This is a genomic window from Spiroplasma poulsonii (genome assembly GCF_009866525.1).
Classification (GTDB): Bacteria; Bacillota_I; Bacilli_A; order Mycoplasmatales; family Mycoplasmataceae; genus Spiroplasma; species Spiroplasma poulsonii.
The window spans coordinates 287,326-344,996 of record NZ_CM020866.1 but is presented as its reverse complement, the minus strand read 5'-3'; the positions used below and the strand labels follow the sequence as shown (position 1 = coordinate 344,996).

The 57,671-nt window shown below is 26.2% G+C and carries 68 protein-coding genes, 6 tRNA genes and 1 pseudogene (2 of these 75 only partly in view); 31 read left to right on the top strand and 44 right to left on the bottom strand.

The window, feature by feature from the left end; translation table 4 throughout:
- The 8 genes from MSROBK_RS01845 to MSROBK_RS01815 all read right to left on the bottom strand — a co-directional run.
- Window positions 1–521 carry the 5' portion of a folate family ECF transporter S component gene (locus MSROBK_RS01845; RefSeq protein WP_040092800.1) on the bottom strand. Its footprint begins 172 nt before the window's first position, so the window shows 521 of its 693 coding nt (coding positions 1–521); the start codon lies at window positions 519–521; its stop codon lies beyond the left edge, outside the window.
- A 3-nt stretch (window positions 522–524) separates the two neighbouring features.
- Complete coding sequence (locus MSROBK_RS01840) at window positions 525–1,649, bottom strand: bifunctional folylpolyglutamate synthase/dihydrofolate synthase (protein WP_040092799.1); 1,125 nt, start codon at window positions 1,647–1,649, stop codon at window positions 525–527.
- A 3-nt stretch (window positions 1,650–1,652) separates the two neighbouring features.
- Window positions 1,653–4,499, bottom strand: a complete 2,847-nt coding sequence (gene uvrA / locus MSROBK_RS01835; RefSeq protein ID WP_040092798.1) for an excinuclease ABC subunit UvrA — start codon at window positions 4,497–4,499, stop codon at window positions 1,653–1,655.
- Window positions 4,500–4,617: 118 nt separating this feature from the next.
- Window positions 4,618–4,941, bottom strand: a complete 324-nt coding sequence (locus MSROBK_RS01830) for a hypothetical protein (protein WP_040092797.1) — start codon at window positions 4,939–4,941, stop codon at window positions 4,618–4,620.
- 43 nt (window positions 4,942–4,984) lie between these two features.
- Window positions 4,985–5,173, bottom strand: a complete 189-nt coding sequence (locus MSROBK_RS11405) for a hypothetical protein (protein WP_227991361.1) — start codon at window positions 5,171–5,173, stop codon at window positions 4,985–4,987.
- Window positions 5,166–5,633 carry a hypothetical protein gene (locus tag MSROBK_RS01825; protein WP_227991359.1) on the bottom strand — a complete coding sequence of 156 codons (468 nt, stop codon included), beginning with the start codon at window positions 5,631–5,633 and terminating at the stop codon, window positions 5,166–5,168. The genes MSROBK_RS11405 and MSROBK_RS01825 overlap by 8 nt, the downstream gene beginning before the upstream one ends.
- A 24-nt stretch (window positions 5,634–5,657) precedes the next feature.
- Window positions 5,658–5,957, bottom strand: coding sequence for a GIY-YIG nuclease family protein (locus MSROBK_RS01820; RefSeq protein ID WP_040092796.1), 300 nt, complete (start codon window positions 5,955–5,957; stop codon window positions 5,658–5,660).
- Between the two features lie 9 nt (window positions 5,958–5,966).
- Window positions 5,967–7,499: an ABC-F family ATP-binding cassette domain-containing protein gene (locus MSROBK_RS01815; protein ID WP_040092795.1), complete on the bottom strand. Its 1,533-nt coding sequence runs from the start codon at window positions 7,497–7,499 to the stop codon at window positions 5,967–5,969.
- 459 nt (window positions 7,500–7,958) lie between these two features.
- Here MSROBK_RS01815 and MSROBK_RS12300 point away from each other — a divergent pair, with 459 nt between their 5' ends.
- The 7 genes from MSROBK_RS12300 (at window position 7,959) to MSROBK_RS01785 (ending at window position 12,160) form a co-directional block, all read left to right on the top strand.
- Entirely contained in the window at window positions 7,959–8,078 is a 120-nt protein-coding gene (locus MSROBK_RS12300) for a lipoprotein (protein ID WP_157944219.1), read from the top strand.
- A complete protein-coding gene (locus MSROBK_RS01805) occupies window positions 8,072–8,863 on the top strand; it encodes a M60 family metallopeptidase (protein ID WP_040092793.1) in 792 nt (263 codons plus the stop codon). The genes MSROBK_RS12300 and MSROBK_RS01805 overlap by 7 nt, the downstream gene beginning before the upstream one ends.
- 173 nt (window positions 8,864–9,036) lie before the next feature.
- Complete coding sequence (locus MSROBK_RS12835) at window positions 9,037–9,456, top strand: transposase family protein (protein WP_040092792.1); 420 nt, start codon at window positions 9,037–9,039, stop codon at window positions 9,454–9,456.
- A complete protein-coding gene (locus MSROBK_RS12830) occupies window positions 9,398–9,871 on the top strand; it encodes a transposase family protein (RefSeq protein ID WP_181382060.1) in 474 nt (157 codons plus the stop codon). Before MSROBK_RS12835 ends, MSROBK_RS12830 begins: the two co-directional genes overlap by 59 nt.
- Before the next feature lie 235 nt (window positions 9,872–10,106).
- Window positions 10,107–10,445: a M60 family metallopeptidase gene (locus MSROBK_RS01795; protein WP_040092790.1), complete on the top strand. Its 339-nt coding sequence runs from the start codon at window positions 10,107–10,109 to the stop codon at window positions 10,443–10,445.
- 132 nt (window positions 10,446–10,577) lie between these two features.
- Window positions 10,578–11,414 carry an IS5 family transposase gene (locus MSROBK_RS01790; RefSeq protein ID WP_040092789.1) on the top strand — a complete coding sequence of 279 codons (837 nt, stop codon included), beginning with the start codon at window positions 10,578–10,580 and terminating at the stop codon, window positions 11,412–11,414.
- A 164-nt stretch (window positions 11,415–11,578) separates the two neighbouring features.
- On the top strand, window positions 11,579–12,160 hold the full coding sequence (locus tag MSROBK_RS01785; RefSeq protein ID WP_040092786.1) for a putative mucin/carbohydrate-binding domain-containing protein: 582 nt from the start codon (window positions 11,579–11,581) through the stop codon (window positions 12,158–12,160).
- Window positions 12,161–12,817: 657 nt separating this feature from the next.
- On the opposite strand, the gene tpiA is transcribed toward MSROBK_RS01785, so the two are convergent.
- Window positions 12,818–13,555 carry a triose-phosphate isomerase gene (tpiA, locus tag MSROBK_RS01780; RefSeq protein WP_040092783.1) on the bottom strand — a complete coding sequence of 246 codons (738 nt, stop codon included), beginning with the start codon at window positions 13,553–13,555 and terminating at the stop codon, window positions 12,818–12,820.
- Window positions 13,556–13,693: 138 nt separating this feature from the next.
- Between tpiA and MSROBK_RS01775 the strand changes: the two genes are divergently transcribed.
- A complete protein-coding gene (locus MSROBK_RS01775) occupies window positions 13,694–14,029 on the top strand; it encodes a rhodanese-like domain-containing protein (protein WP_227991357.1) in 336 nt (111 codons plus the stop codon).
- Here the strand turns inward: MSROBK_RS01775 and MSROBK_RS01770 are convergent.
- The 4 genes from MSROBK_RS01770 to MSROBK_RS01755 form a co-directional block, all read right to left on the bottom strand.
- A complete protein-coding gene (locus MSROBK_RS01770) occupies window positions 14,019–15,431 on the bottom strand; it encodes an APC family permease (protein WP_040092778.1) in 1,413 nt (470 codons plus the stop codon). The two genes, MSROBK_RS01775 and MSROBK_RS01770, sit on opposite strands and share 11 nt — an antisense overlap.
- Window positions 15,432–15,511: 80 nt before the next feature.
- Window positions 15,512–16,447, bottom strand: a complete 936-nt coding sequence (whiA, locus tag MSROBK_RS01765) for a DNA-binding protein WhiA (RefSeq protein WP_040092776.1) — start codon at window positions 16,445–16,447, stop codon at window positions 15,512–15,514.
- Window positions 16,448–16,518: 71 nt separating this feature from the next.
- On the bottom strand, window positions 16,519–18,906 hold the full coding sequence (secA, locus tag MSROBK_RS01760; protein ID WP_040092774.1) for a preprotein translocase subunit SecA: 2,388 nt from the start codon (window positions 18,904–18,906) through the stop codon (window positions 16,519–16,521).
- 91 nt (window positions 18,907–18,997) lie between these two features.
- Window positions 18,998–19,360, bottom strand: a complete 363-nt coding sequence (locus MSROBK_RS01755) for a hypothetical protein (protein ID WP_040092772.1) — start codon at window positions 19,358–19,360, stop codon at window positions 18,998–19,000.
- An 812-nt stretch (window positions 19,361–20,172) separates the two neighbouring features.
- Here MSROBK_RS01755 and MSROBK_RS01750 point away from each other — a divergent pair.
- The 11 genes from MSROBK_RS01750 to MSROBK_RS01700 all read left to right on the top strand — a co-directional run bounded on the left by MSROBK_RS01750 (window position 20,173) and on the right by MSROBK_RS01700 (window position 29,803).
- Entirely contained in the window at window positions 20,173–20,457 is a 285-nt protein-coding gene (locus tag MSROBK_RS01750; RefSeq protein ID WP_040092769.1) for a hypothetical protein, read from the top strand.
- Entirely contained in the window at window positions 20,412–20,903 is a 492-nt protein-coding gene (locus tag MSROBK_RS01745) for a hypothetical protein (protein WP_040092455.1), read from the top strand. The genes MSROBK_RS01750 and MSROBK_RS01745 overlap by 46 nt, the downstream gene beginning before the upstream one ends.
- Window positions 20,884–21,282, top strand: coding sequence for a hypothetical protein (locus tag MSROBK_RS01740; protein WP_040092456.1), 399 nt, complete (start codon window positions 20,884–20,886; stop codon window positions 21,280–21,282). Before MSROBK_RS01745 ends, MSROBK_RS01740 begins: the two co-directional genes overlap by 20 nt.
- 12 nt (window positions 21,283–21,294) lie before the next feature.
- On the top strand, window positions 21,295–21,753 hold the full coding sequence (locus MSROBK_RS01735) for a hypothetical protein (protein WP_040092457.1): 459 nt from the start codon (window positions 21,295–21,297) through the stop codon (window positions 21,751–21,753).
- 17 nt (window positions 21,754–21,770) lie between these two features.
- On the top strand, window positions 21,771–22,997 hold the full coding sequence (locus MSROBK_RS01730) for a hypothetical protein (protein ID WP_040092766.1): 1,227 nt from the start codon (window positions 21,771–21,773) through the stop codon (window positions 22,995–22,997).
- 70 nt (window positions 22,998–23,067) lie between these two features.
- Window positions 23,068–24,633 carry a hypothetical protein gene (locus tag MSROBK_RS01725; RefSeq protein WP_040092764.1) on the top strand — a complete coding sequence of 522 codons (1,566 nt, stop codon included), beginning with the start codon at window positions 23,068–23,070 and terminating at the stop codon, window positions 24,631–24,633.
- 12 nt (window positions 24,634–24,645) lie between these two features.
- A complete protein-coding gene (locus tag MSROBK_RS01720) occupies window positions 24,646–25,824 on the top strand; it encodes a hypothetical protein (protein WP_040092763.1) in 1,179 nt (392 codons plus the stop codon).
- Between the two features lie 15 nt (window positions 25,825–25,839).
- Window positions 25,840–26,109 (top strand): hypothetical protein, encoded by a 270-nt coding sequence (locus MSROBK_RS01715; RefSeq protein WP_040092761.1) that lies wholly within the window; start codon window positions 25,840–25,842, stop codon window positions 26,107–26,109.
- Window positions 26,110–26,122: 13 nt separating this feature from the next.
- Entirely contained in the window at window positions 26,123–27,361 is a 1,239-nt protein-coding gene (locus MSROBK_RS01710) for a hypothetical protein (protein ID WP_040092759.1), read from the top strand.
- A gap of 14 nt (window positions 27,362–27,375) precedes the next feature.
- Window positions 27,376–27,603 carry a hypothetical protein gene (locus MSROBK_RS01705; RefSeq protein ID WP_040092756.1) on the top strand — a complete coding sequence of 76 codons (228 nt, stop codon included), beginning with the start codon at window positions 27,376–27,378 and terminating at the stop codon, window positions 27,601–27,603.
- Complete coding sequence (locus MSROBK_RS01700; protein WP_040092754.1) at window positions 27,557–29,803, top strand: hypothetical protein; 2,247 nt, start codon at window positions 27,557–27,559, stop codon at window positions 29,801–29,803. Before MSROBK_RS01705 ends, MSROBK_RS01700 begins: the two co-directional genes overlap by 47 nt.
- A gap of 203 nt (window positions 29,804–30,006) precedes the next feature.
- On the opposite strand, the gene MSROBK_RS01695 is transcribed toward MSROBK_RS01700, so the two are convergent.
- Together MSROBK_RS01695 and MSROBK_RS01690 are read right to left on the bottom strand one after the other, a co-directional pair.
- Window positions 30,007–30,318, bottom strand: a complete 312-nt coding sequence (locus MSROBK_RS01695; protein WP_040092752.1) for a lipoprotein — start codon at window positions 30,316–30,318, stop codon at window positions 30,007–30,009.
- A gap of 89 nt (window positions 30,319–30,407) precedes the next feature.
- Window positions 30,408–31,754: a ribosome-inactivating family protein gene (locus MSROBK_RS01690; protein WP_040092751.1), complete on the bottom strand. Its 1,347-nt coding sequence runs from the start codon at window positions 31,752–31,754 to the stop codon at window positions 30,408–30,410.
- Between the two features lie 440 nt (window positions 31,755–32,194).
- Here MSROBK_RS01690 and MSROBK_RS01685 point away from each other — a divergent pair, with 440 nt between their 5' ends.
- A complete protein-coding gene (locus MSROBK_RS01685) occupies window positions 32,195–32,521 on the top strand; it encodes a S1 RNA-binding domain-containing protein (protein ID WP_040092749.1) in 327 nt (108 codons plus the stop codon).
- A 150-nt stretch (window positions 32,522–32,671) separates the two neighbouring features.
- Here the strand turns inward: MSROBK_RS01685 and MSROBK_RS01680 are convergent, their stop codons facing one another.
- The gene (locus tag MSROBK_RS01680; RefSeq protein ID WP_040092747.1) at window positions 32,672–34,297 is read right to left on the bottom strand and encodes a hypothetical protein; all 1,626 of its coding nucleotides are present in this window, start codon (window positions 34,295–34,297) and stop codon (window positions 32,672–32,674) included.
- A gap of 107 nt (window positions 34,298–34,404) precedes the next feature.
- Between MSROBK_RS01680 and MSROBK_RS01675 the strand changes: the two genes are divergently transcribed.
- On the top strand, window positions 34,405–35,727 hold the full coding sequence (locus tag MSROBK_RS01675) for an Mbov_0401 family ICE element transposase-like protein (RefSeq protein ID WP_040092746.1): 1,323 nt from the start codon (window positions 34,405–34,407) through the stop codon (window positions 35,725–35,727).
- Window positions 35,728–35,900: 173 nt separating this feature from the next.
- On the opposite strand, the gene MSROBK_RS12295 is transcribed toward MSROBK_RS01675, so the two are convergent.
- On the bottom strand, window positions 35,901–36,104 hold the full coding sequence (locus MSROBK_RS12295) for an Lrp/AsnC family transcriptional regulator (RefSeq protein ID WP_040092745.1): 204 nt from the start codon (window positions 36,102–36,104) through the stop codon (window positions 35,901–35,903).
- Window positions 36,105–36,371: 267 nt separating this feature from the next.
- On the opposite strand from MSROBK_RS12295, the gene MSROBK_RS01665 reads away from it, so the two are divergent.
- Entirely contained in the window at window positions 36,372–36,698 is a 327-nt protein-coding gene (locus tag MSROBK_RS01665) for a Rossmann-fold NAD(P)-binding domain-containing protein (protein ID WP_040092744.1), read from the top strand.
- Window positions 36,699–37,009: 311 nt separating this feature from the next.
- Here MSROBK_RS01665 and MSROBK_RS12825 read toward each other — a convergent pair whose 3' ends face one another.
- The gene (locus MSROBK_RS12825; protein ID WP_416375031.1) at window positions 37,010–37,408 is read right to left on the bottom strand and encodes a transposase; all 399 of its coding nucleotides are present in this window, start codon (window positions 37,406–37,408) and stop codon (window positions 37,010–37,012) included.
- Window positions 37,393–37,764 carry an IS5 family transposase gene (locus MSROBK_RS12820; RefSeq protein ID WP_040093092.1) on the bottom strand — a complete coding sequence of 124 codons (372 nt, stop codon included), beginning with the start codon at window positions 37,762–37,764 and terminating at the stop codon, window positions 37,393–37,395. The genes MSROBK_RS12825 and MSROBK_RS12820 overlap by 16 nt, the downstream gene beginning before the upstream one ends.
- A gap of 147 nt (window positions 37,765–37,911) precedes the next feature.
- Here MSROBK_RS12820 and MSROBK_RS01655 point away from each other — a divergent pair, with 147 nt between their 5' ends.
- Window positions 37,912–38,130, top strand: coding sequence for an IS3 family transposase (locus MSROBK_RS01655; protein WP_052443427.1), 219 nt, complete (start codon window positions 37,912–37,914; stop codon window positions 38,128–38,130).
- Complete coding sequence (locus MSROBK_RS01650) at window positions 38,127–39,020, top strand: IS3 family transposase (protein ID WP_206780830.1); 894 nt, start codon at window positions 38,127–38,129, stop codon at window positions 39,018–39,020. Before MSROBK_RS01655 ends, MSROBK_RS01650 begins: the two co-directional genes overlap by 4 nt.
- A 147-nt stretch (window positions 39,021–39,167) precedes the next feature.
- On the opposite strand, the gene MSROBK_RS01645 is transcribed toward MSROBK_RS01650, so the two are convergent.
- The 6 genes from MSROBK_RS01645 to MSROBK_RS01630 all read right to left on the bottom strand — a co-directional run bounded on the left by MSROBK_RS01645 (window position 39,168) and on the right by MSROBK_RS01630 (window position 42,584).
- A complete protein-coding gene (locus MSROBK_RS01645) occupies window positions 39,168–39,914 on the bottom strand; it encodes an IS30 family transposase (protein ID WP_040092739.1) in 747 nt (248 codons plus the stop codon).
- Window positions 39,915–40,078: 164 nt separating this feature from the next.
- Complete coding sequence (locus MSROBK_RS12815) at window positions 40,079–40,477, bottom strand: transposase family protein (RefSeq protein WP_242441474.1); 399 nt, start codon at window positions 40,475–40,477, stop codon at window positions 40,079–40,081.
- On the bottom strand, window positions 40,462–40,914 hold the full coding sequence (locus tag MSROBK_RS12810) for an IS5 family transposase (protein ID WP_040092647.1): 453 nt from the start codon (window positions 40,912–40,914) through the stop codon (window positions 40,462–40,464). Before MSROBK_RS12810 ends, MSROBK_RS12815 begins: the two co-directional genes overlap by 16 nt.
- Window positions 40,915–41,015: 101 nt before the next feature.
- Window positions 41,016–41,414 carry a transposase family protein gene (locus MSROBK_RS12805; RefSeq protein ID WP_242441474.1) on the bottom strand — a complete coding sequence of 133 codons (399 nt, stop codon included), beginning with the start codon at window positions 41,412–41,414 and terminating at the stop codon, window positions 41,016–41,018.
- Window positions 41,399–41,851 carry an IS5 family transposase gene (locus MSROBK_RS12800; RefSeq protein ID WP_040092446.1) on the bottom strand — a complete coding sequence of 151 codons (453 nt, stop codon included), beginning with the start codon at window positions 41,849–41,851 and terminating at the stop codon, window positions 41,399–41,401. Before MSROBK_RS12800 ends, MSROBK_RS12805 begins: the two co-directional genes overlap by 16 nt.
- Window positions 41,852–42,062: 211 nt before the next feature.
- Window positions 42,063–42,584, bottom strand: coding sequence for a methylated-DNA--[protein]-cysteine S-methyltransferase (locus MSROBK_RS01630; RefSeq protein WP_040092738.1), 522 nt, complete (start codon window positions 42,582–42,584; stop codon window positions 42,063–42,065).
- 127 nt (window positions 42,585–42,711) lie between these two features.
- Between MSROBK_RS01630 and MSROBK_RS12795 the strand changes: the two genes are divergently transcribed.
- Window positions 42,712–43,164, top strand: a complete 453-nt coding sequence (locus MSROBK_RS12795) for an IS5 family transposase (RefSeq protein ID WP_040092446.1) — start codon at window positions 42,712–42,714, stop codon at window positions 43,162–43,164.
- Window positions 43,149–43,547 (top strand): transposase, encoded by a 399-nt coding sequence (locus MSROBK_RS12790; RefSeq protein ID WP_416375030.1) that lies wholly within the window; start codon window positions 43,149–43,151, stop codon window positions 43,545–43,547. Before MSROBK_RS12795 ends, MSROBK_RS12790 begins: the two co-directional genes overlap by 16 nt.
- Window positions 43,548–43,770: 223 nt before the next feature.
- Here the strand turns inward: MSROBK_RS12790 and MSROBK_RS01620 are convergent, their stop codons facing one another.
- From MSROBK_RS01620 to leuS, 8 genes are all read right to left on the bottom strand, one after another.
- On the bottom strand, window positions 43,771–44,721 hold the full coding sequence (locus tag MSROBK_RS01620) for a J domain-containing protein (protein ID WP_040092735.1): 951 nt from the start codon (window positions 44,719–44,721) through the stop codon (window positions 43,771–43,773).
- A 61-nt stretch (window positions 44,722–44,782) separates the two neighbouring features.
- Window positions 44,783–45,154, bottom strand: a complete 372-nt coding sequence (locus tag MSROBK_RS01615; protein WP_040092734.1) for a PTS sugar transporter subunit IIB — start codon at window positions 45,152–45,154, stop codon at window positions 44,783–44,785.
- 2 nt (window positions 45,155–45,156) lie between these two features.
- Complete coding sequence (locus MSROBK_RS01610) at window positions 45,157–45,963, bottom strand: NAD(+)/NADH kinase (protein WP_040092732.1); 807 nt, start codon at window positions 45,961–45,963, stop codon at window positions 45,157–45,159.
- A gap of 99 nt (window positions 45,964–46,062) precedes the next feature.
- A complete protein-coding gene (locus tag MSROBK_RS01605; protein WP_227991355.1) occupies window positions 46,063–46,329 on the bottom strand; it encodes a hypothetical protein in 267 nt (88 codons plus the stop codon).
- Between the two features lie 436 nt (window positions 46,330–46,765).
- Entirely contained in the window at window positions 46,766–47,164 is a 399-nt protein-coding gene (locus MSROBK_RS12785) for a transposase family protein (protein WP_242441474.1), read from the bottom strand.
- Window positions 47,149–47,601 (bottom strand): IS5 family transposase, encoded by a 453-nt coding sequence (locus MSROBK_RS12780; protein ID WP_040092446.1) that lies wholly within the window; start codon window positions 47,599–47,601, stop codon window positions 47,149–47,151. Before MSROBK_RS12780 ends, MSROBK_RS12785 begins: the two co-directional genes overlap by 16 nt.
- A gap of 26 nt (window positions 47,602–47,627) precedes the next feature.
- Window positions 47,628–47,849: a TMEM164 family acyltransferase gene (locus MSROBK_RS11400; protein WP_227991353.1), complete on the bottom strand. Its 222-nt coding sequence runs from the start codon at window positions 47,847–47,849 to the stop codon at window positions 47,628–47,630.
- Window positions 47,850–48,254: 405 nt separating this feature from the next.
- Window positions 48,255–50,672, bottom strand: coding sequence for a leucine--tRNA ligase (gene leuS, locus MSROBK_RS01590; RefSeq protein WP_040092729.1), 2,418 nt, complete (start codon window positions 50,670–50,672; stop codon window positions 48,255–48,257).
- Window positions 50,673–50,812: 140 nt separating this feature from the next.
- Between leuS and MSROBK_RS01585 the strand changes: the two genes are divergently transcribed.
- Window positions 50,813–51,316, top strand: coding sequence for a nitroreductase family protein (locus tag MSROBK_RS01585; RefSeq protein ID WP_227991351.1), 504 nt, complete (start codon window positions 50,813–50,815; stop codon window positions 51,314–51,316).
- 182 nt (window positions 51,317–51,498) lie between these two features.
- Window positions 51,499–51,915: a hypothetical protein gene (locus MSROBK_RS01580; protein WP_040092727.1), complete on the top strand. Its 417-nt coding sequence runs from the start codon at window positions 51,499–51,501 to the stop codon at window positions 51,913–51,915.
- Window positions 51,916–51,946: 31 nt separating this feature from the next.
- Here the strand turns inward: MSROBK_RS01580 and MSROBK_RS12040 are convergent, their stop codons facing one another.
- From MSROBK_RS12040 to MSROBK_RS01540, 9 genes are all read right to left on the bottom strand, one after another.
- Window positions 51,947–52,069: a hypothetical protein gene (locus tag MSROBK_RS12040; protein ID WP_258267038.1), complete on the bottom strand. Its 123-nt coding sequence runs from the start codon at window positions 52,067–52,069 to the stop codon at window positions 51,947–51,949.
- A gap of 53 nt (window positions 52,070–52,122) precedes the next feature.
- Window positions 52,123–52,434, bottom strand: a complete 312-nt coding sequence (gene trxA / locus MSROBK_RS01575; protein ID WP_040092726.1) for a thioredoxin — start codon at window positions 52,432–52,434, stop codon at window positions 52,123–52,125.
- Between the two features lie 55 nt (window positions 52,435–52,489).
- Window positions 52,490–53,299, bottom strand: a complete 810-nt coding sequence (locus MSROBK_RS01570) for a Cof-type HAD-IIB family hydrolase (protein ID WP_040092725.1) — start codon at window positions 53,297–53,299, stop codon at window positions 52,490–52,492.
- Window positions 53,300–53,458: 159 nt separating this feature from the next.
- Window positions 53,459–53,543 (bottom strand) — tRNA-Leu (locus MSROBK_RS01565).
- Window positions 53,544–53,561: 18 nt separating this feature from the next.
- Window positions 53,562–53,637: transfer RNA gene (locus MSROBK_RS01560), tRNA-Lys, on the bottom strand.
- Between the two features lie 8 nt (window positions 53,638–53,645).
- Window positions 53,646–53,721: transfer RNA gene (locus tag MSROBK_RS01555), tRNA-Thr, on the bottom strand.
- Between the two features lie 14 nt (window positions 53,722–53,735).
- Window positions 53,736–53,811 (bottom strand) — tRNA-Val (locus MSROBK_RS01550).
- Between the two features lie 4 nt (window positions 53,812–53,815).
- Window positions 53,816–53,891 (bottom strand) — tRNA-Glu (locus MSROBK_RS01545).
- A 35-nt stretch (window positions 53,892–53,926) separates the two neighbouring features.
- A tRNA-Asn gene (locus MSROBK_RS01540) sits at window positions 53,927–54,002 on the bottom strand.
- Window positions 54,003–55,450: 1,448 nt separating this feature from the next.
- Here MSROBK_RS01540 and pnuC point away from each other — a divergent pair.
- Genes pnuC through MSROBK_RS11385 form a run of 3 tightly spaced genes read left to right on the top strand, consistent with a single transcriptional unit; the run spans window position 55,451 to window position 56,131 of the window.
- The gene (pnuC, locus tag MSROBK_RS11395; protein ID WP_227991349.1) at window positions 55,451–55,678 is read left to right on the top strand and encodes a nicotinamide riboside transporter PnuC; all 228 of its coding nucleotides are present in this window, start codon (window positions 55,451–55,453) and stop codon (window positions 55,676–55,678) included.
- An 18-nt stretch (window positions 55,679–55,696) separates the two neighbouring features.
- Window positions 55,697–55,978, top strand: coding sequence for a nicotinamide mononucleotide transporter (locus MSROBK_RS11390; RefSeq protein ID WP_227991348.1), 282 nt, complete (start codon window positions 55,697–55,699; stop codon window positions 55,976–55,978).
- A 6-nt stretch (window positions 55,979–55,984) separates the two neighbouring features.
- Window positions 55,985–56,131, top strand: a complete 147-nt coding sequence (locus MSROBK_RS11385) for a hypothetical protein (RefSeq protein ID WP_227991347.1) — start codon at window positions 55,985–55,987, stop codon at window positions 56,129–56,131.
- 14 nt (window positions 56,132–56,145) lie between these two features.
- On the opposite strand, the pseudogene MSROBK_RS11380 reads toward MSROBK_RS11385, so the two are convergent.
- Together MSROBK_RS11380 and MSROBK_RS01520 are read right to left on the bottom strand one after the other, a co-directional pair.
- A pseudogene (locus MSROBK_RS11380) lies at window positions 56,146–56,732 on the bottom strand (purine-nucleoside phosphorylase).
- A gap of 383 nt (window positions 56,733–57,115) precedes the next feature.
- Window positions 57,116–57,671, bottom strand: partial view of an NCS2 family permease gene (locus tag MSROBK_RS01520; protein WP_227991346.1) — the end only. The gene runs 860 nt beyond the window's last position; 556 of the gene's 1,416 nt are visible here — the last part of the coding sequence; its start codon lies beyond the right edge, outside the window — the gene reads right to left on this strand; it ends in the stop codon at window positions 57,116–57,118.

Below are 57,671 nucleotides of genomic sequence, written 5' to 3'. Positions count from 1 at the left end.
GCTTTTGCAATAAATGTTGCTCCTAACACAACTGAATTTCAACCAATTGAATATAGTCATAAAACATTAAATCCAAATGAAATTAACATAAAGGAAATAATATATAACATAATTGTTTTTATAATTCAGAATTTTTCATTTTTAGAAAGAAAAACAATGCTGCCCATAAAACCATAAAGGACAAGATTAAAGGCAAAACCACCATGGTAAGTTCCTTGAATATTAACTAAGGCTCCTAAAGTATCAGTGGCAATTCCACTTAAAACACCAAAGAAAGGCCCAAATAACATTCCAACAACAAAAATTAAAAAGTTACCTAATGCTAACTTAATTCCTCCTGTAATTGGAATTGTGTAACCAATTAAATTTGTTAAAATAACTGATAATGCAATCAATAGACTTGTGATTGTTATTGTTAAAATATTAATTTTTTTTAAATTTTTATAATCTAATCAAGCGCCAATTCCAAGTAACAGGGCAATCCCTAATCAAGCGCCAATATTTGTTAATAAATACAACATACTTTACATCCTTTCTAAATAAAACTGATATACTAACGGAATAAAATATAACGATCCACAAATTAAAATATTTTTTGTTTTATTTTGTAATAATAATTTCTTTCAATTTTTAACTTTATTATGAAAATTAATGTCCGTAATATCTCACGACATTGGGTTTTTAAAAGCAGTAATATATAAATTTGTCCCAAAATGTTCTTTTAACAACGTTAAGTTTTGCAAATAATCTTTCTTTTGCGATGATGCATATAACACTAGCACCTCATTATGATTTAAATTATTTAACGTTTCAAATGTATGAATGCAAGCACGAATTCCTTCTGGATTATGCGCACCATCAATAATAAAGTACGGATTTTTACTCAACTGGGTAAAACGGCCCAAGACCGGATTTACTTTAAAAAGTGCATAGTTAATTTTAAACTTAAAAACTGTCAAAAACTTAATTACTAATCCAACATTAAATTCCTGATAATAATTAATTGCTTGCGGATAAACTTCGCTTGTAATAATTCTATCCGAATTAAGATATTTTGCAATAACAGAAAAATATTTTTGACAACTTGCACTAATAAAAAGTTGGCAATCATTTTTAACAATTCCCACTTTATTTTGAATAATACTTTCTAATTCTGTTCCTAAAACTTCGGTGTGGTCATAATCAAATGAAGTCAATAACACCGCTAGTTGATTATTAAAAACATTAGTTGCATCTAATCGTCCACCAATGCCAGCTTCAATAACAGCAATTTCAACTTGTTGTTCTAAAAAATATTTAATACAAATTAAAACTCAAATTTCAAAAAAATTTAACTGATAAGTTTCAATTTCGTTTTTAATACTTTTAATAATTCGTTTTAAATCATTATCACTAATAACTTGGTTATTAATTTTAATTCGTTCATTGTGCTTTAAAAATGCTGGTGAAGTAAAAAGACCAACTTTTTTATAATTCAACATTAGTTGGCGTTGCAAATAATTAGAAACAGAACCTTTGCCATTAGTTCCAACAACATTAATAACTTGAATTTTATCTTGTCCATTATGATATTTTTCTACTAATAGTTTTGTTAAATTATACTCTTTCTTAAACAAAGCAGCTTTAAAAAGTTGTTTCTTAACATCCATCAATTATTTTCCCTTATCCAATAATGGTTGTAAATATTGAGCGGTATAACTAATATCATTTTTTGCCACAATTTGTTCTGGTGTTCCTGTTGCAATAACAGTTCCGCCACCAACACCACCTTCTGGCCCTAAGTCAATAATATAATCTGCTACTTTAATTACATCCAAGTTATGTTCAATCGTAACAACCGTATCACCATTATCGACAATTTTATTTAAAACTAACAATAACCTTTTAACATCATCAACATGTAACCCCGTTGTTGGTTCATCTAATAAAAATAATGTTTTTCCTGTTGTTCGTTTTAATAAAAATGTTGATAATTTAACTCGTTGTGCTTCACCACCTGACAACTCAGTTGCTGATTGTCCTAACTTAATATAACCCAAACCAACTTCTTGCATTGTTGCTAACTTTTGGTTAATCTTTGGTTGCTTTGCAAAAAATTCACAAGCTTGATCAACTGTCATTTCTAAAACATCATAAATATTTTTATCTTTGAACTTAACTAATAATGTTTCATCATTATATCTTTTTCCTTCACAAACTTCACAAGGAACATAAACCGTTGGTAAAAAATGCATTGAAATTTTAATAATTCCATCACCTTGACAATTCTCACAACGCCCACCAGGCACATTAAAAGAGAAACGCCCCTTTAAATAACCACGGGCCTTTGCCTGATTTGTATTTGCAAATAAATCACGAATGTCATCAAAGACAGAAGTATACGTCGCTGGATTACTCCGTGGCGTTTTTCCAATTGGATCTTGTGAAATATTAATAACCTTATCAATGTTATCAATCCCAACAATTTTATCATGAGCACCAGGGCGATCAGTTGCCAATCCAAGATTTTTTTTAATTCCTTTTCATAAAATTTCATTCATTAATGTTGACTTCCCGCTACCAGAAACTCCGGTTAAACAAACAAATTTATTTAAAGGAATTGTTACATTAATATTTTTTAAATTATTTTCACGCGCTCCTTTAATCTCTAATGTTAGACCATTACCACCACGACGTTTAGTTGGTACTGTAATTTCTAATTCACCCGTCAAATATTTTCCAGTAATTGAATTTGGGTTTTGTTTAATGTCCTCAATACTTCCAGCAGCAACAACTTCACCACCATTAATTCCTGCCCGTGGACCAATGTCAACAACATAATCACTGGCACGAATTGTATCTTCATCATGTTCAACAACAATTAAAGTATTTCCCAAGTCACGTAAACTTTTTAAGGTTTCAATTAATTTATCATTATCACGTTGATGTAATCCAATTGATGGTTCATCTAACACATATAGTACTCCAGTTAGTTGACTTCCAATTTGTGTTGCTAATCTAATTCGTTGTGCTTCTCCCCCTGATAAAGTTGAGGCATTCCGTGACAATGTTAAATAACTCAAACCAACACGGTTTAAAAAATCAAGACGATTAACTAATTCATTAATAACTAATCGTGCAATCTCTTGTTGTGATTCGGTTAAAACTAAATTTAAAATTTCTTTTAATTCATCTTCAACTGATAAATCGGTAAAATCAGAAATGCTAATATTATTAATTTTTACCGACAATGGAATTTCATTTAATCGTTTCCCCTGGCAAGTTCCACATTTTTTATCTGTCATAAATTGTTTGTAATATTCCCGAGCAGTTTCACTAGCAGTTTCCGTATAGCGCCGTTCAATTAATTGCCCAACTCCTTCAATATAATCATAACCACGCATAATATTACCGCTTGCTGTTTTAAAATTATACTCAATTGGTTCATCACTACCACGAATTAAATATCCTAACTGTTCTTTTGCCAAATCACTAACTGGTTGTTCTAAAACAATGTGATAGTGCTCTGCTAAAACTTTAAATTTTTGTCATTCAATATTTGTTGTGTTAACAATATTTTTTAAATAAACAATTGCTCCTTGCAAAATTGATAGTGAACGATTTGGAATTAATAAATCTTCATCAACTTCTAATTTCACTCCTAACCCTTTACATTCATTACAAGCTCCAGCTGGTGAATTAAAAGAAAATAATCGTGGTTCTAATTCTGGAATCACAAAACCACAAATATTACATGAATAATTTGTTGAAAATAACGTTTCTTTTTGTTGATCAACAAAATCAATTTTCACTAAAGCATTTCCATATTTTAAAGCAACTTCAATTGCATCATGAATCCGACTCAATAAATCTTCCGAATTTTTATACACTAATCGGTCAATAATAATATCAATGTTTTGTCGTTTATTTTTGTCTAACTCAATTTCTTCATCTAATGTTTTAATTTCACCATTAACTTTTACCCGAATAAAACTTTCTTGTTTTAATCGTGCAAATAAATCTTTAAAACTCCCTTTTTTGTCACGCACAACTGGTGATAAAATCATAAACTTTTCACCTTCGTTTAAAAGTTGTTTTAAATTATTAATAATTTCCTTGATTGTTACTGACTTAATAACACCATGGCCATTAATACAATAAGGGGTTCCAACCCGAGCGTATAACAATCGCAAATAATCATAAATCTCCGTTACCGTTCCAACTGTACTTCGGGGATTATGACTAGTTGTCTTTTGATCAATTGAAATTGCTGGTGATAATCCATCAATTGCATCAACATCTGGTTTTTCATTTCCACCTAAAAATTGACGAGCATAACTCGACAAACTTTCAATATAACGTCGACGACCTTCCGCATAAATAGTATTAAAAGCTAATGATGATTTTCCACTCCCAGATAAGCCAGTAAAAACAACTAATTTATCTTTTGGAATTTGAACATCAATATTTTTTAAATTATTTTCACGTGCTCCTTTAACAACAATCCAATCTTTTCCCATTTTTTCACCTTCTTAATTATTATTTTGTAAAAGTAACATAGTAAAATGATATTATTTTTTAAAAATAATGCAAATATAGTTTAAAAAAAATCTAACATTTGCTGTCCGATTAATAAAATTAGTTAAGTTCTGTAGCAAATTGACTTACTTTATTTTCAATAAAATAGGCATATTCTTTAACTAATTCTTTTTGTCCTTCTAAGAAGAATAAAATTTTCATAATTTTTTCTTTTAGTTCTGAAACTTCTTCATCACTACTATAATTTTCAATAAAATAAATCTCAACTAATTGCTCTGCAATTTCTTCATCAGCAACTGATTGTTCATAATAGTTATTGTAATTAGCTTCATTTAAAATTTCACCAACAAAATCGCGAAAAAGTTTATCATCATTAATTTTTGTTTTAATTTCTAATAATAATTCTTTTAATTCTGGTTTCATATTTTCCTCCCTTATTTTAACTACTTATATTGTACTATATAAATTAATTATTTTCTTGTTTAAATAATTTGTTATATTGTTGCAAATAATTTTCTCGTTTAGTTATCGTTTCATCCAAATCTTCATTAACCATTGTCTGCTTTGCTAAAAATTGACTTTTTTCATTTTCAAATGGTTTTAATACTCGCATCACAATTTTTTGTAATCGTAATGCTAACTCTTGACTATCCAATAATTGAATTTGTTAGAATCTTTTCGTAGTTAAAACAAGCTAAAGAAGCACTTGCGGACCCGACTAATTTTGCCCCATTTTTCAAAAGCATTCGTTGCAACCGGTTATATTCATCATCAAAATAATTTCGGTTAACATAAAATTCAACCTCATTTTCAAATTCTTGCCGATTCTTTCCAATTTTACGGCGAAAAATATTCCGGTTATTACCTGTTGTATATACTTTTGCCATTAAATTTGATAAATCAGTTGTTAAATCAATATTTTGTTCAAGTTTTGCTTTTAAAATATAAAACACTCGTAACACATAGCCAATAAAAACCTGATTATTTTGATCACTAAAATCATAGTATTTTAAAATATCTAAGCAAATCATAATGTCATTTTGTAATGATTGTACTTGATATCGTTGATATAGTTGTGTTAACTCATCAACTAAAACTTGAATGTTGTTATCCATCCTACCCCCGTTTTAATATTACTATTATGATTTTACCACATCTGTTTTTATTACAAATGATAAATCAACATTTTGCTTTTGTAAAAAACTAATTCTATCAACCCGTGACAACTGCTTAAAAGCAGCTTCGCTTTGCATTGCGGCAGAACGAGTTTGATATTCTTCACTATAAATTATTTTAACTGGTCTTCGTTTTGATTGCGCCGTATATTTAGCCCCCGTTCCAAAATTATGTTCTTGCTCACGGCGAACTAAATCAACAGTATATCCAGCATACAATGTTTTATCAGCACAAACTAACACATAAAAATAATGTTTTTTCATAATTAGTTCCTATATCATTTTCTCAAAATCAAGCACTTTATCTGCTCAATTAACATTAAAATTAATATCATGGGTTGTAATTAAAACAGTTCCTTCAAATGCTTGAATCGCTTCTAATAATGCTTCTTTTGCCAAAACATCAATATGATTTGTCGGTTCATCTAAAATTAATAAACTACATGGTTCTAATGATAACGCTGATAAACGAACTTTTGTTTGTTCTCCCCCCGATAACTTTATCATTTGATTTTGCATTAACGTACTTTTAACTCCAAAGTTTGCTAAAATACTACGAATGCGCCCATCTTCAAGCTCAGGGTATAAATTTTTTAAATATTCAATTGGCGTCATATCCATAATTGCTTCAATTTGATGAAAATAAGCAATAACAACGCCATTCCCAAGTTTCAAAGTTCCCCCTAAACTCGGAATATTTCCAGCTAGCGTATTCAAAAAAGTTGTTTTTCCAATTCCATTATATCCACGAACAATACACTTTTCACCATCACGAATATCAAATGTTAGTGGTTGAATTAACGGAAACTGATAACCAATTTCTAATTTTTCAGCACTAACAATGATTGTGCTTGCTGGGCGTTTATATTTAAAACTAAACTTTGGTTTAGTCAACTCATAACGCTTTTCAATAATTTCCATTTTATCAATTTGTTTTTGTCGTGATTGGGCACTTTTTGCTGTTGAAGCACGAGCCTTATTTTTTGCAACATAAGTTTCTAATTTTTTAATTAACCGTTCTTGTCCTTTTTGGGCTTTATCATATTGTTCGTTTTTTAATTCACTTAATGCTAAATACTGTTGATAATTTCCAACATAACGATTAACTGTTAAATTTTCAATTGCATAAATAACCTTTCCGACTTTATTAATAAAATCAATATCATGCGAAACCACTAAAAAAGCTTTGTCATAACTTTGCAAAAACTTTGCCAATCATTCAACTTGTTCTAAGTCTAAAAAGTTAGTTGGTTCATCTAACAATAAAAAATCATTTTCTGATAATAATAATTTTGCTAAGATAACTTTCCCCCGTTGTCCCCCCGATAATTCTGATAACTTTGCATCTAACCTTGTGGGGTCAATTCCTAATCCATCAACTAAACTACGAATTTCTTTATCAATTGTTTCAAACCCATTTTGGTCTAAATGTTCTTGTAATTTTAAAGCTTTTACTAATTTATCTTCATCATAATTAGCACTCATTTTTTCATAAATATCATAAATTCTTTGTTCAATATCAAATAAATGTTGATATGTTAATTTTAAAAACTGATCAACGGTCAAACTACCATCTAACTCTTGGTGCTGATCTAAATAAGCAATTTTAACTTTTGGTTGTAAGTCAATCATTCCTTCATCAGGTGTAATTTTTCCATAAATAATACTTAATAAAGTAGTCTTCCCCGTTCCATTAGTTCCAATTAATGCTAGATGTTCACCCTTATTAATTCGAACTGTTGCGTTTTTATATAAAATCTTTCCACCGTTAGCATGACTTAAATTTTCAATATTAATTAAACTCATTTTAACCTCAATTCCTTATTACAATATATAATTATACCTTATTTTAAAATAGAAATAAAATAAAAGTTTTATATAAAATAACTTCTTAACATTACTATCGAAATTTTTACATTTATTAAAAAACTTAATTTTAACTAATAAAATTTAGAATTAGTTTTTAAAAATATATTCGGTCTTATTTAATAATTAGTTTTATCAAGGTGTTAAGTTCATCATCCCTTTACATTTTTTTTAAAAGATTATAAAATGAAAACATAATAATATGTAAAAAAGTGAAATTAATAATGCAACCTCTTGTTCATAATCTTAATAATGCTTGTCTAATGAAAGCATTATTAATTAATGCCTTACATACAAAATGCTTGTCTTTACTTAAAAAGGAGTATAAACCGCCAGCAGTCTAAACTTTAAAATAATTATAAAAATTAGAGAACTTAAAATACTAAGGAGGAAAATAACATGAAAAGGTTATTGAGTATTTTGGGGGCCGCCGGATTAACAATTACTAGCACAAACACAATTCTTGCATGCAAGATTTATTCAGACACTAGTATAGTATCAATACAAACCAATTGTTAAAAGAGAACTATCAATTTTTAAATAGTAGAGAAATTGCTGATCGAGAAAATCGTGTTCTTACACACTCAGAATTTAAACCAACAGGATATTATTTACAAGCAAACAATACTTATACAGTAACATTAAACCGTGATTTAACAGACAATGAATTAGGACAGATTAAATTATCAATTGGGCAGTGAGGACAATACAAAAAAATAAATGAAAACAAAAATAGTGTTTTTAGTCATTTTGTAATTCCAACAAAAGCTAATTTTATTACTTTTTATTTAGAAACTGATGGCGTTCTTTATCTTGCCGATAATAATCTAACGGATTTACAAGTAACTAGCGTGACATTAGAAAATTCTAATGATGTTATTAAAATGCCAACTTTTAAAATAAATAAATCTAATCAATATGATTTTATTAATGATGTTTTAAACACAAATTCTCCTTTTGTTGAATTTGTTTCTAATCATTTTATTGCTACAATGCAAACAGAAATGATTATTAAGAAAGTTTTTCCCCGCCTAGAACAACATTTTAATGCTATTTTAGCGGGGTGAGATAAAACGTGAAAATATACTAATGAAATTCTTGGTTTAAATGAAGCAAATGAGGGAATCAATAAAAAATATCCACAATATGTTCATATTGCCAACGAAGATGATAGTAGTGGTTATGCTAATGCTAGTGATAATCGAATAATGTTTCAAAATAGTACTTCAGCTGGACAAGATTTATTTTTAGATCAAATTTCTGGTCAATGAGCACTATGACATGAAACTGGTCATACTTATTAAAATTCCCAATATAAAAGAAACGATTTAGGAGAAGTTATTAATAATATTAGTGCCCTATATGTCCAAGAACATTTTAATGTTCCATTGCGAATTTTCAATTACATTAGACTTCTTGCGATACCCTTTTTTATTAAAATATTATTATAAAATATAATTTATGAGGACATAAAAATATGAACAATAATAAATTTAATACTCTTAATGATAGAGAATGGTTAAGATTAACAGGAATAAAAAAATCCACTTTTAATAAAATGTTAGATATTTTAAAAGTTGCTGAAATAGAAAAATTTAAAAAAGGTGGTAAAACTAATAAATTATCATTAGAAAATAGATTATTGATGACTTTATTATATTGACGAGAATATCAGACTTATTTTCATCTTGGTAAAAGTTTTGATATTAGTGAGGCTAATTGTTATCGTAATATTAAGTGAATTGAAGATATTTTAATTAAAAACTCTGATTTTCAACAACTTGCTGGTAAAAAAGCACTAATAAATGATTATTTTAATGATAAAACTATTATTATTGATGCTACCCAAACTCCAATCCAACGCCCAAAAAAGACAAAAACAATCTTATTCTGGTAAAAAGAAAAAACACACGATCAAAACACAAGTAATTATCGAACAAGAAACCAAAAAAATTATTGCAACAAGTTTTTCGCTCGGAAAAAAACATGATTATGCTTTATTTAAAGAATCAAAAATCCCAATTTTAAAAAATACCAAATTAATAGTTGATAGTGGTTATCAAGGAATACAAAAAAATCACAATAATGTTCTAATACCTACAAAGAAAACAAAGAAAAACCCTTTAAACAAAGAACAAAAGCAATATAATAGACTAGTTTCAAAAATGAGAATTATTATTGAAAATATTTTTGCTATTCTTAAAAAATTTAAAATTATTACAGAAAAATATCGTAATCGAAGAAAAAGATTTGGTTTAAGATTTAATTTAATTGCCTCAATTTATAATTTACAATTATTATATTTAACATAAAATATTTATTTAAAATTAAATAATTTAAATAATAAATTAATTTTTCGTTGTGGAAAAATATTAAATTTTTAAATAAAAAACATAATTAATTAAAATTATATTTTTCTATTAGTATCTTTTTTACAAATATTTGCAATTTTTTAACAAGTAATGCAAGAAGTCTATTAAAGAAATTAAATTATTTTTCCAAACTCCAATTGAAAAACGAGATTTTAATAAAATAAAACAAGAACCTTTGTTAGTTAAACTAGCAATGTTTTGACAATTACAAATGGCATTTGGCAAAAACTTTTATCCACAATTAAATCAAACTTATCGCGCAATGCTTAATACAGAAAAAAACGAACTTAATAGTGATCAAGTTAAAATTCAAAATTTTATTATTCATGCATCAAAAATATCAGGTTATAATTTAGCACCATTCTTTCAAGAATGAGGTTTACAACCAGCTAAAGAAACTAAAAATATTATTAGTAAATATCAACGTTTAACAAAACCAATTTGAAATAACATCATCGAAGAATCAACAAAAGAGCACCCAATTGTTCAAAAAATTGTGCCAATAAAAAAATAGCATCAACCAAAGAAATTGCTGCAAAAAATGTAACAATAAATTTTGGTGATGAATTTAAAACAATAGACTTCTTGCGATACCCTTTTTTATTAAAATATTATTATAAAATATAATTTATGAGGACATAAAAATATGAACAATAATAAATTTAATACTCTTAATGATAGAGAATGGTTAAGATTAACAGGAATAAAAAAATTCACTTTTAATAAAATGTTAGATATTTTAAAAGTTGCTGAAATAGAAAAATTTAAAAAAGGTGGTAAAACTAATAAATTATCATTAGAAAATAGATTATTGATGACTTTATTATATTGACGAGAATATCAGACTTATTTTCATCTTGGTAAAAGTTTTGATATTAGTGAGGCTAATTGTTATCGTAATATTAAGTGAATTGAAGATATTTTAATTAAAAACTCTGATTTTCAACAACTTGCTGGTAAAAAAGCACTAATAAATGATTATTTTAATGATAAAACTATTATTATTGATGCTACCCAAACTCCAATCCAACGCCCAAAAAAAGACAAAAACAATCTTATTCTGGTAAAAAGAAAAAACACACGATCAAAAACACAAGTAATTATCGAACAAGAAACCAAAAAAATTATTGCAACAAGTTTTTCGCTCGGAAAAAAACATGATTATGCTTTATTTAAAGAATCAAAAATCCCAATTTTAAAAAATACCAAATTAATAGTTGATAGTGGTTATCAAGGAATACAAAAAAATCACAATAATGTTCTAATACCTACAAAGAAAACAAAGAAAAACCCTTTAAACAAAGAACAAAAGCAATATAATAGACTAGTTTCAAAAATGAGAATTATTATTGAAAATATTTTTGCTATTCTTAAAAAATTTAAAATTATTACAGAAAAATATCGTAATCGAAGAAAAAGATTTGGTTTAAGATTTAATTTAATTGCCTCAATTTATAATTTACAATTATTATATTTAACATAAAATATTTATTTAAAATTAAATAATTTAAATAATAAATTAATTTTTCGTTGTGGAAAAATATTAAATTTTTAAATAAAAAACATAATTAATTAAAATTATATTTTTCTATTAGTATCTTTTTTACAAATATTTGCAATTTTTTAACAAGTAATGCAAGAAGTCTAATGAGTGCAATTAAAAAAATTTTTACAGTGCCTAATTTAAGTGACGATGAAAAAATAACAGTAGTTGCTGATTATAATTCAGCAGTAAACACATTTTTAAAAGACAAAAATACTTTGCTAGTTCCTGTTGAATTGAAAATTGCTCAAAAAAATAAAATTCCAAATATTCAAAGATATTTGTTTAAGTTAAACAAATTAAATAATACAATAGTATTCCAAGGAATCAGTGATGGATATAAGGGAATAATTGGTTTACATTCACAAGATAAAGTAATTAAATTTGATGGTAATTCTGAAGAAATTCATTATTATTTTAAACACGAAATGTACTATACTATTAAAATTAAAAATAATCTTGGTGAGTTAATAAAAGATATTGTTATTACTGGTGATCAAAATTTCGCTGAAATTATTAAAAAACATGATTTAACTAATGGCATTAAATATGATGAAAATTATCAAATTGAAATTATTCCTGCCGAAGGAAATCGTGTTCAAATTTTTAACAATGATAAATATCAGCCATTAAATGGCCCCAAAACATATATCATTAAAAATAATAATTTAGTTGAAATAAAATAAAAAAATTAATTTAAAATAGGAAAGATTAATAATAATCTTTCCTATTTTTTAATTAAAACAAATATTAATCATACCAGAGTTTTTATAATATAAAATTATCTTTTATAAAATAGTATTAACCTTATTATTATTCCAACGCATTGTGATTATTAGAATAAATATCAAATTGAGTTGATACTAGATAATTTACTTTCTTTGTTATTTTTTTTGCTTTACCATCACTAATTTCAAATAAGCGTGATCCAGCCTTAAGAGCTAGAGTTATAAACCTTTTACTATAATTAGCAGAATGTTCATCTGGTTTTACTGAAACATTAACATCATTAAGAGTAAGAACAGTTCCATTTAACAAATTAATAGTTTTTTAACATAATTTACCATCTTTTACCAAATTGCCTTCCTAAAAAACAAGATTTTTACTATTATACAAAAAAACAATAGAATAAGTTTGAGAAATTATTTAATTTCTCAAACTTATTCCTATTTTTAAAAGCTTATAATTTTAATAAATTTAATTATAGCTAAAAATAGTTAGAATCTAATTAATCATTTTTCAAAATAAAAGTTATATTTTTAAAATATAACTTTTTTTATTTTAACGCATCGGATTCAAAAACAAGAACTGGCAAAAATTATTCAGTCCCTTTTTATTCCTCCTTATTTTACTAATCCTAAGAAAGTTTGTGGTTCTAAACTAGCTCCCCCAACTAAAGCACCATCAATATCAGGTTGTGCTAATAATTCCTTAATATTATCTGGTTTAACACTACCACCATATTGAATTCGAATTACACTTGCTACTACCTCATCATAAAGCGCAGCAATTTTAGTACGAATTATCGCACAAACTTTTTGAGCAATTTCAGCAGTTGCTGTTTTTCCAGTTCCAATTGCTCAAATTGGTTCATAAGCAATAACAACTGTTTTTGCATCTTCCAAATCAATTCCCTGAAAAGCTTTTGCAATTTGATTTTCAACAATTTGTTGAGTTTCATTATTTTCATATTGTTGTAATGTTTCACCACAACAAATAATTGGAATCATTCCCTTTGCTAATAATTTTTTTGCTTTTAAATTAACAGTTTCATCGGTTTCATTAAACATTTGACGACGCTCAGAATGCCCAATAATAATATGTGTTATTTTTAAATCTTCTAACATATCAACTGAAATTTCACCAGTAAAGGCCCCAAAATCTTCATAATGACAGTTTTGCGCCGCAATAATTAAATTTTTGGCATGTTGTTTTGCAACAGCTAAATTAACATATGGTACTGCTACTCCTGCTTCTAATGTCAGATTAGCACAAACAGCATCAACTTGTTTTAAAAATTCAATTGTTTCACTCGTTGTCTTATGCATTTTTCAGTTTCCAATAATAATTGGTTTTCGCATTTTTTTCCCTCGTTTCTTTTCTATAATAACATTTTAATTATATACTTAAATTTTATAGATTTCCTAGTAAAATAATAACTTTCTTAATGTTATAATATATTACAAAGAGGTGAAAAGATGTTTTTTTCAGCATTTCAAATGAAATACAATACAAAATCAATTAAAAAATTACCAAAAATTAATAATTCTGAAAAATGATTAATTATAGATGTTCGCCCAAAAGAAGAATGACTTGAAAGTCATATTACTAATAGTATTAATATTCCTCATCATTTGTTCCGTTTAATTTATTCAAAAAAAGTTATTAAAGATAAAAAAATCCTTTTTATTTCAAGTGCAGGTCATTCACATCTTGACTTATATCGTTTGCTAAAAAAACATAATTTTAAAGTTTATATTTTGATGGGCGGCTGAAAAAAAGTTCACCACACTGATGAACTTGATAAAATCTTAACTTATAACCCTATTGATTAATTTTATTAATCATTGGAGTTTTTATTTGGTATGGAACTGGAGGCGCTGTTTTGCTTAATAATAATTCATTAATTCCTCACAAAATTAAACTTCCTCCAACAATAATTATTAAACTATATAAGGTATTGTGATTACTTTTAAAAGCAACAAAACTATAAATAATATAGCAAATTGAAACTACTAACAAGAAGATCGCAAAACCAGCATAGTAATACATTCCTTTTACTTTTGTTACTTCAACCCGCTTTGTATAACGATTTACTCATACTGCAACAATTAAACTAATATAACAAATAAAAGCAACAAAACTAACAGAATTTGAAGAGATATCTAACAAATAAAGCGGATCATCTTTGACTGCTAAACTAGTTTCCATAATAATTAAGTTAAAACTAACTGTAATTGTCATTTGAATTAAACCAATTTGTTGATAACTTAGTTCTCTTTTACCAATGTAGACAAGACGTTCATCTTGAACAGTTTGTCCCAATGCTGGTGAAACAAATGTTAAACCGTTAATACTCATTAATGCGGTAATAACAATAAATCAAGTTAAAATACGAGCAATTGGTCCACTAATAATGTTATTAAATAAACTAAAAACACTTCCATCATTTGTTCCTAAAAATAATGAAATAACTTGAATCAAGTAAAAAACCGTAATAAAAACCATTGCCACAAATAATGCTTTTGGGATAACATTTTTGTTAGAAACTTCTTTTTGTAATCCGGCGGCATAAATAAAGCCATCAAAAGAAAATAACACCGGCAAAAGACCCATAAAGAAATTCCCAAATTTTAATTCTTTAAAAGTATCAAACACGTTACCACTCATTGGAATAATAAATCCAAGAATTAAACTTACCACTAGTGGAATAAATTTAACAAAAGTCCCGATTGTTTGTACTCATTTTCCAACATTTCGTAAAAAAATATTTAATAAGTAAAACAAAATTAAAAGAATACTACCCACACTAATTGCAATTGCATTTTGTGTTCCCTTCGTAATACTCGTTACTTCTAACGCATCAAACATTGCATTAATACTAAAAATTGGAAAAATTCCTAGTAATATTGGAAAATAAAAAAATATATAAAAAATTGAAAACAAACTTCCAACCTTACGACCAATTAAGACATTGGCTCATGATGCTAATGTTCCATTACCACTCTTTGTGTTAATGGAAGCAATTTCAATAAAAACCATAATCATCGCAATTCCTAAAATTCCAACTAAAATTCATAGGGCAATTGCTAAATATGGATTTTGAGTAAAATATAAAACATGGCCCTCAGAAGTATCATTTTTTAAATAAATCCCAATTCCGATTGTAATTCCAACAGCCGTTGAAAAAACAGTTAAAAATTCAAAGAACTTAACATATTTTTTCGTTTTTCCCATAATTTTTTTCCTCCATTTTCAAATACATAACCTTCAATAAACATATCTTATAAAAAAAGATAAGTAAATTATAGCATATCTTATTTTTGGTTTTCATAATATTTTTTCTTAATTTCACGGAACAAATGATTAACTCCCGACTTTGAAATTTCTAAATTATGTTCACTTTCTAATAATAGTGAAAGGTCTTGTAATGATGCATCAGGATAAGCAACCCGTAATAATGCAATTTTTCGAGTATTATCATTTAGTTCATCAAATAAATTATGATCCAACAAATAATTAATCATAATGGCCTGTTCTTCTCCAGCTTTCATTGCCTTCTGTTGATTTGAAATCTCAACATTATTTAACCGATTAATACTGTTTACCATATCGCGCGAAATGCGGGTATTTTCAAATACTAAAACACTATTAATTGCATCAATTAATTTTAGAAAATCAGAAACTAAAATTGATTTCTTAAGATAACAAACATATTTATCATGTCGCATAATTATTTTAAAAGGAAAATGAAATTTATGTAATAATTTACGAAAAGTTTGTGCGGAAATTTCATCAATAAACTGTACCTCTAAGTGATAGTTACTTGTTTCAGGGGAATTAACACTACCACACGCAACAAAAATCCCCGCAATATAAGCACGTTGTTGACGTTCACTTCAATCAACTGGAATTGTAATAATCTTTTCGTTAGTGTCAGCGTCAAAAATATTTAAGTCTTTTAAAATTTCAGCTGCCCGTTCTTTAATCCGCAGAATAAACGTTTTATGTTTCTTTAATTTTGTTGTTTGCATAATAATAATGTCAATTTCAACGTGGTATAAGTTTTTAAGAAACATATAAATTGTTCGAATAATTGCGTTACTAATTGAACTAACTTCAAAATTAAAATAATGGTTACTAATATTTAATGTCATATTATATTTAACAAAACCACATAGAAAAGCTTTTTGACAAATTAGGTCAAATTCTTTTTTAACAATTTCCTCTTTAACTTCTAACGCAAAACTCATTTTTATCCCTCTTTTAATTCTCGTTTAATAGTACAGAAAAAACCACTAGCTTGGCATAGTGGTTTGGACAATTAACCTTTTTGTTTAAATTCGCGAACCTCTTGTTCAGAATCTTGTATTGGTTCAATTCCCCCATCCTCAACTTTTCGGATTACAACATTTGCTAATTTAATAACAACTTCATGGGCAATTGATAATTGCATATGTTCAAATAATTTTGCCGCTTCTTCAACATAAGCATGAAGCGGATTAGTTTGGGCATAACTACGTAAATAAATCCCACTTCGTAATTTACTTGCTTGATCAATGTGCTTTGTTCAATATTCATCAAACGAAGAAATAATCGCATTTCGTTCAATTTGGTTCATCACATCAACAGGAACATCTTCTGTTCGCGCCCGATAAAAGCCATTCATTTTTTCAGCAAGATATTTTGCAACTTCCTCTCGCGTCATTTTTTCCATTACTGTTTTATCTAACACATTATTTGCAACAACTTTATCATTAACACCTTTAATTAATTCATCATAATAAATAAATCACTCACCATGTGATTGATTTCCAAACATTTTTGTTAAATCATATGCTGCTGAATACTGCATCTTTTTAATAATTGGTTTTAAATCAGTAGCTGTTAAGATTTGATCACGACGAGCATACATTGCTTCACGGTGTTGTGCTAAAACATTATCATAATCTAAAATGTGTTTTCGTTGATCAAAATTCATTCCTTCAACTTTTTTTTGTGCATTTGAAATTGCTCTTGTTAACATTCGTGATTGGATAAAGTCTGATCCTAATCTTGCAAAAATGCGGCGTAGGCAATCACCACCAAAACGCATCATTAACTCATCATCCATTGCAACATAAAAACGCGAAAATCCGGGATCACCTTGTCGTCCTGAACGTCCTCGTAACTGATTATCAATCCGACGAGCTTCATTTCGTTCAACACCAAACACGGCCAAGCCACCAAGTTCTGTTACTCCTGCACCTAATTTAATGTCCGTTCCCCGACCAGCCATATTTGTTGCTAAGGTAATTACCCCCTTTTCTCCAGCTTCCGCAATAATATCCGCTTCTCGTTCATGGCTCTTGGCATTTAACATTTCAAATTTTAAATTAGCATTTCGTAAATAATGCGAAACAATTTCTGATGATTCAACCGAAGTTGTCCCAATTAGAATTGGTTGTCCTTTTTCATGTAAAGTCAGAATTTCTTTCATCATTGCTTGCATTTTTGCATCACGATTTGCAAACATATAGTCTGCTTCATCACGACGAATTAAGGGGCGATTAGTTGGAATCTGAATTACTCGCATATTATAAATTTTAACAAACTCTTCTTCTTCTGTTTTTGCCGTTCCGGTCATTCCACTTAATTTATTATATAAACGGAAAAAGTTTTGATAAGTGATTGTTGCCATTGTTACTGTTTCTTGTTCAATTTCAACATGTTCTTTTGCTTGTAATGATTGTTGTAAACCATCACTATATGCCCGTCCAGGCATTAACCGTCCAGTAAACTGGTCAATTAAAATAATTTCATTATTTTGAACAACATACTCAACTCCATTTTTAAAAACAAAGTTAGCTTTTAAAGCATTTAAAATTAAATGATATAATTCGGTATTTTTAATATCAAATAATGAATTAATTGAAAAAATCTTTTCTGCTTTTGAAATTCCCTCTGGCGTTAAATACACTTGTTTTGTTTCTAAATCAATTTCAAGATCATTTTTGCGTGCCAATGATTTTGCAAAATGATCAGTTGCTTGATATTGTGGAATTCGATTTTGGTGACCTCCCGAAATAATTAATGGTGTTCTTGATTCGTCAATTAAAATTGAATCAGCCTCATCAATAATAGCATAGTTTAATCCGTGTTGTACTTTATCACTAAAGTTTTTAACCATATTATCACGTAAATAATCAAACCCCAATTCAGCGTTAGTTGTATAAGTAATATCACAACTATAGGCTTTTCTCTTTTCATCTTTATTTCCACTACGAGTATTTAACCCTACTGTTAAACCTAAAAATGAAAACACTTGACCATTAATATCGGAATCCCGTTTTGATAAATATTCATTAACAGTAACAACATGGACTCCTTTCCCAGTTAAACCATTTAAATATGTTGGCATTAAGGCAGTTAAGGTTTTCCCTTCCCCGGTTTTCATTTCCGCAACATCACCTTTATGTAGAACAATTCCCCCAATTAATTGAACACGATAAGCATGCAAACCTAAAATACGACGCGCTGCTTCCCGTGCCACCGCAAAGGCCTCAACTAAAATGTCATCTAATGTTGCACCTTGTGCTAATTTCTCTTTAAATTCAGCTGTTTTTGCTTTTAATGCTTCATCAGACAATGCTTGCATTGCTCCATCTAAGGCTATAATCTTATCTGCTATTTTTCCATGTTTTTTTACAATATTGCGGTCGCTAACTGCCATGCAACTATCTCCTCTATTCTACACAATTATAAATAATCATTTTTATTCTATCATAAAAAATAATGTTCGCATAATTATTGCACAATGTTAATTAGCGATAATTCTTATCCTCTGGTTTTCATGAATAAGAATCTCATAAAATCTCACTTATTAAATAATACTTAACATCTAAAACACCAGGATAACTCTCTAATTCACTAATAAAATTAATCATTTCTTTTCCTGACTGAAACCAACATTGAATTGCAAAGTCTTGGTCGTGTCAATGACGTGATGAGTATGAAACATAAATTTTATTATGTAATCATTCTTGTAAAACTTTAATATCAACATCATGCTCAATTTTAAAAAAAATATCAACAAAATTAACATAACCAAAAGCATTTGGGTTAACAAGGTAGTAAGAAAAAAGTTGAGGTTTTATAAAAAATATAAATAAAGTAATTAAATACAAATTAAATTAATCGCTTATTAGAGCGATTTTTTTATTTGCATTATTCATCAGATAGTATCTTTAAAATTAAAAATTAACCTATTTTGCCCTACAAACTAGTTAATTTTTATAATTTCCTTTCTGTGATTTATTATATTTTTTCGGTTTAACAACTAATAATATCATTTTTAATAAAGGTACTATCTGATGAATAATGCAATCTAAAACTTAATATTTTGATGCTTAAAGATGGATAACTCATCTATGGCACGAAGCCTTAAAGAAAGTGTGAAAGCGATTGGATTTACTCTCCTATTTATTTCTTTAATTCTCGGCAAGATTAATCACTTGCGAAATGTCAGAGCGCGTGTTTTTTGGCTTGTTTTCATAAAAAGAGTGTTGTTAAACTGAAAAAAACAATATTGGACATTAAAAAAACAAGAGGGTTGGAGCTCCAAAAGGTTATTTTCTTTATATAAAGTTGTCTAGGGATGGATGAAGCGTAATTAATAACTGGGTAAACTGTTTTTTTTGTTTATTTCCGTGGGGGTAAAACTCTATTAAAATATCCTACCGCCCCCGCTCACCTTCAAAGTGAAGCGAGCGGCGAAGTAATTAAATACTAAAATAAATTATTTACTAAATATCAAAATATTAACCAATAAAGGAATATTATGTTTTTTTACAGAAAGGAAAATATTTTATGAAAAAATGAAATAAAAAAATTAAAAATAAATTACAAGAATTAATGATACGAGCTTATCCAGTAACGGTAAATGATATTAATGATGAAATTTGAGCAACAAATAAAAAGAATTAAGGAGTATAGATAAATGACAGAATATAAAAGTTTGTATATTAATAAAACTTGAAATGAAATAACAACATCTTTTGAATGAGCTAATTGTCAGCCTGTTAATTGTCGTATTTCACATCATAAAAATCATTATGATTTGCAATGTTTAGAATGAGCCAAAATGTACTTAAATTTATTTAAAGACAAGTGAGATGTTATTGCTTCTTATGTGCAATATTATAAAATTAACGATATTTTAGATTTAGCATCAGATGGATGAAAAATATTACAAATTGACAAAAAAATAAAACAAATAAATTAAAATATATTATTGCAATTGACCCTGCTGGAATTGGACAAACTGGTATTATTATTTATAATGTTTTGCAAAAGAAAATAATTAATAATATTACTTTTAATTCCAAAAATGAAGAAGAAGCAATAAATAATATGTATTTAATATTAAATGAGTTTAAAAATAAAATTTGTTCTTATTTAAATAAAGTTATTGTAATAATTGAAGATTATCAACTTCATAAAGGTTTAAAAATAAAAAACCCATTATCTACTCCTAAATTCATTGGTGGTTTAAAAGTTTTATGCAAATATCTATTTAATTTAAATTATGTTTTACAATCACCAGTTATTAAGAAAAATTATTTTTATAAAGGAAATATTAAAATGACAGAACACGAACACGATGCTTGGAAACATTTACAATATTTTATAACAAAAGGAGTTGATAAAAATGGCACAAGCAAAAAGTAATTTACCTAAAAAATCAATAACTAATAAACCTAAAATAAAAAATAAAAAAGTTAATAAATTAGAATTAACTGTTAGATTACATGAAAATCCGATTAAAACTAAAATTAAGGCACTGGTTGCTGGTGGTGTTGAAGTTGATGCTTGTTCGGCTAAATGTCAATGAGACGGATTAAATTACTCAACATTATCAATATATAACCCATCTATTTTAACTGAGTTTTTGAAATTAAAAAAAGATGATGAGATAAAAATTAAAGGCTCAGTATTTAATCAGTTAAATATAAAAACTAAACGCTATTTTTTATCTTTTAGAGTAGATAGTTTTGAAATTATACAAAAAGCAATTAGAAAAAGAACAAACAAAAATATTAAAAAATAAGGAGGAAAAAACATGGCATTAAAAAATGTAAAATATGTTCTTATTGATGAACATGATAAACCAATTAAAAATGAAGATGATAGTTTTGATATTAAAACGGTAGAAGTTATTTTAGAAAATTCTGAAGAAATTAATGAATTTAATACAGGTAATTTAGAGAATAGCAATCAACAAATCAACGAACTACAAACAAAAAATAATGAATTAATTTCACAATTAGAACAACAAACACTTCAATTAAAACAAATTGAAATTAATAACTTCAATAATTTTTTAACTGATAATGACGAATTTAAAAATGTCTTACTAAAATCTTATGATATTAATGATGATATTGAAGTTATTAAAGCACACTTACAAAGTGTTTATGATGAATTAATTAAGGTACAAACAGTTAATACTGGTGGCGTACCAAAAGTAGAAAACAAAGAAAACAATATTTTAGATACAGACAATGTATTTAATAAATAGAAAGAAGGAAGTAAATTATGGCACAAAACCCACAAAGAATTTTCGGAGATATTGCTAATCAAGCAACAAAAAGAGACCGAGAAACATTTGAACAATGATATTTACAAACTTATCAACAAAAATTTAGTTGAGAAGCTTTATTTGCATGAAAAGAAGCAAATAAGTTTGGTTTAACATATAAAAGAAAGAAAAATATTAAATACAATGAAGGTCTAGGAGCAAACGGTCAAGTATTTAATACTGATGATAACCTACTAAAATATTCAACAGTGGAATTTGAAGATGGAATTGTTGAATTAGATACAATTTTAACTTTTGCTCGTAAATTAGACCCCGTAGAAAGTGATTTTAATCCTAATCTTTGGGCTGCCGATATTGAGCAAGCAATGGATACTGAGGTTGCTTATAAACGCAATAAAATTTTAGAAATTATTAATAAAGGAACAGTTACAACTATTCAAGGACAAAAAGCAGATGATACAAATGCTTTACAAATCCACGATGAAATTATGGATAAAATATATGAAAACGGCTTTACCCCATCAGAAACAGTTGTATTAGGTTCGGCTGATTTTATTCGTGGAATTCGTAATAAATTACAGTTACAACTTGGAGCAAACGACCAAATAAATAGCATAATTGAAACGAGTGGAGCAATGAAAACTGTTGAAGGAACAACATACTATATGGTTCCTAAAAAATTACCAATTATTAATAAAGATGGTTCAGAAGGAACAATTGAATTATTATCAAATGGAGTTAATGCAATTGCCTTTAAATTTAGCAAAAAATATGACCCCCTTATTTTACGCAAAAAAGACCATACTCCGTTAAGAGTTGGTGCTGCTGCGTTAGGTACTGGAATGGGTAATATTTTGATTATGGAAAGAGTTTTATATTTAGGTGGAGCAGTAGTTGAATCCAAAGGAATTATTAAACATATCGTTGCAAAAATTAATATTAGTAAAATTAATAAATTAGATAAACCAACTATTCATGTTACAGACCCAACACAAACAACAGCAGAACAATTAAAACCACAATTTAAAGATGTTGTTTTAAAAGTGGTAAAAGCAGTAAATAGTTCTTTAACTGAAAGTGATTTCAATTACTTTATTGAAAGTAAAGGTGAAGATTGACCAATTAATATTACAAATGATAAAACTGTTGAAGTTCAAATTGAAGGTAAAAACAATGCTACTGGTCAAACAAATCCGATTGATGTTAAAATTAAAAATTATTAATAGTACTAAAAAATAGTACTTTTTGGTTTAATAGATATGCCAATTGGAACATCTAAAACAGCCCTTATTTATGCTGTTAAAAAAAAATCCAACTAGATTGTCAATCCAACAACAAGAAAAAAGTTTTGGTTTACAGTTATTAGAATTTTTAGGAATTCAAGTTTTAGCCCTTGGTTTATCAGTTTTAACTGGTGGTGTAGCATCTGCTATTGGTCTTGGTGCGGGATTATCTAATTTTGCCGCAGCATTTATCTCGTTTGGAGTAGAAACAGCAACCGATTTTGCTGTAAATCAAATATACGATAAATTAACATCAGAAGTGACAGTAAAAAGTACTGCCTTAAATTTGTTACCAGCAATTGGTGGTGTTGGTAAATTAACACGGGCTGCTCGCACAACTAGAATTTTAAAATTAGCCAAAGAAAATAAATTACTTGAAAAATTAGGGTTAATAACTGCTAATAATTTAGAAGATATTGTAAGCCAAGTTACGGGTAAAAAGATTTTATCTGATAAATTAATATTTGATTTTACAAAACAGGCTAATAATGAAACTTTATTATATACAATTGGAAAATTAGCACGAAATGATTTTTATAGAGGTTTTAAAGTTTCTAATTTAGAAACAATTAATAATTTATTAAAAATTGAGAAAAATATTCAAAAAATAAGTCCTAAATTAGTTCAAAAAATACCAAGCGTAAATGAAAAAAATGCTAATAAATGATTGTCTGAATATGGGTTAAATATTAATAAAATAAGCAAAATAAATACTGATGAATGATATAAAATTATGGCCAATCTTCATAAAAAAGGTGTTGGTAAAAACCTACTATTAAATGCTAATTTAATGCGGGGCAGTAAAATATTTAATAATAAATTATTAAATATTTTACATCAAATACCAATTAAATTAAATAAAATTTTAAATCATTTAAACCCAAATTTTTATATTCAAAAAGTAACTAAAAAATTATTAGCCCCAATTGAAAAACAAATAATTGCTATTAAACAAAAAGTAATTAATAAAATTACTGATAAAACTAAAAAAATATTATCTAAATTTGAAACTAAGGCTATTAAAAAAGGCCAATTATTACCTTTTGCCTATGGTTCTGATGTTTTTTTAGCAGTTAAAATTGCTCCTTTATCAGTTGCCGGTGAAGTTGCTTTAACAATATATTATAAAAATACGCAATATGCCCCTATTGTCGTTATGACAACTTTAATCAAAGCAGAACAGTTTGTTTTGGCTTCTGAACCTTTTAAATTCTATATGAACAGTGAATGGTTTATTGGCTGAGGATTTAAAAAAGCAAGTTTATTTAATTTAGTTTCTTTTGCTCCAGTTTCTTATCAACAAATCGTAAAAGATAGTTTTAAAATATATCGAACAATTGCTAAGGTATTAAAATTGCAAGAACAATTTAAAAACAATCTTACTAATAAAGATAAAATGTTAAAAACACTAGAAAACAGTGCGGTTACTAGTTTGTTGGGTGGTGGTTTAGCGTTTCAAACATACAAACAATTCAGAGCAAACCAAGATTTAAACAAAACAATTAAAACAAAAACATTACTAAATAGTAAAAAATTTATATTAAAGAAAATATATTCTAAAAAAAGTAAATGATAAGGAGATGATTAAATGTTAAATGAATTATGACAAAATGTTACTTTGGAAAATTATAATAATTTTAATCCAATGACAGGTAAAATTACACAAGTTCCAGTTCGTTATAATAAGTTCTTTAAAGGTGATGTAGAATTATGATTTAAAACATTTGCTTTAAGAGCCCAAAATATGATTAATTCCTATTTGAATTATCCATTTTCAAAATTAAAGTTTGAAACATTTAAAGACCCGTTATTGAAGAAAATATGTATTAACATGGTATTTATTACGGTTGAACACTGAATATTTAATCGTATTCCGATTGAATTCTTTACTTCAGCATCTATGAATGTTGGTGATATTAATTATTCTTCTCAAAATGACCCAATGGCAACATGACAAGGTTTATTGCCCACCTATGTAAAATCATTAGCTAATCTAACAACTTTAAAGAAAATGTTTCGTACTTTTCAAAAAGAAGATATTGATTTAACAATGATAGATTTAGAAGCATATTATACACAATTAGAAGTTGATGCTTTAATAGAAAAAGAAAAAATTAAGATTGACAATAAAAGTATTGTTAAAAATAACAATAATGAAATAAATGTTCCATTTGATAATAAAACTATCATTAAAAATGATGATGGAAAAATTGAAGTTTCAGATTTAAAACAAAATAAAATTACTTTAATGTCAAACGCCAGTAAAAATAATAATGCTGATTTTAATGTTGAAACAGGGGAATTAAGAATTTGAGACCCTAGTTTTGGTGGAAGTAAAATAGTTGCGAATTATGATGTTATCGATGGTGGTGTTGCAGGAATTGAGAGTACAGATGATACCTTTGGTACTACTAAATATATTGATAAATTTTATTTACAGAAAAAAGATTTACCTAAAATACCAAATGATTGAGAAGTTGTTAATACTAGTGATTTTGTTCAAGATTCTAAAGGATATAAAATTAAAAATTTTAATAAGTCAGAATATTATTATCGTTTATGGTGTTATACAACGCTTGAGATAGAACTATATATAATTACGCATATAAATTTTAAAGGTCAATTAGCAAGTGGAATATCATATGGAAATAATCCAAGTGGTTGAATTACCATTCAATTATTTCCTGAAGGTGAGTTTAAATTATCATCAATATCAAATAGTGTTGAAATTAAAGGATTGTATATTGAAAGAAAAAAAGTAAGTTAGGAAGGAGATGTTTTTATGCCAAAAGTAGAAGTTAAAGATGTAATTATGTTTTTGAAAATCTTTGGAGTTTCATCATTGTTTTTTATCGCAGGAATTATTATTTGTTTTATAGGACCTACTAAATTAGGGATTGGTTGACCTGCATATGTAATTATTGGTGCAATGCTTAATGGTTTTGGGGTTGTTGTTTTAATTATTGAAACTATTAGATTTATCAAAACTCATAACAAACAACAAAAACAAGATAGTATTGAAGATGTTATTAAAAAAGAAGATACAAAATAAAGAGGTGTTATAAATGGGATTGTTACCAGCCAAAAAGAAATTAAAAAAAGAATATGATATTGATAGTTACTATCTTAATTTAGCATCAACGATTACTAATCGTAAAAATGTTACTGTTCAAAAACATAATGAAATTTTAGAAAAAAGAATTTGTGAAGATAATGCTAATTTTTTAAATCCACGAGATTTAGAAATTAGCATTTATAATCCACTTACTAATCAACAATTAGATACTAAATTAATTAATAACTTTTTAAAAATGCAAGACTTTACTAATAAGAATTGATATAACGAATATAAAATTAATAAAAATGGTAAAGGTGCATACTTTATTTTTGCTAATAATTCAAAACTTAATTTTATTACGATTGATTTTTACAATGACCAATATGACGAATTGGGTAATTTAGTATCTTGTACTTTTGATTATGATCCTTATATTAAAAATGACCAGAGTGTTTTTATTACTGAAAAATTAGAAATTGATTATATAACTAAACAAGTAAAAGTTATTAGAAAGTTAAAAACACGATTATACAGTACTATTACCGATTTATATATTGATGATGTAAAATGAAATAACTATACAACATTACAAAGAAAAGAAATATTACCACTTAATTTTATTCCAATTGAAATTATTCCTAACAACCCTAATTTTGAACCTTCTGCTCGTTATGGCAAACAATTCGCTAGTATTTTAGATATTATTGCTGAAAAGATAATGTTAGACCCATTATTAAATAGTGGTAAATTTACCATTAATACTAATGGAGTTACTGGTGTAGTTGACCAAGAAATTAGCAAAATGTTAGCTTCATTTATTGAAAATGACTTGTTATTAGTTGAAGGAGACCCTGATAGTAATTTTCAACCAGTAGACTATATTGCTGGTAATTTTAAAGGTGAACAATTAACCAAAATATATGATTGATTATTAACTAATTACTATAAAATAAATCGCCATTATGTTCCCGCAATCGCTAAAGGAGCCCAACAAACTCAAGCAGAAGTTGCGGGAGTAAATATTCAAACAAACGCATCATATGAACAAATGATATATATTAGAGAAATTAAATTAACTGAATTTATTATTAAGTTAATTAAATATGATAATGCGATTTTAAACGGTAGAACATTCAATATTAAAAATATTGACGAGTTAATTGTTGATATTCGTTTACCAGTAAATGCTACTTTAAACAGACAACTAAAAAATAACGAAACTATTATCAATATACCTAATGGATAAGAAGAACAAGAATAATGTTAAAACCATCAGAAAAAATGTTAGCACAATTATCAGAAAATGATGAACCAATTGATTATTCAATTGATAGTATTCCGCTAGATTTTGCTAATCAATCACAATATAGCGACCCTGACTTAGAACAATTATTTACAGAAGACCGTGCCAGAACCTTATATATTTATAAAATTAATAATCTTGTTAAGACAAAAACAAAAACCTACCTTAAACTACTCTCAAAATAGCGTTAAAATCGGTTTTATTGACAAAGATGAATATATTAAAATTATTGGTTATGAAATTAGTGACTTTAATTTTAAATTACAAATTCAGCAAAACACCACAATCCAAGATAATAGTACAAGTTATGTGATGATTGATGAAAAAGATATCTTAATTAATGATATTTCAAAACAAGATAAAACATTTTTAGAATCTTACGACTTAAAAGTAGTATCTATTAATGAACCAATTACCGAAGACAATAAAAATGAATGCTATATCATTGAAGAATACAAACGCCCTTATTCACCAGATGAAGTTAACATTATTAAATCTACTCATTTAGTTAAAGTGACTGATTTTAAATGAAAAAATCAGAATAGTATTCACTTAGTTTTACAAAAATCATTGCCCGAGAATACTGTTTTTACTGGGATTAAAATTAAGTACCCTAAATCAATGTTGTTTGGAAATATTAAGTGTTGAGGTAATGTCAATGGTGTTTATTCTTATCCATCATCAAATATTGAAAATGCTAGTTTAGTTCCATTATTATCAATGCCAATTGAAACTAGTCCTAATGTACGAATATTTCAGTATTGATTTACCGAAAGTTTTTTACCATGAAGTATCGCCCAAAACTATATTCAAGGTAAAGATATTTTAGATTTAGTAAATAAGAATGGTTTAGAAAAAGTTTTATTAAATTATTTAACATATCGTTATAATTATGATAGAAAATTTCAGGGGGCAAAATACGATGAAAAAGGTAATCCTAACAATAAAGCAGCTGAACTACGTCAAAAATTTGAAGGACAAAAACCCGAAGATGTTATTGATGGTTTATTTGAAAACTGAAAATTAGATAATTCTACATCTATTAATGATCAATCTGTTAAAAGATTTAAACAAATTATTTATATGCTTTCAAATTATACGTATAGCAAATATGCCATTAATAAAGGTTATAATGATGATGTTAAATTAATTGCTCCATATTATTTTGAATTAATATCAACCCCTAATTCAACAACAGAAATAGGATATTGATTATTCGAACATTGTAAAGTTCAATTAAATTCATTATATTTTAATTTTAGTGATAACGCCCCCATTCCACCTGAACCAATAAATTATTGACAAGAAGTTTATGCAAATGATAAACCATTTAATACAGTTGATAATAAGTATTATTTTGTTGTTTGAAAAACTAATAACTGAAATATTACTAAGTTTAAAAATAATACTTTAATAAATAGATGACATCCAAGTATTGAAATTGACAGTAAAAATGAAGATGAAAATTATAAATTAAATTTAGAATGAATAAGGGGACATGGAACAATCGTTATTCGCTCTTATAGTGTTATAAGTGATTGACCTGCTCCTAGATTTAAAACAATTTATCGATGAAATGGTATTGATGAACCTCTTAAACCTCAAATTAATCCAAATACAGGACAAATTACAGATTGAAATTTAAAACAACAAAATAACATTAACAATGATGATAATGAAATTAAAATAAATTCTAAAAACAAAGATATTTCAGAAAACCCTATTTATAAATTAGAAGCAAATTATTTTAATTGATTATCAATAACAAATGAATTAGAAACAAACAATATTCCTTCTCTTATTCCAGCAGAAATTAAATTATCTGATGGCGAATATGGTAAATATTTAATTAGTTTAATTGTTTCTAATAACAAAATAGAAGACTATTTAGACTATTATTCACAACGATATAGATTACTTTATTCTAAAACATTTTGAATGGATATGACTAAAAATTTAGTTGTAGATAATATTAAAATAACTTATGATAAAAAATTATTTAATTTAAATCAAATTGAAATATCTGGTATATGAGGTTATGGAAGCTATGATATAAATATTTTTATTGAAAAACCAAATGAAAAAATTATTGAAGGAAAATATATAAACTTAGAATTAATCGAAAAAACACAAATTGGAACTAAAGTCAGCGGAAAAGATAGAGATACATATTTACAATTAATAGAATTTAATGTTTGATATTTATATAAAAATGGTATTGAAGATGAAAAATCTTATTCAAACATTGCGGTTGTTAATTTTCTAAAACAATCAAATAGTGTAATATTTTTATATCCATCAGTAAGAGAACAAATTAATATTGATAATTTACAACTATTTAATAAAAACAATGAAAAATTATCATTAATTACATTAGAAATATAAAAAAGTCATTTTAATAAATGACTTTTTTATTAATTAACTTTTATAATACCATCTTTACCAACAATTAAATTGGGCATATTTGTATCTAAATTTCATCGATAAATTGTTTTAAATCTAGGAGCAGGTCAATCACTTATAACACTATAAGAACGAATAACGATTGTTCCATGTCCCCTTATTCATTCTAAATTTAATTTATAATTTTAATCTTCATTTTTATTGTCAATTTCAATACTTGGATGTCATCTATTTATTAAAGTATTATTTTTAAACTTAGTAATATTTCAATTATTAGTTTTTCATACAACAAAATATCATTTATTATCAATTTGATTAAATGGTTTTTCTTGTGGTGCTATTCATTCTAAAATACCATCTTTTGTATCTATTTTGTATTTTTCTTTTTGTTTTTTTAATTGTTCTTCACTATATTGTGATGTATTACAAGCAACTAAACTGGTTGTACTTGTTCCAATTAAAGTTATTGTTCCTAAAAGACTTAATATTTTTTTCATATTTATCTCCTTTGTGTTTTTTATAAATTTTGATAATTTAATTAAAAATAGGAATAAACTCAATTTATTCCTATTATAAGAAATTTTAATTATTTATTATTTAATATTCTTATATTTAAAAGAAAAGCCATTAAAGCTGGAGAAATTCTACTAGAATTATCATTAACAGGATCTCAAATTTGCACACCATTATTCATATTATTTACTCGTCTTATAAATTCTTGACTCATTGAACCTCAATTAGTTAATAAATTTGAGAAATAGCTTCTCCATGAAATAGGATTATTATTACGTTGAATCGTACTAATTATATTGTTAAATCTAAGTGATTCTGAAGTAGCTAAAATTATACGCATTAAATTTGATGATATATTTATTCTTTGTTGATTGCTATTATTAAAAGATGCTAAAAATCGAAAAGAACTAAATAATGATTGTGAAGAAATATTAAGATCTCCATCAGCGATTAAATTAGTATAACTTCCTCCAAAATTTAAATTAACATTAGTTAAATGATTAATTCCTAAATTTGTTCTATAAGTACTATCTGAAAAATAATAATATGTTCCATCAGCACTATTTTGTCTACCATTATCTTCTCTTAATATAAATCCTTGAAGATATAAATTTGATCTATCAAAAACTAATTCAACAGTATTATTTAAACTAGATAAACCTTGAAATTGTATACCTATAATAAAATATCCATTTTGGTTAGTTAAACGGTAAGTGCCGTTCGTTCTGCCAAATTGTTCTATTATTCCTTCTCTATTTAAATAATCTACAACACTAATTAAAGAATCATAATATTGACTAAGATTGTCATCTCATTCATCTATTACTAAATTTGGTGCATAATTATTTTGATTATTATTACTTGTTCGTCTAACTAATGGTCTAGTTATTAAATTAGGAAATTTTTCTATTAAAATATTTGGCTCTCACAATTTATCATTCATTATTATAAATTTTTCAGTATGAGGTCCGGTTGAAAGATTTCATACACGATTATTTAAATTATTTTTATAATGAAAAATTGTTGAATTTGCTTTTTCTGATCAAATATCAATAGAATAACCATTTTTATAATCAATACCATTTTGTAAATTATATTCTCTAATAATATCATTTAAAGATTTATTTTTATTAATAAAAATTGTTTTAACAATATTTTTATTTTCATCTGTAATACGAATAGTTACTGAAGTATCAAATTTATTATCAGCATATCCAAAACCACCAAATTCAATTTTTTTTGATAAAACATTAAAATCAATTCTTCCTCTTGATGGTCCCCATCCTCATTCTTCATGATTATCTTGAAAAGATATTCTTGTATCTGAATTATTGTAAGGATAACTTATATTAGCAACCAATGTTGGCATTGTAGTTCCACTAATAGTTAATACACTTAATAAACTTAAAAGTTTTTTCATTTCGTTATTTCCTTTATTTAATCTTGCAAATTTTTATCAAGACCTATTGACATTATATATATATATATATATATGCAAGTCAAGCATTTTTAAATATGTTTATTTTAGAAAGGAGGTGAATATATGTTTATTATTGTGATTATACTGCATTAATCTGGGCTCGCGGTGATTTTCGATAGTTTTGTGAAAAATAACTTAAAGTTTAAAAAAACTTTTGCCGCGCTTTTCAAAATACTTGGGAAAAATTCTAAGCGTTAAGCGAAGAATTTTATAAAGGTTCCCAAATTTGTTTGAAAGAATCTCAAAAATTTTTTTAACTTGTAAGTCATTTTATCACAAAAATTTAAGAAAATCAACCGCTCGCCCAATTCCTGCAAATGATTTTTTATAGTCTTAATGATATAATTAAATTATTTAAAGAAAGGAAGTATATTTAATTTATGTATAAAAAAGGAAATAAAGTTAATGTTAAAATAACAAACGTTACACCTTATGGTGCTTTTTGTAGAGCAGAAAAGGCTGATGGTTTAATCCATATTAGTGAAGTTTCAGATTACTTTGTTAAAGATATTAAAGATTTTTTTGATATTGGTGATGAAATTGAAGTTGAGGTGTTAGATTTTAATACAGTTAGAAAACATCTTAAATTAAGTTATAAAAATTGTCATCCTGAACTATTGAAAAATGATGATGGTAATGAAATACAAGAAAAATCACCTAGTTTAGAAAAGTCATTAAATACCAATTATTTAATAAATAAAAAGTAAATAAAATTTATAAATGTTAGAAGGTTTTAAAAACCTTTTTTATATTCTCATTTTAAAACGATATGGATAAGAACCATAAAACAAAGCATCATATGGGTCATGATACATTTTACTATCGGGTGTGTTTGTTTTGGTGTCACTAAATCTTAGTTAACTAATGCATTTATCTAAAAATGGAAAGTTATCTAATGTGCCATATATTTTGCCTTGAACAAACATTTTTCTTATTCATGTTACACGATTTATTATACCTGCTTCTTTATTAAGGGATGTCTGATGTTTTTTGGCTTTAAACATTTTAATTTTATAACCCAAATAAGGATAAATATCTTCTTGTAATTTTTGCATAAAGTCGTGGGCATTAATATCATAATGAAATGTAGCATATTCAAAATCATCAAATTTATCAAATGTATTAATTATTCATTGTCCATAATATTCAACTATTTCATTTAAATTCATTGTGTTTTTAGGTGTAACAACATTTTCTTCAATTAAATATTTATCATATTCATTATTTTCATTAATTTTATAACCACTAAATAAAAACACTGTATGGTCTTCACTACCATTAGCATAATCCACACCAATTGAATAACTATCAAATTGATACTGTTTTGTATTGGAATTATAAAAATCTTGTAAATTATACTCTTTAATATATTTACGATAATTTCGTAAAACATAAATACTGGGGTCATTATCGTTATATTCAAAACCGTAGTATTCAAGTTCAAATAAATCAGGTCGCTCTTCTTTATTTGCTAAAACAAGTTTTTTAGTAATATCAGGTATTTTATTTCATACAGAACCCATTGTTAATCGTAAATTAAAAATACCCAAACCATTAAATGCTTGTTTGTTTTCTGAATATACTTGGTTATGTTCTTTTAAAATATTTTTAATTCTTTCATTTAAGGGTAAATATGGGGTTACAAATTTTTCATAAAATACATGGTATTTATCAAAAGGATTAAAAGTAAATTGATTAGAATATGTTTTATGAAAATATGTTGTTACTGTTATATGTTGTTTTGCTATGTTATCTCATTCTTGAAATGTCCAAGATAATTCTTTTACAGGAATAGAATTATCTAGATTATATTGTTCATTATTATTTTCATCGGTATATTTTTCATAAGATACTTTTAAACTTTTAGAACGAAACATTGAAACTCTTAAATTATTATATCTTTTATCTAATTCTTTATCAGTTAAGATTTCTTTTTCTTCGGCATGTATCATTTCATCTGTTCACGCCGATATAATACCGCTACCTTTACCAACTTTACCCATAATTTTATTACCATTAGCATAACCCGCAAAAGCAATGCGAACACCACTAGGAAAAACAATCTCGCCGCCTTCTTTAACATTTTTAGGTCAAACAATACCATTTTCATTGTCGGGTCCTATATCAATCCCATATTTATCATATAGATAATTACAGACATTAATTGTATCGCCAAATGTAGTATCTTCGTGGGTGTTGGCATATCTTCGTAAAATATTAGATGAAGCATCTGTAAAATTACAAGCAAAAAATAATTTTTCTGCTAAATGATTTCATGTTTTATTAGTACCACGCCCCGCTGAAACAAACTTAAAAAAAGTTGGCGAAGTAAAATATCGGGCATAACTATCACCAACAAATTCTTTAAATACTTCTCAATCAAAACCAAAATTATAGTCACTAAAATTCAAATCATATTTTTTATTTAAATGTTCATAAATAGTAATTCGTTTTTTGTTATTAATTTTTGTAAAATCCTGCATTTTTCATGTACCCCCATTTTGATAAAATAATATTAAGTATTAAATATCACAATTTATTAACTAGCATAATTTAAAATATTTTTTTAATTAAGAAAGGAAATTATAAAATGGAATTAAAACAAAATTTATTAGGAAATTATAAAGAAAATAAAATAATAGAAACAAACAATGAAACTAAAAATTTCTTGATTGAAAGAGATAATGAGATATTTAAATTATATCAACAAGGAAAAATATTACAAGGATATAAGGTTGTATCAAAAATACCAAAAACAATTAAAACAGAAGATGGAGATATAACTTTAAAAAGACGAATATATGTTAAATATGATGAAGAAAAAAATGAATATATAAACCGCTATCCTTTGGATGAAGAATTAGGTTTAAAAAAATACCAAAGAAATGAACAAAATTTAATAAATAAAATTACTTCATTTTTAGGCGATGGAAAAAGATATAAAGATATTTTAGATACTGTCGAAAACGCTAATCTTAGTGAAAGAACAATATCTAATATTTTTAAAAATGCAGATTTAGAAGAAACCGATTACATTAGTAATAAAAATAACAATAAAATTAAAATTCCAAATAATGTTTTATATATTCAAATTGATGGGGCATTTGAACCTATGTGAGAAAATAAAAAAAGAGTTGAAAATAAAATATTTCTTTCAACTATGCATGTTGGTGTTGATGAAGAAAAATCAACAAAAAACAGAAAAAAAATGAAAAAGAAAAAAGGCGTTTTTCAAATGATGAATAAAAATCATAAGAATAAAAATGATAAATCTAATATTGATAATTTTATTGATAAAATTTTTAAATCAATGGATACTTATGATATTAATGAAGATACTAAAATATTAATATTAAGTGATGGTGAAAAACAAATTAAAAAAATTTATATAGCAATAAAAGCAAAAAATAAAAAAAACACCGTATCATATAGTTTAGATAAATTTCATTTAGTAAAAAGATTTAAAGAATTATTCCCAAATCGTAAGAAAAACCAAATTCATAGATTAAAATATAAATTATCAAAAATATATTTTTTTACTGGAAATTATGAAGTATTATTAGATTTTTTAATGTGTCATTTGCCCTATGTTATTGATAATAAAAAGAAAATTTTATTAGAAACTATTGAATTAATTAAAAATAATAAAGAAGGAATTGAAAATCAAGCATTAGAATATAATATTGGTTGTCACATGGAAGGTGATATATCACACTACATTAAGGCAGTTAAGGGGCGTGGCGCGAAAATATATTGTAAAGAAACATTTATCAATATGTTAATTGCTTCAATGTTAAGACTTAATAGTAAAACAAATGAAGAAAAAATTGATAAAACTAATAAAAATAAAGAAAAAATTGAATTTAATATATTTAATTTAAATCAATCTAAAAAGCAATTTTTATCTTTATAAAAAATAAAAAACCTTTTAAAATTAGTAATAACTTTAAAAAGTATTTTTTAGTGTATCAAAATTCATAAATTTATAAATTATTTATTCAAATAAAAATTATGTTTTTAAAAAAGTTGAATTTTTTATAAATTTTGTTATCATTTAATTATAAGCGAAACTTAATTTGTTTCTAATTACTTAATTTTATTAAAAACCTCAAAATAATGTATACTACCGTTAACAATACAAATAGGTTTAATAATATTTTTCCCCATTAGCTTATTAATTCGCATACGAATTGTTTTTTCAGAAATATTAATTGTTTTACTAATTTTGCGTATTGAAATGCGACTATCTTTTTGCAACTGCCCAATAATATCCCATTCTATTTCATCCAATCTAATTATACTATTACCTCTCAATTTTAATTAAAAAAACAAAATAACCTGATTTCATTCCAATAGGTCCTTATTTTAACCATTATTTTATAATTAAAATGTTAATGCTACTGATTAAAATCCTTTAATGTCCTTTTTTATGCCTTAATATTAACTTATTTCCGAAAAAAAATCCATTTTTTCCTAATTAATTATAAAATAATTGGAATCTTAATTTGTAAAATGTTGCGAGAAAAATATAATAAAAGCAAAGAAAGGAGAATTACAATGAATAAATTACGACATTTTATTGATACACAAGATTTTAGTAAGAATGAAATCTTGGATTTATTAACGCTAATGAAAAAACTAAAAACTGCTCGTTATAATGGTGCAATTCCACCCTTATTACAAAATAAAACATTAGCAATGATTTTTGAAGAACCTTCAACAAGAACAAGGGTTTCTTTTGAAGCAGCAATGACATTATTGGGCGGACATACACAATATTTAAAACCTAGAGAAATTCATCTTGGCCAAAAAGAGTCTCTTTATGACACAATTAAAGTTTTATCACATATGACTGATGGAATTTTAATTCGGTGTATACTGTAAAACTAAACCATAAAAAGTTAGAAGTATTATAACAAATTAAAAATAAAATACAATAAAAAAGTAAAAAGTAGTATAAAAACTATTTTTTACTTTTTTATTGTATTTTACTAATTTATTCATTTTCATTTATTTTATTAATATTTTCATTAGACTTCTTGCATTACTTGTTAAAAAATTGCAAATATTTGTAAAAAAGATACTAATAGAAAAATATAATTTTAATTAATTATGTTTTTTATTTAAAAATTTAATATTTTTCCACAACGAAAAATTAATTTATTATTTAAATTATTTAATTTTAAATAAATATTTTATGTTAAATATAATAATTGTAAATTATAAATTGAGGCAATTAAATTAAATCTTAAACCAAATCTTTTTCTTCGATTACGATATTTTTCTGTAATAATTTTAAATTTTTTAAGAATAGCAAAAATATTTTCAATAATAATTCTCATTTTTGAAACTAGTCTATTATATTGCTTTTGTTCTTTGTTTAAAGGGTTTTTCTTTGTTTTCTTTGTGGGTATTAGAACATTATTGTGATTTTTTTGTATTCCTTTATAACCACTATCAACTATTAATTTGGTATTTTTTAAAATTGGGATTTTTGATTCTTTAAATAAAGCATAATCATGTTTTTTTCCGGGCGAAAAACTTGTTGCAATAATTTTTTTGGTTTCTTGTTCGATAATTACTTGTGTTTTGATCGTGTGTTTTTTCTTTTTACCAGAATAAGATTGTTTTTGTCTTTTTTTGGGCGTTGGATTGGAGTTTCGGTAGCATCAATAATAATAGTTTTATCATTAAAATAATCATTTATTAGTGCTTTTTTACCAGCAAGTTGTTGAAAATCAGAGTTTTTAATTAAAATATCTTCAATTCACTTAATATTACGATAACAATTAGCCTCACTAATATCAAAACTTTTACCAAGATGAAAATAAGTCTGATATTCTCGTCAATATAATAAAGTCATCAATAATCTATTTTCTAATGATAATTTATTAGTTTTACCACCTTTTTTAAATTTTTCTATTTCAGCAACTTTTAAAATATCTAACATTTTATTAAAAGTGGATTTTTTTATTCCTGTTAATCTTAACCATTCTCTATCATTAAGAGTATTAAATTTATGGATGGGTTAAGATAAATTGGACAACAATAATGTGGAGTAAGGATTATAATTAAATTAATAAATGGAGGTGTAATTATGGCAAAGAATCATTATACCGATGAATTTAAACAACAAATTGTTAGTCTTTATAAAACAGGTAAAACAGCAAAACAATTGTCCAGTGACTATCAGGTCGGTAAATCAACAGTTTGAAAATGAATTTATGAATTCAATAATTCTGGTTCATTTAAAGCAAAAGATAATCGAAGCCCAGAAGAAAATGAACTAATTCATCTAAGAAAAGAAATTAAATAATTACGAATGGAAAATGATATTTTAAAGCAAGCCACACTGATAATAGGCAAAAAATAGTAATTATTAAAAACAACAAAGAAAAATATGCAATTACTAATTTATGCAAAACACTAAAAGTTCCTAGATCAACGTTTTATTATCAATTGAAATCAAATAATCCTAAATCAAACCATACTATTGATAATGCTGTTATCAGTATTTTCTTAAAAAGTCGTAAAAATTATGGCACAAGAAAAATTAAAGTTATGTTAGCACAACAAAATATTTTATTATCACGAATAAAAATTAGTAAAATAATGCAAAGATATAACTTAATTTCCAATTATACAAAACTTAAATATAAACATCAAAGTAACAAAAACGCTATATACAAATATCATAATTTGTTAAATCAAGAATTTAATAATTATAAACTACATGAAGTTGTTGTCAGTGATTTAACACAAGTTGCTATCAATAGCAAATGATATTATGTGTGCTTTCTAATTGATTTATTTAATCGTGAAGTTATTGGTTATGATGTTAGTTCTCATAAAGATGCCAAATTAGTTGAAAATACTTTTAAAAAGCTTAGTTTTTCTTTAGATAATATTAAAATATTTCATACTGATCAAGGCAGCGAATTTAATAACAATATCATTTACAATCTTTTAGCTAAAAACAATGTTGCAAAATCTTATAGTAAACCAGGCTGTCCTTATGATAATGCTGTTTCTGAATCAACCTATAAAATTTTAAAAACAGAATTAATTAAAAACAGAAAATTTAAAAATATTGAACAATTTAAATTAGAATTATTTGACTATGTTAATTGATACAATAATGTACGAATTCACAGCAAATTAAATTATTTAACACCAATTGAATATAAAAATCTTTACTCTACATAAAATTTGTCCAAAAAACCCTTGCCATTCCATACATATATTTTTTCTCCTTTACTAAAATCTAATTATATTATTAAAATGATGAAAATAATTTGTTAAACACAAAAATAATTAATAAATTTTATTATTTTTATTATATACATTAACTAATTAATGAACAAATATTTTTTTAAAATATTGTTTTGATGTAAAATTTTCTAAACAAGGTCTTATTGTAGTATTTAATATATTTAAAACATTTTTTAATCTACTACGAATATTAATCAAAGGTTCATTTGATCCAAATCATCGCCTTATATCTCTATTTATTCGTTCAACTAATGCTTTTTGTTTTGGTTTACCAGGGTCACAAAAATAAACTCTTATTTTAAAAGATTTTTCTATTGGTTTTCATTTATAAAATTCTTTTCCTCTATCTGTCAAAATACAACTAAATTTATTACTGCCAATTTGTCTAATCATTTTCATTAAAACCATTAAAACAATACTTGCTTTTTTAGTAAATAAAATATCATAAAAAACTATTTTAGATTTCCTATTTACTAAAACTAATAAATGAAAATTACCACAATCAAGAGTATCCATTTCTCAAATTCCACTAAAACTAAAATCATCACCATAATCATTTAAAAATTGCTTATAATCTCTAATATTAAGCAATACACCACGATTATCATTTTTTTCACCATTTTTTGTTTTTCGTTTTTTATTTTTAAAATACAAATTATCTTTTGATAAATTAAAATAACCTAATCTAATATATTTATACATTGTTTTAAAACACACACCAAATTTTACATTATATTGTAATTCATAAGACATAATAATATTTTGTGGAGAACGACCAAAATTATTATATTCATTAGAAAAATAACTTAATTCTTGTGAATTTAACATTAGACTTCTTGCATTACTTGTTAAAAAATTGCAAATATTTGTAAAAAAGATACTAATAGAAAAATATAATTTTAATTAATTATGTTTTTTATTTAAAAATTTAATATTTTTCCACAACGAAAAATTAATTTATTATTTAAATTATTTAATTTTAAATAAATATTTTATGTTAAATATAATAATTGTAAATTATAAATTGAGGCAATTAAATTAAATCTTAAACCAAATCTTTTTCTTCGATTACGATATTTTTCTGTAATAATTTTAAATTTTTTAAGAATAGCAAAAATATTTTCAATAATAATTCTCATTTTTGAAACTAGTCTATTATATTGCTTTTGTTCTTTGTTTAAAGGGTTTTTCTTTGTTTTCTTTGTGGGTATTAGAACATTATTGTGATTTTTTTGTATTCCTTGATAACCACTATCAACTATTAATTTGGTATTTTTTAAAATTGGGATTTTTGATTCTTTAAATAAAGCATAATCATGTTTTTTTCCGAGCGAAAAACTTGTTGCAATAATTTTTTTGGTTTCTTGTTCGATAATTACTTGTGTTTTGATCGTGTGTTTTTTCTTTTTACCAGAATAAGATTGTTTTTGTCTTTTTTTGGGCGTTGGATTGGAGTTTCGGTAGCATCAATAATAATAGTTTTATCATTAAAATAATCATTTATTAGTGCTTTTTTACCAGCAAGTTGTTGAAAATCAGAGTTTTTAATTAAAATATCTTCAATTCACTTAATATTACGATAACAATTAGCCTCACTAATATCAAAACTTTTACCAAGATGAAAATAAGTCTGATATTCTCGTCAATATAATAAAGTCATCAATAATCTATTTTCTAATGATAATTTATTAGTTTTACCACCTTTTTTAAATTTTTCTATTTCAGCAACTTTTAAAATATCTAACATTTTATTAAAAGTGAATTTTTTTATTCCTGTTAATCTTAACCATTCTCTATCATTAAGAGTATTAAATTTATTATTGTTCATATTTTTATGTCCTCATAAATTATATTTTATAATAATATTTTAATAAAAAAGGGTATCGCAAGAAGTCTATTATTTAAATTATTTAATTTTAAATAAATATTTTATGTTAAATATAATAATTGTAAATTATAAATTGAGGCAATTAAATTAAATCTTAAACCAAATCTTTTTCTTCGATTACGATATTTTTCTGTAATAATTTTAAATTTTTTAAGAATAGCAAAAATATTTTCAATAATAATTCTCATTTTTGAAACTAGTCTATTATATTGCTTTTGTTCTTTGTTTAAAGGGTTTTTCTTTGTTTTCTTTGTAGGTATTAGAACATTATTGTGATTTTTTTGTATTCCTTGATAACCACTATCAACTATTAATTTGGTATTTTTTAAAATTGGGATTTTTGATTCTTTAAATAAAGCATAATCATGTTTTTTTCCGAGCGAAAAACTTGTTGCAATAATTTTTTTGGTTTCTTGTTCGATAATTACTTGTGTTTTGATCGTGTGTTTTTTCTTTTTACCAGAATAAGATTGTTTTTGTCTTTTTTTGGGCGTTGGATTGGAGTTTCGGTAGCATCAATAATAATAGTTTTATCATTAAAATAATCATTTATTAGTGCTTTTTTACCAGCAAGTTGTTGAAAATCAGAGTTTTTAATTAAAATATCTTCAATTCACTTAATATTACGATAACAATTAGCCTCACTAATATCAAAACTTTTACCAAGATGAAAATAAGTCTGATATTCTCGTCAATATAATAAAGTCATCAATAATCTATTTTCTAATGATAATTTATTAGTTTTACCACCTTTTTTAAATTTTTCTATTTCAGCAACTTTTAAAATATCTAACATTTTATTAAAAGTGGATTTTTTTATTCCTGTTAATCTTAACCATTCTCTATCATTAAGAGTATTAAATTTATTATTGTTCATATTTTTATGTCCTCATAAATTATATTTTATAATAATATTTTAATAAAAAAGGGTATCGCAAGAAGTCTATTATTTAAATTAATCTTTATTTTTTCTTTTTTCCTAAAGATTACATCTTAAACGTTATCAAAAGGGCCACAATAATCATAACATAATTTTAAAAATTACAAATTAAAAAATATTTTATTTTTAAATAATAAAATATTGTAAATTATCAAATGTTTTCTAATTGTAATAATGATGCTTTCATTTCCAATCCACCACGATAACCACGTAAAGCATTATTCTTGCCAAGAACACGGTGACATGGCACAATAATTGTCATTGAATTATTTCCAATGGCAGTTCCAACAGCACGAACGGCGCGGGGATGGCCAATTTTTTGGGCAATATCTGAGTAACAAGTTGTTGTCCCATATGGTATTTTTGCAACTTCTCGTCAAACTTTTTGTTGAAACAATGTTCCAATAAAATCAAACGGTAAGGTAAAAGTTGTTCGTTTCCCTGCTAAATATTCTGTTAATTGGGTAATTACCTTATCGGTCTTTCCCCCTTGATCAGCAACTAACAGAATATTTGTACCTTTTTTCTGTTGTCAATATTCTAACTCACTAAAACCTTTATGGTTAGAACCAATAAAAGTAACTCCTTGGTCAGAAACAGCAACATATAAATCTCAATTATTAAATTTTAAATTAGTATAGTATCATTTTATTACTTTTTGCACAGTCATATTTATTTTTCCTCTCTTGTCATAACTTTTGCATACTAAAATAAATTCTTTTATCCATTAGACTTCTTGCGATACCCTTTTTTATTAAAATATTATTATAAAATATAATTTATGAGGACATAAAAATATGAACAATAATAAATTTAATACTCTTAATGATAGAGAATGGTTAAGATTAACAGGAATAAAAAAATCCACTTTTAATAAAATGTTAGATATTTTAAAAGTTGCTGAAATAGAAAAATTTAAAAAAGGTGGTAAAACTAATAAATTATCATTAGAAAATAGATTATTGATGACTTTATTATATTGACGAGAATATCAGACTTATTTTCATCTTGGTAAAAGTTTTGATATTAGTGAGGCTAATTGTTATCGTAATATTAAGTGAATTGAAGATATTTTAATTAAAAACTCTGATTTTCAACAACTTGCTGGTAAAAAAGCACTAATAAATGATTATTTTAATGATAAAACTATTATTATTGATGCTACCGAAACTCCAATCCAACGCCCAAAAAAAGACAAAAACAATCTTATTCTGGTAAAAAGAAAAAACACACGATCAAAACACAAGTAATTATCGAACAAGAAACCAAAAAAATTATTGCAACAAGTTTTTCGCTCGGAAAAAAACATGATTATGCTTTATTTAAAGAATCAAAAATCCCAATTTTAAAAAATACCAAATTAATAGTTGATAGTGGTTATCAAGGAATACAAAAAAATCACAATAATGTTCTAATACCTACAAAGAAAACAAAGAAAAACCCTTTAAACAAAGAACAAAAGCAATATAATAGACTAGTTTCAAAAATGAGAATTATTATTGAAAATATTTTTGCTATTCTTAAAAAATTTAAAATTATTACAGAAAAATATCGTAATCTAAGAAAAAGATTTGGTTTAAGATTTAATTTAATTGCCTCAATTTATAATTTACAATTATTATATTTAACATAAAATATTTATTTAAAATTAAATAATTTAAATAATAAATTAATTTTTCGTTGTGGAAAAATATTAAATTTTTAAATAAAAAACATAATTAATTAAAATTATATTTTTCTATTAGTATCTTTTTTACAAATATTTGCAATTTTTTAACAAGTAATGCAAGAAGTCTATTAAGTTAATAAAATTATACTATTAATTTTAATAAAAACAATTGGTAACTAACAAATATTTAAACTTCCGTTTCTTCTTGTTGATGATTAGCTAATAACTTTTTATAACCATCATTAATTTTTCGCATTAGTTCTTCACTATCAAAACTTTTATTTAAATCAGGATGATATTTTTTTGCTAACTGACGATATGCTCGTTTAATATCATTAATTGAAGCTGATGAATTTAACCCAAACAATTGATATAATTCTTCTAATTCAGCAGTAGTTGATGCAGGTTGTTGAAAGTTTTCTCATGTTTGTGAATCAAAAAAAGTGTTAAAATCAGTTTCTAATTTCTGAATAAATTCTTGATAAATTTTATTTACCAAAGTAAGATGTTCATTTAAAGCGGTATAAAAAACTGCTTCTAATTCAGCAAAAATTTGGCGATCTTTTCATCGTAAATAAAATTTAATTTGTTTCAAAATTGTAAAACTATCAGGAACTAAATGCGTTGCTAACATCTTTCTAGTTAATAAGACATATGGTTTTAAAAAACATTCAACAAAAGTTTTACCTCATGTTTTTTGATCATATAATGCTACAAAGACTGTTGCTAACGGTTCAATGTTGTTACTAATAACTTCTGTTAATAAATTATTTAATTCTTCATTAATTGTTGTAAAATATTCAATAAAAATATCGTTTGCAATTGGGTCTGTTGTTTTATTCAAATAATGAATTAATTCTCAATAATCAGACATAAATAATCCTAAGTTAAAATCAATTTGATAATCTGGGATTGAAGTATCAACATATCGTGGTAATGGTAACAAATATTTTGCAATTGATTCATCTTCAACAATAATTGTCATCATAAGCTCATAACTTTTATCGGCTTGGTCTTTGCCATTAATGGTATGTTCTTCATTTTTAAAATGATATTTTGCCTTTCGAAACCAAAAACTAAACAAAGCTCCCACTAAAGAAAAAGCAACAATGACCAAAACTATAATTACTCAATTCATTGTGATATATACTCCTTTTTATAACAATTTTACTACCGTCAATTTATTAATCAAATATTATCTATTGTTCTTTTTGCATTACGGCATCAATTTCACTCTTAACAGCCACACTAATATTACCAAATGGCATAATTACTGTTTGTAAAACAGTATCAATGTGTTTTAGTTTAAACTTTGTTTTTAATAATTCAAAATCAACTTCATCCAAATCTTTTACTGTTACTCGTAAACGGGTCAAAGTTGCTTTAACCATAACAATGTTATCACTTGTCCCTAAAATCGTGATTAGGTCATTAACAGAAAAAGAGATTTTTTGCTTTGGAATTAAGAATTTTTGAAAATTAAAAATCTTTTTACGAAAAACCATCATTAAAATAAATAATAGCATTAAAATCATGGCCACTACAATAATGATGATATATTCTGCTCGCATTGCTACTCATCCCTTCTGTTGTTATTACAATGTGCAAATAAAATTTTCATTTTAGCAATCATACTTAAATTATTTTCTTCATCATAAAATAAATTTAATGTTTTTTGACTAATTTTTAATTCAATTTGCGAACTCAAAATTTCTGATTCATAAGTATCAATAACTAAACTTTTCCCTGCTAATTCTCCTGTTAAGCGAACAACCTGTGCTTGGTCCAAAATAATAGAAGCATTAATCGTTGAAAATGTTGAATTAGCAACGGGGGCAATTTCTTTTAATTGTCATAATGTTGTCATATTCGCCGCAATAATTGAGCCATTAATTGCTCGCATATACCCTGTTGACCCTGTTTTTGTTGAAAATACTAAACCACTCCCACGAAAATGTTCTAACAAATCATTATTGACATAAATGTCAGTCCGAATTGTTTTAACATGGTCAACAACTTTTGCTTCGTTTAAAGCATAGCGAATAATATTATTGTTATATTTAATTTCTAATAAGGGCATTTGCCGAATCCGCGCTGTATCATTAATAATTGCATCAATTGCTCGAGAATATGTTTTCTCATCATAATTAGCATAAAACCCCAATGATCCAGACTTGATAACAATAAAATAAACTTCATCAATAATATCTTGGAACTCATTAACAGCGCGTAATAAGGTACCATCCCCACCAATAACAAAAACATATTCTGGATTAACAATATCTTCTGCTAAACCATAATTTTGTAATGTTTTGGCAATTTTACTAACCAACTTGGCTGATTCTTGATAGTCATTTGCAATAATTGCATATTTAAACATTGTTATCATCCACCTTTTCTTAACATTTTAGTTATATTATACCTTTATTTTAAATTGTAAGTCGGATTAATTAAAAAATAGGCAGTATTTCTGCCTATTTTAGTGAGATAGGGTTAGTAATTCAACATCAGTAAACTGTAATAAATTAGTTTGACTTAAATGATGGTGAATTTTATTATCTGGTCAAAAAATATAAGTAAAAGTAAATCCAACATAAGTTAACCCTTGTTTTGTTCGAAACTTATTACATGATCCACGCGGAACTGATATTAGTTCTTTTGTTTTTGCATCATATAAAAAACTTTGTGGAATATAAAATAAGACGACATGGGTGATAGAAACCATTACAATTCCTAAAATAAACATTGGTAATCGGGCAAATGGTCACATATACTTAAGCCCGATAAAGTTTGTATTTCATCCCCCGACATTAAAACCACCATTATTTCATGGTTCTCCACTATTTGGACCAACAAATAACTGATTAGTTTTAAAAATCCAATCTCAAACTACTGCGATAATTGAAAATAATGTTAATCATAATAATTGTCATTTAAATAATAAACCACTATAAGGGCGCCCAACTAAACCATATTTATAAACATATAAATAAGCAAAAATAATTAAAGTATGTAGAATAGACTTCTTGCATTACTTGTTAAAAAATTGCAAATATTTGTAAAAAAGATACTAATAGAAAAATATAATTTTAATTAATTATGTTTTTTATTTAAAAATTTAATATTTTTCCACAACGAAAAATTAATTTATTATTTAAATTATTTAATTTTAAATAAATATTTTATGTTAAATATAATAATTGTAAATTATAAATTGAGGCAATTAAATTAAATCTTAAACCAAATCTTTTTCTTCGATTACGATATTTTTCTGTAATAATTTTAAATTTTTTAAGAATAGCAAAAATATTTTCAATAATAATTCTCATTTTTGAAACTAGTCTATTATATTGCTTTTGTTCTTTGTTTAAAGGGTTTTTCTTTGTTTTCTTTGTAGGTATTAGAACATTATTGTGATTTTTTTGTATTCCTTGATAACCACTATCAACTATTAATTTGGTATTTTTTAAAATTGGGATTTTTGATTCTTTAAATAAAGCATAATCATGTTTTTTTCCGAGCGAAAAACTTGTTGCAATAATTTTTTTGGTTTCTTGTTCGATAATTACTTGTGTTTTGATCGTGTGTTTTTTCTTTTTACCAGAATAAGATTGTTTTTGTCTTTTTTTGGGCGTTGGATTGGAGTTTCGGTAGCATCAATAATAATAGTTTTATCATTAAAATAATCATTTATTAGTGCTTTTTTACCAGCAAGTTGTTGAAAATCAGAGTTTTTAATTAAAATATCTTCAATTCACTTAATATTACGATAACAATTAGCCTCACTAATATCAAAACTTTTACCAAGATGAAAATAAGTCTGATATTCTCGTCAATATAATAAAGTCATCAATAATCTATTTTCTAATGATAATTTATTAGTTTTACCACCTTTTTTAAATTTTTCTATTTCAGCAACTTTTAAAATATCTAACATTTTATTAAAAGTGGATTTTTTTATTCCTGTTAATCTTAACCATTCTCTATCATTAAGAGTATTAAATTTATTATTGTTCATATTTTTATGTCCTCATAAATTATATTTTATAATAATATTTTAATAAAAAAGGGTATCGCAAGAAGTCTAATAAAGTAATTATAATAAAAGAAATTATCTAAGCTTCAATACCCATTAACTGGTGTAATAATTGCTAAGATTGGTAAAATAATTGCTGATGGTGCTACAACTTCAAAAAATTTTCGACTAGGAAAAATTAAAATAAATCCTGATAATAACTGGTGCAGACTACATAAATGTAAGGGCATTAATTCACTTAAACCACGAACTTGGGACGGACCAACTGGTCCTCAAATTCATTCTGTTTTTAAAACAAGTGCTAAATATGATACTCAAATCGCATAAGTTAAAAAATAAGTTGCAATTTGATAACTTCCAATTGAAATTCGAAATCATTTTCAATTAACAGTTTTAGCATAATATTTTTTTGCAAAAAATAATGATCCAATAATTAAGACAAAAATAGCAATTCCAACTAATTAAAAAATATAACTATGTCCTTTAGAAAATCATTGGCTCATTCAATCTGCTCCTGGTACATATGAACCTGCTGAATCAAAGAATCCTCAAGGTCCATCACTAGAACGAACAAATTTCATCTTTCTATTTTCTCCTTTGCTTAAAATTATAAATTATTAAATAATTTTTCAACATTATTTTACAACAAAATTAACAATTTTATTTTTAATAACAATTTCTTTCACGATGTGATGATTAACTAAAAAAGTTTTAACATTAGGATTTGCTTTTGCTAAAGCTAATAAATCCTCATCGGAAGTATCAATCACAACTTCTAATTTAGCACGTAATTTACCATTAACTTGGACTGCAATTATAACTTCATTTTTTTGTAAATATTTTTCATCATAAGTTGGCCAAGTTGATAGTGCAATTGCTGATGTTTGTTGTAAATTAACTCAAATTTCTTCTGCTAAATGTGGTACAAAAAGACTTAACATTTTCGTAAACCCTTCAAAATATGGTTGATAAATGGGGGTCTCATCTTTATAACAAGCATTAATAAAAACCATTAATTGCGAAACAGCAGTATTAAAACTTAGTTTTTCAATCATTTCTGTCCCTTTTTTAACCATATTATGATAAACAAAATCTAATTGGTGATTATTAACTTGCGTAAAGTTATTATTTTTAACAAGACGATAAACCCGATCTAATCATTTTCGGGCTGAGTCTAAACCGCTTGGATTTCATGGTAACGATGCTTCAATTGGACCCATAAACATTTCATATAACCGTAAAGTATCAGCTCCATGCGATTTAATAATATCATCAGGATTAATTACATTACCTTTTGATTTACTCATTTTTGTCCCATCAGCACCTAAAATCATCCCCTGGTTCACTAACTTATAAAATGGTTCTGAAGTTGGGACTAACTTTTGATCATATAAAAATTTATGTCAAAACCGTGAATATAATAAATGCAAGACAGCATGTTCTTGGCCACCAACATATAAATCAACTGGTAATCATTTTTTTAATAATTTTTGTGCTGCTGAACTTCGTAAATCTAACATTTCATTGTTTTCCATTAAAATATAGCCCAAGTAATATCAACAACTACCAGCTCATTGCGGCATTGTATTAGTTTCTCGTCGTCCCTTTTTACCAGTGCTATCAACAACTGTTAACCAATCTTTTGCATTAGCTAATGGTGATTCTCCAGTTTGCGAAGGTTTAATGTTTGTCATTTTTGGTAATTCTAATGGTAATTCTTTTTCATCAACTAAACTAATTGAACCATCTTCTCAATGAATAACCGGGAATGGTTCTCCTCAATAACGTTGACGAGAAAATAATCAATCACGAAGTTTATAAGTTACCTTTGCAGTGGAATGTCCTGCCGCTGATAAAACAGTAATTGCTTTTGTGACTGCCTCGTTAGTTGTTAAACCATTTAAAAACTCCGAATTAATGTGTTTTCCATCCTTATTGTGTAATTTTCCATAGTGTTCACCTTCAATAACATAACTAATTGGTAATTGATATTTTAAAGCAAACAAATAATCACGCTCATCATGACCAGGAACAGCCATTACAGCTCCGGTTGCATAAAATGGTAACACATAATCAGCAATCCAAATTGGTAAAACTTTTTTGTTAACTGGATTAATTGCATAACTTCCAATAAACATTCCCGTTTTTTCTTTACTATTGTCTTGACGATCTAAATCACTTTTTGCTTTTGTGGTTGCTAAAAATTCTGTTACTTTTGTTTTGTATTCTGATGTTGTTAATTTTGTGACTAATGGGTGCTCTGGTGCTAAAACTATGTATTCAACACCAAAAATAGTATCTGCTCGAGTTGTAAAAACTTCAATAATTTCTGAACTATCTTGAACTGCAAAATTAATTTCAGCACCAACTGATTTACCAATTCAATTACGTTGTAAATCCTTGACTGATTCTGGCCAATCAACTTCATCTAAACCTTCTAATAATTTTTCAGCATAAGCCGTAATCTTTAAAACTCATTGCCGCATTGGTTTTTTATAAACTGGATAATGTCCTCGTTCTGATACCATTTTGCCATTGATATTTAAAACTTCTTCATTTGCTAAAACAGTTCCTAGTTCAGGACACCAATTAACATCAACATAACGCATCTCAGCTAAACCATTTTGATATAATAATTCAAAAATCAATTGTGTTGTTTTAAAAAACCCTGGTGAAGAAGTATTAACCTCTTTATTATAATCATAACTAAATCCAAGGGCTTTTAATTGATTCCGAAAATTAGCAATGTTTTGTAATGTAAATTCAGCAGGATCATTTCCTGTTTGTAAAGCATATTGTTCAGCTGGTAATCCAAAAGCATCTCACCCAATTGGATGTAAAACATCATACCCTTGTAATTTTCGCATACGGCTAACAACATCAGTTGCAACGTATCCTTTTGGATGTCCAACATGTAAACCTGCCCCCGAAGGATACGGAAACATATCTAAAATATAAGCCTTTTTATCAGAATTATTTGGTGTTTTAAAAGTTTGGTGTTTTTCTCAATATTGTTGTCATTTTTGCTCAATTACCTTATGCGAAAATTCCATTTTTATTATCCTTTCTTAATTTTATCTTTTCTTATTATAGCATTGTTCGTAAAGTTTGTTAGCGGTTTAAGCACTATTAATTTAATTTTATTCGCGTATAATAAGAACTATTAAGAAACCGAGAAAGTAGAGGAAAAACAATGAGTGTACAACAAGCAGCACAATTTCGTAAAGCCATCAAAATTTACGATAAAACAAAAACAATTAGCGATGCTCATTTAAAAACAATCTTAACCACTGGTGCTTTAGCACCTAGTTCAAATGGATTAGAACCAGTGAAAGTTATTATTATTAAAGATCAAAAATTAAAAGAACAAGCAGCATTAAATTGTTTTATGGCAGGAAACCAACAAAAAGTAAAAGACGTTCCAGTTTTGGCATTATTATTAGGATCAAACGGAGATTATTTAACTTCAGAAGAATTTCTAACAAAACGTTTGGGACGAATTTTTGAAGGCGAAGCATTAACAAATAATGTAAAAGGAATGAGTAATTATTTAAAAACTTGCCTAAGTCCAGATATGTTTTCTGATGAACAAACACATATAGTTGCTAGTTTTTTGGCATTACAAGCAGCTGATTTAAAAATTGGGTCAAGTATTATGGGCGGGGTCACACCAACCCAAGCTATTCCCTTTTTTTAAAGAACACAATATTGTTGACACAACAAAATGACATTTAGCTTTAGGAATGCTTTTTGGATATTATGATGACAACACAGCAGGAACAAGTTTTCCCCGCTTACGAATTCCAGAAGATGAATTTGTTACTATCTTTTAAAAGTTAATACACAGATAACAATTAATCAGAAAGCAATAATATAACCATGAAAACATCACTTAAAACATTTTTAATTATTAGTTTAAGCTGTAATGTTATTTTTCTATTAGCACAAATTGCAACAACAATTCCGTTAGTATTATATAAAAATACCTTACACTTAAGTAATAGTGATTTATCACAAATTTTCTTTGGAATTTTAATTATTATTATTCTAACAATGTTTATTAGTAATTGAATTATCGTTCGAAATCCCTTACGAAAACTAAGCAAAACTAAAGAATTAACTCCGTTACAAGCAGATTTAGGATTTAATATTATAACCAAATATTCACATTTACAAACAGAATATGATGGTTATCTTTGATATTTAAAGAAAAAAGGTTTTATCCTTGTAACAACGCTTGGCATTAACTTTAGCTATGCTTTAATTACAGCTGTTATTTTTTCTATCTTAAGATAAATAAAAAAGAAAATAATATTATTTTCTTTTTTTATTTTGAAGCTTTCGCTTCTAAGTTATCTTTTTCTTTTGTTTTTTTTGCAGCTTCTTTTCGTGCTAAGGCTTTCGCTGTTTTTTTCTCCGCAATTAAACGACGGCGTTTTTTCATTGCCATTTCCTATTCACCTTCTTCTTTTGATTGTTATTAAATTTTTTTAACAACTAATTTTAACTTAACAATTCTTGTTCAATTTCATTACGAGTTACAAATCCAGTTTTTCGTTTTAATTCACTTCCATTTTGAAATGTAATTAATGTTGGAATTGATAAAATTCCATAATCTTGAGCAAGATCTTGTAATTCGTCAACATTAATTTTAACAAAATTAACATCACCACGGTCTTTTGCCAATTCACTAATTACCGGCGCAATCATTTTACATGGTCCACATCAATCAGCATAAAAATCAACTAATGTTAATTTGTTTTCGGCAATTGCTTTTTTAAAGTCATCAATAGTTTTTATTTCATTTACAGCCATTTTTACTCTCTCCTTTACTGAACTTTCTTGCTTTTTTTATCATATCACAAAAGTTTTATTTTTTTAATAAAAACTGTTGCAAATATTTTGCTGGTACATCTTCCCGATTTGATAACGTCACCTCATTGGCCATTGCTTTTAATTCATCAATTGCATTACCAACAGCAATTCCAACTCCAGCTTGACGAATCAATTCAAGATCACTATAAGAATCACCAAACGAATAAGTTTGACTAATATCAATCCCAATATGATGTGATAAAAACTGCAATGCACTCCCTTTTGAAATAACTTTACAAGCAATTTCAAAAACACGATTATTATACTGTGTAATATCTAATTGTGGTAATAGTTGCCGTAATTCTTGTATTAATCCTGCCGCATCATTATCATTCAATGATTCATGTGTAATAACATTGGCATGCGTAATGTCTTCAATAATCTCTTCTGGTTTAGTAATAACCTGATATTTAGTTCGCATTATTTTTGATCAATAATAAGAATTTTCACCATACTCATAAACATAAGTACTATTATTACTAAAAAAATGAACTTTATACTTTTGATAAGTAAATTTAAAAAGAGTATTAATTTCAGCTGTTGTAAAAATCATCATTCATAAAAAACTATTTGTTTTAAATGAATATGCACTCGCCCCATTGTTGGCCAAAACATAACCATGATATTTATGAACTTTTAGTTTACGGGCTTGACGAATTGCATCATTTGCTAATCGCCCCGTTGTTACCACAAACGGAATTCCTTTTTTTTGCACTGAATTAATGGTTTTCTTCGTCAATTTACTAAAACGATGATTATCCTTTAATAAAGTTCCATCTAGATCTGAAAAAACGGCTTTTTTCATCTGTATCCTTCTTTCTAACCAAAAGTTGTATGATCAATTATTTAAGGTATGTATCAGACACTATTTTATAGTTTTATTAATTATAGTAGAAAAATAACAAAATTAAAAAAATTTTACAAAATAAAAAAACACTTATAAAGTGTCATTTGTTTCTTTTTATGGTCCGGGTGAAGGGACTTGAACCCCCACGAGTTACCCCGCCAGATCCTAAGTCTGGTGCGTCTGCCAGTTCCGCCACACCCGGGTATTTGGTTTTTAAAAATGGTCTCCTGTAAAGGACTTGAACCTTTGACCCACTGGTTAAAAGCCAGATGCTCTACCTACTGAGCTAACAGGAGAAAGTCAATGGTGCTGGCTAGAAGAATTGAACTCCCAACCTACTGATTACAAGTCAGTTGCTCTACCAGTTGAGCTAAGCCAGCCTATAATTAAAAAATGGTCCGGTGTAACGGACTTGAACCGCTGACCACCTGCTTGTAAGGCAGGCGCTCTCCCAACTGAGCTAACACCGGAAAATGGTGACCTGTACGGGGTTTGAACCCGTGAATGCATGCGTGAAAGGCATGTGTGTTAACCGCTTCACCAACAGGCCAATAAATATTCGTAAAAATTTTCAAAAAAAAATAATGGCGCCTAGTGCAGGACTCGAACCTGCGACCGATCGGTTAACAGCCGAGTGCTCTACCGACTGAGCTAACTAGGCATGGCATATTTTTTAGCCTTATTCATTATATACTAAATATTGAAAAACAAGCAACTATTTTTAGCCATTTTTTTAATTTTTATAAAACTCTTTAAAAATTAAATTTGTGCAATAACTGTTGCATCAATTTAATTTATTTATACTTTTAAAGATAATTTTATAATTAAGCTTAAAATAGCCAAAATATTTAAAAAACAAAAAATTTGAATTAATAGTCTTTTCTTATTTTTATTAAGAGTACTAAAATCTAATAAATAAAATAACATTAATTACATAAGTCACATTAAGAAAAGAAGCATAAAGAAATTATGCAAAATAACATGAATATAATTATATGATGTAAAGAAAATTCAGATTCCATTTCTATTTGTTGCAATAATTATCTTACTAAAGGGTTGGGCATATAAATAGCTTAAAGTTATATACTATATAACAATATTGGCAATTAATCCAAAAAAACCTAAATAAACCGGAATAAAATCTTCTGATACTCATCATTATCTTTTAAAATAACGTGTTGATTATTGTAATATATTTCATATAAACTTAATAATAAAAAATAACTAAAGATAAGCATAAGTAACAATAATTTACCAATTAAAAATAAATCATTTAATAACATCAAAAATAAAGGCATAAAAATAATAATAAAAACATTTAAAACAGTACAATAAAATATTCACTCTTTTTTAGGTTAACTATAATATTTACTTGTTTTTTTGCGTTAAAATTTTGAGGATAACTCCGATTTTTCATTATTTTAAATAAGAATTTTTGCTCATGATGTTTAATTATATACAATTGAAAATATCAATCAATAATATTAATGACAATACTTACACCTGTTAATATAGAAAAATTAATGAGAAGTCACTGTCAATTAATATCTCAAGTATAATAAATATAAAGTGAAAAAACAGAATTATTAATACTGTTGTAATACAACGTGACCATAAACTATTTTTAAACTTATTTTGACTAATAATCATTTTTTAAAACATATTTAATAACTTTTTCATTATTAATCTTCCTTTTAATTCAAACTTAATATTATTTTTAAAAATTATCGTGTTAGTAAATATTTATCATGACTTTTTCTTAGTTTGATTATAGCAAATCCAATCAAAATATAACAAAAAACAATATTTTTTGTTAAGATATATTTATAACTTTAAGAAGATAAACAAAAAGAAAGTTTAAGATAGTTATCTAAAATGAAAAATAAACAGCAAAAATGATTTATAATTACCCGACCAATTAATTTTCTTGGTGTAAAAACAATCTGAAAAGATATTAAATAACTACCCAAGAGTTTTAAGATTCTTTTAATTTGTCTTGGCATTATTGTTACCTTATTATCTTTTTTTGATTTTAATCATTTTATTGATCCTTATAATATTCCTTCTTTCTTTAGTATTGTGAATGTCCTAAATACTCCCAAACCTTATTTGGACAATATGCCAAAATGAATTGATGCAACATTATATTCCTTAAGTGGATTAGTTAGTTTTACTGGAATTTTAAATGTTTTTTTAATTAGTTTTGGAAAAATGAGTAACTTTTTTTGAGGTTTAATTAATGTTACAACTTTTGGATTATTTGCTTTTGATTTTGGTTATACCGGTGATGCACAATTAAATTTATTCTTTTATCTACCCTTTCAGTTTATTGGTTAATACATTTGACAAAAAACATTGGTCTTTGAACAAAACTCCTCTTTAAACATTAGAACATCAAAATGATGAATTATAACCCCAATTGTCCTAAGCGCTTGTGCTATTTTAACAATTGCTTGATATTATGAAATTCCCGCCTTTCATTATGCTGTTGTCAAACAAGATTATGCTTATTTATACCAATCAGTTCCGCATCTTTTCGATAGTATTACTAATAGTATTGCAATTATTGCTTCAATTCTAATGTTTTTACGATTAAAAGAACAATGAATTTTATGATTAATTTCTAATATTTTGTAATTTTCAATGTTTGCTGGAGTAAATAGTGTTGGTGGTAATTATCCTATATCAATTAATATTAATATGCTAATTCAAATGAGTTTCTTTATTGTTAATACAATTATTGGTTTTTTAATTTGAAGTGGTTATTTAAACAGAGAAAAAGCAGAATAATAATTCTGCTTTTTTTAAATTATTTCTAATAATTCCATTAATAAAATTTTTAAATCACCCGCCATTTTTTGGGTTTGTTTCATAATATAATCATCATCCACAAAATCAGGATTATCACCAATTGAACAAACTGTTGCTGTTGCTAACCCAGCCACTTTCATCCCACTATGAAAGGCGGCAATTGCTTCTGCAACAATACTCATTCCAATCATTTGCGCATATAGTTTATACATCCTTGCTTCACTAGCTGTTTCAAATATTCCGCCTGGATATCCAACATATACTCCTGTTTTTAATTTAATATTGTTTTTTCTGCAACTGTTAATAGTAACTGTCGTAATTTATTATCATATAAATTCTGCGGAATTGGTCAGCGAATTCCTAATCGTGGATTATTTAATCCAATAATTGGATTGTCACCAAAAGCATTAATATGATCTGTTATTGCACAAATTTCGCCAATTTTAATTGCTTGTGCATTTAGACTAGCAGCCGCATTAGATGCTATCATTGTTTTAACATTTAACAGTACTAAAGTATAAATTAGAAAAGCAATTTCACTCATGCTATATCCCTCGCAATAATGGTGTCGCCCTTGCATAAATACCACTTTTTTACCATTATGTTCAGCAAAAACTAAATTTCCAAAATGATGTGGTGCTGTACAACCTGGTCAAAACGGAATATCAACATATTTAATACTATGATTAATTTTAAATGAAGCAGCAAGATCATTATAACCTGAACCAAGGACCATTAAAAATTGATAGTCTTTTCAATCAACTACTTTTTGTTTCAAAAAATTAACGTCTGTTGTTAAATTTTCATCATAAAGTTTATTATCTAACCGCATATTACTAGCCTCCTTACCTTCTTCTTTATATTTTAAAATAAACTTATTATTAATACAATTATTCTTTTACATTATTTTTAACAAAAAAACTCTTTCAAAAAGAGTTTCCTTGCATATTTATCTTTTCAACGTTACTGGACAAAGGCAAAAGCAATAAAATATCCAATAAAACAGAGGTCTAAAATATAAATTGTAATTGCCACAGTTTTGGCTTTTTTTGTAATTAAACAAATTAAGGCATATGCAATAAACCCAAGCGCTAAACCATTTGTAATTGAAAAGGTAACAATCATTGTAATAATCGTAAAGAAAGCAGCAATTCCGAATTCTGGTTTTGCTCATTCAATATCTTTAATTTGACTAACCATTAATGTTCCAACAAAGATAACTGCCGCCCCAGAAATCGCTGGCGTAATTAATTTAAAAATTGGAAATAACGGAATTGCAACTAAAAACATTGTTCCTGTAATAATGGCAGAAAATCCAGTTCGTGCTCCTTGTGAAACGCCAGTTGTTGATTCAACAAAGCTTGTCACCGGTGAACATCCTAATGTTCCACCAACTAAGGTTCCAACAGAGTCAGCAATTAGAGCGCGTGGTTTTAAATCATATTGTTCTCCTGTTGCGGTTGAAATTTGTGTTGAAACAGAATATAACGTTCCTGTTGTATCAAAAAAATCAACAAAG